Raw genomic sequence first — 56,985 nt, 5'->3', positions numbered from 1 at the left:
CGGGGCCAACATTACCTCCGTTCTCTGGGCGGTGGCGGTTGGCTATTCCCAACCGGCTTAATAGTATAGAATACTTAGGTTTCTTTTATTATGTAAACACTTCCCTTTCATTTGCTTATTCGATGACTCTTTGATACGCTCTACTACTTTTTGTTGGCTTTGTTAAGGTAGTAACGATCATAGATCACTGATCTGGTCGTGAGATTCCCAGTCCGATGAATAGCGCTAAGGCCAGCGATGCAATTGAGAGGCCGCCGAGCGTGGCGGTCTCCGTGAGCAACGTCAAATAAACGAACGCTAGGGACGTGAGGACGTAGTGATCCCACAGACTGCCAGAGAGAGCGCGGCGGAGAGCAGTGAACCCCGCCACGACCAGTCCCAGAGAGTAGCACACGCCACCAATCACCCCTGAATTGACAAAAATCGAGAGATAGCTGTTGTGAGTTGATGTTTTACCAGTGAATCCCTCACCGATTAATGGAGATGACGTGATTGAAGCTGTAGCTGCCGACCACATGTCCAGTCGCCGCTGTAAGCTCACAACCGCGTGCGCAAGGAAGTCAGACACGAGAAAGAAGAAGACAGACATGAGGACACTAACACCGATCAGGGTGGCGATATATCCTGTCGAGAGCGTTGAGGTTCCTAAACCGTCCGGATTGAGTTGAAGGACAGCAAAGACCACGCCAACAGCCAGAAACGTGAGCATTGCCATCCGGGAATTGGAAAAGAGAAGGCCAACAAATAGAAGAGTTCCGACTAGCGCCCAGCGGCGTGCGCCGACTTGGAGGTAGAGATAGAGTGCCGATAGTGTTGCCAGCCCAGCAACGAATCCGAGCGAGTTTGAGTTGTTGTAAATCGAAGAGATTCGAAAGCGGAACTCGCCGAACAGTAGCCGGCCAGTCATCCCCAGACTCTCACCGCCGAGTAGCCAGAGAACGAGAAAAACGAATCCAAGCGCAACCATTACGGCCCCAATCAGGGCAACAATCGCAGTGAACGCCTCGCGGTGAACTTCAATAAGCGGTGGGGCAACTCCGACAAAGGCTACGAAGACGAGGGGTGTGAGAAAGAGATAAGGGAGAGTTGCCCTCTCCAATGTGACGAAAAACTGGAGAACAAGGACAAGATAGTAGGCTCCAAACAACGTGAGGGTGGCCATGGCAGCAGGCGACCAGTCCCGAAAGATCCCAGATCGGTAGACACCCCCAGCGGCTGCGAGGGCGAGGACAAACATGCCGGCGATCAAATAGCCGACACGGGCAGAGAACAGGAAGGACACCGGAGCCGATCCAGCGATTATGAACAATGCTGCGAAAACTGCCCCATGGCTGTTGTTAGTAGACGGCCCCGACTGCCCGTAGAATCCTATCATTCTTATATCAGAAGGGTGCTCTATTGCCAACAGTTTTGCCGCGGAGGGAGCCTTGTGAAAGGCCCTTCCGATCTGGGCCTCCCTGGATCGCTTCTTGGGACCGCCACCAGGTCAATGACCGTGGCTGCGATAAGATTATACCCGAAACTCTGAATTTGTTGATCATTTTCTCTGAGGGACTATCGCTCGCCGACTTGAGCGACTCATAATCAGGGGTTCCTGAAGGATTAGTATGTCCATACATAGATATCGTCTGTTGCCCTCTTAGTATATTCCCTTGCTGTCCTTATCAAGGATACGGTCATTCATCTTGATGGTGAGTAATTGTCGGATGAGTTTATCTAGATCGGCAAGGAGATCATGACTGCCAAGACCATAGCAGGGACTCAGATCGTTGGCGAACAGGCAGCATCGGCCCCTCTCTCCTGCAAATGTCTTCGCCGTGGATCTCAATGCGTTCACAGCAGGCGCTCACTCGACAGACCGAACGGCGACGACATCGAATTCCTCGGACTTGTAAAGGGGAGTGAATTCATCACTAGCCGCGGCCTCTCCGGGCGTGACCACGGCATATGCAGTTTCATTAGTACTCGTGATCTCGTTGGGACTGGCGATTGATTGGGGCCGGTCAAGGTAGAACGAGAATACCCACCATCGATGTCCGTCAGCTGCATCATCAGTGAAGTAGATTCTCTCCGACTCGGGTGCCTCCCTGAAACTTTCTGCTAACGCCTGTTGGTCGTGATCTTCACCGGTCGCCTGGTGTGGGACGGCAACGTGGAGTGCCGCGATCGTAATTACCACGAAGACGAGACAGCCGACAACGTACACTACTGGTGTAATTGAAAGTGGAGTTGTTTCGAGCCAAGTATCGATAGACGCTACAATCTCCGACGCGAATAAACCGAGACCGATCGCCAGCGGGACGACCATCGGGAGGACATACCAGGAATTGTTCCCGCCGACAACGGCGAAAACCACTGAGGGGCTAAACAACCACCAGACCAAGAATAACTCCGTCCCTGAGCCGCTCCACCCTCGGCGAGCGATTCGGACGGCGAGAAAAACTGTTGCGGCAATCATGACTGGGCCATACCGCAGACTCGTAAAAATAAACGAAAAGTAGGGATAGTTCATAAAGGGAAGGAGGCCACCGGAGACAGTCGCCAACTCGCCGGATGACCGGCCAAGAACCTGCGAGACGACATATTGGTTGATGAACTCTGTAGGGCGGGCCAGATAGGCATAGAGGTGCCAGGGAAGCGCAACGGCGACTGCGGCCGTAGCGCCAAAGATGGCCTCTCGCCGGGCGTACGATCGCCAGTAGAGGCCAGCAAGGGGGAGCGCAATTATGACAAAGACGCCAGCAGCAACACCTTTCGTGAGGACCGCAAGGCCAGCTGCGATCCCACCAGGGATCAGCCATTTGGGATCAGACGTGCCCTTCCAGACCCACCACACGAACAGACTGCCGAAGAGAACGAGCGGCGCATCGGTGTCTCCCGTCCGAGCAGAGTGCCCGAGAAGATAGACAGTCGGAAGAACGAGTAGGATGCACGCAGCTGCAAAGCCTGCCCGCCGATCGAATCGATCACGCCCGATCGAATAACAGAGCCAGGCCAAGCCGATCGCGGCCATCGCGGACGGAAGTCGTCCGGAAAACTTAGAGACGCCAAAGACTCTCATCGAGATTGCCTGGAGCCAGTAGGTCAACGGCGGCTTCTCGAGAAACGGTGTCAGTGCTTCGGGGGTCCAATATATGTGAGGGATAAGCCAATTACCGTCTTGAACCATGTGACGGGCAGCATTCATATATATTGATTCATCCCACGTACGAAGCGGCGGGTTTCCGAGGCCAACGATATAGACGACAGCCCCAATGAGCCCGATCAGCACCAGCAGCGTGCTATCGAGCCCGATACGGCTTGAGAGGAGTGATATCTTGTCACGCACCCGTCTGAACACCCCAGGTGAACAAGCTTTCGGCAGTGTAGTTGACAATGAACCCGACGCCGACCCCAAAGATATTAGCTACCAGATACCATACCCCTAACTGCGTGTGAAGGACATACAGCACGCCGATAGCGACGAGGACGCCTCCAGCCCGGACAGCATTTGACTTGATAAAGCGGCGGAGCAGGGGACCGATCCCAGCCCGCCCGAAGGCCGCGAACGTCCAGCGCTCGTTGATCGCGAACATGACGATGATTGATAGCTCGGCAGCGATCACCTTGGCCAAGAGTGGATCCAACGCGATCAGTTCGACAAACGCAGCAAGCGTACCGTTGTCGACGAGCGCCCCGAGGATCCCGACGCTCAGAAACTGTGAGAAGCGAGTCTCCGATACGATCGACCCAATATATTTGATCACCCCCATCAGTCGTCCCTTACGAGAGTCTCTGATCGACTCGCTGGCAACCGGGAGTGGATCAGGTGTCCATCAAGGGCTTGGGCGCGGTGGCGAACCGAAAGAAGTGCGCGAATCATTCCGGCAGTCGTCGATACGGGATCAACAGTCGAGCCAGGTTTGTCTTCCCACGTAATCGGGATTTCAGCGATCGACAACCCGAGTGCCTCCGCAATCGAGACGAGTTCCAGATCCCAGGCGAACCCCTCTTCGTAGAGGTGAGTGCGAACCTGCGCCCATGCATTCGCAGTAATTGCCTTCGCACCGCACTGGTAGTCGTAGAGAGAGACCGGGAGGGTTGCGCGTGCGACTGTCGCAAATGTGTCTCCGAGGCGACGCCGTAGGCGTGTCTGGTGGGAGGTAACCGTCGCCGCCGGATGACGGCGCGACCCTACCCCGACGTCGGCCGAGCCGTCCTGAAGCGGTCGGAGGATGGCAGCAGCCGACGTAACTGGTGTCGACCCGTCGCCATCCAGAAAGAGCATGAGATCAGTATCTAACGCCTCAAACCCCGCTGTGATCGCGGACCCCTTTCCCCGACGGCTCGACGAGATCGACACGGTGGCTCCGGTCTCCGAAATCGGTGTAATACTTTCCGATGAGATAGGAGCATCGAGTTCCACTCGGATCGTTTCGGGTCGGAGACTATCGACGATGGCTCGAACATAGGAGGTGAGTTGGCGAGTATCTGGCCGGAATGTCGGGATAACGATCCCAATTGATGTGTCGGCGGAAGTATCTAGATTGGCCATAGAACGGAAAGTAGCTTTGATAACCGATTTGAGGAATCATTATTCAATCTATCGGAATCGCTCTTGTGATGGAGATTGTTGATGGCAGGAGTTGTGGTTGAAGGTCGAAGAGGGCATGGCACCGCGTTAGGGTCTAGCGTAAGCTATTGACGTCGAGGAACTGGTCGAGCCCGGCAGCAGCGAAGCTGAGTTGCTGTGTCAGATCGAGGAACGTTTCTTCGACGAGAGCGCGGACCACTTCCGCGCTCTCGGTTGAGACTGGCGAGAGATCATGTTTGAGTTTCACCCAAACCGGTTCGATTGGCTGGAGATGCGGTGACGCAACGGGCAGAACACTAAGACGATACCGAGTTCAGCAGCCTTCTCACGTGAATATGCGCAGATGCATCCGTCTTTAGTTAGGAGACGAACCGCGTGACAGCGGCGGCTTATCGAGACTTCTTTGCGAGAGGAATGAGGAGGCGACGGCTGTGCACACCAAAGCTTCCTCATCTCGGCTTATGCGTAGATCCACGATGTCGTGGACGATCTCCACCGCGAGTACATCGACGTGGAGGCCGAAGCGGAATTCAAGCGAGGGCCGTACGAGGGAACGCGGTCGCTGGATACGAAGCGGTTCCGCGTCGTCGGCGTCCGCACCGATGACGCCGACGACTACCATCTCTACATCACGAATCTGCCCAGAGAGGAGTTCTTGCCGGCTGATCTTGCAACGCTGTACCAGTGTCGGTGGGAGGTGGAGTTGCTGTTCCGTGAACTGGCCGCAGTACGAACTCGACGAGTTCGACACGAGCAACCCGGAGGTTGTCGAGATTTTGCTGTATGCGGCGTTGCTGTCACTGCTGGTAAGCCGTGATCTGCTGGCTCTGGTCACCGAGGAGGCTGACGATGAGATCGTGTTTCCGCCGGAACGCTGGGCGTGCGACCTTCCGTTCACACGCCTATCTCATCCTCCACGAACTCGGCGAATACCTCGGCTATTCGCCACCGCCGCTGCTGGAGCGATTGATCGAGGACGCCCAGAAGATTCACCAAGAACGATTGATCCTCCAAGAGACGCTCACTACCGCTACGTAACCGAGGTCTGAGGGCTAACTAAAGACGGATGATTCGCAGATGTGTGACGAGAAATTGTCTAAGACGAGCAGAATCCGACCGGTCGGATTCTGCTCGCGAACCGCTTCGAACATCTCCCCAATCCGTTCTTGTTCGAGCGAGTTAAGCGATCTGAGAACGCTTGTCCCGTTGACTGCGTAAAAGCCAGCAGCTGTGGTTTTGACATCTGGCGTGTTCTTACGAAGGCGTGGAGTGCCGAAGCCCCAGAGTCGGTGTTTGTTGTCGGTCGGAATCGGCCAGGGGTCACCGAAAGAAGCCGAGTACCGTCTCGCCGTGATCAGCGGCTTCCAACTGTTCGGTCCGTGACGATCTCTTCTGCGTCGTCTGATTGGCTTGGTGTCTCTGGTCATAGAATTGCGTAGGACATCCCGTAGGTGTGCCGAAGTAACCGGGAGACGTGGCCCGAGTGACACCTGACGTCGAACTCATCTTCGATGGACTCAACGACCTCGATAGTCGTCCAGGGTTGGCCGTCTTCGAGTAATCGCTGGAGATCTCGGGATTGTTGATGGGACAGCTTCGGGGGCCGGCCGCCCCCGAAGCGTGGAATCAATCCATCGGAGCCATACTTGTTCTATGGTAGTCGTTATAACTTTTTGCCCAGAGAGTGTTGCTGACTGTAGTGGATTATCTCGACGAGATCTCTGTCGAGGAATTGCAACATGCCCTCGATAATGTGGACGGAAAGAAGCCGACGCAACGGCTCTTAGCTGCAATCGCGTACAAAAACGGCGTCACGCAGACTGAACTTTCCGAGTGGTACGACGGTTAACGGCGGTCAATCTATAGCTGGCTCAAGCGACTCGACACCGACGAGTCGCTTTAGCAGACTATCACTGATGCTCATTGGTCTGGACGAAAGCGAAAGCTCTCAAAATCAGAGCGAGCAGAGTTCAACGAAGCAGTCCACGAATCACCCGAAAACGTTGGTAATTGACGCACCGGCGTGGACGCCGGCGCTCGCTCAGCGGTATCTCGAAGAATCCTACGATGTCGAATACTCGATCCCGAGCTGCCGGCGGTTGCTCAAAGAAACGAGATTGAGCTATCAAAAACCACGCCGAACAGCCGCCGAATCTGATGCTGAGGAGTAAGACACGTTTCACGAGGAGCTCAAAAAAAAGAGGCGGGAAATGGACGCCACAGTAGTCTGTATCGACCAAACCAAGAAGTCCGGCCAGGTCGAGCCGCGTGCCGCGTGGTTTCCGCGCGGCACGCGGCCAGCTGTCGAATTATCCGGTCAACGGGACTGGACGTGCCTCTTAGGCGCAATCACCGAGAACGGTGATCGCTTTTTCTCTCGGTTCGAAGAGTACGTAACCGCTGATCACGCGAAACATTTCATCCTCGCGTTATGCAAAGAGTTCGAAGATGATCTGATTGTCGTGCTGGACGAACGCCGTACTTCCAGGCGTCGGCCGTCACGGACCTAGCGGCCCGTGACGACCTCGCGTTCGTCACATTACCGGCGTACTCTCCCGAACTCAATCCGGTCGAGGAGTGCTGGAGACAACTCCAAGCCGCTCTCAGCAACCAGTTCTTTGAGTCCCTCACTGAACTCACGGCAGCGATCGACACCGCTCTCGATCAACTCTCAGTTCCTCAAACGAGCAATTATTTCTAATGTATACTATAGCGTTCGAGCCACTGGCTCCCGATACTCCTGCTTGCACCGATATGACGTGTCGCCTCCTTGAGCGTGGGAGGACAGAAAGACATGGAACAAAGAATGAGTGGGCTTATATGCGATCCACGTGCCTTTCTGCATACCCGAATCTAATTCCCACACATGTCAAATAGTGATACGCAGGACGCTTCGCGGCGCGAGAAGGTCGATGCGTTGATCCACGTCGCTAAGTACAATCCCCGACTCACCGCCGGAGTTATTGGCTTCGGCATTTTCGCCGCCACACTAGAGGGGATCGGACTGAGTTTTATCCTTCCGATCATCGAACTGGTACAGTCGTCAGGTTCCGTCGCAAACACCGGCGGGCTCGCGGGCGCGTTTGCAAGCGCCTACCAGGTGGTCGGCGTACCCTTGACTCTCGGGACCGCCGTGGTGGGGGTGGCGTTCGTGATGACAGCTCGATACGTGTCGAGTTTCCTTGTAGACTGGTTTCGGGCGGCTCTCCAAACTTACTACATTCGTGACCTCCAGACAGAGGCGTTCGGGAGCGCGCTGAGCGCACGGGTCTCGTACTACGACGAGGAAGGGTCCGACGACATCCTGAACGCGATCATCACTCAGACATTCTACGCGGGACGAGTGATCAGTCGTGTTGTCAAGCTACTCGAACAGTCCTTTCTCGCACTCGTGTACGGTCTGATCGCTCTGATAATCTCGCCCGTGCTTATGCTCATCACGGCAGTCGTCCTCGGTGGCGTGACGTATCTATTGCGAAGCGTCATCGAACCTGGATACGAGATCGGGGACGAGGTCGCGGACGCGAACGAGCGCCGTCAGGAGACCGCACAGGCCGGGACCCAGGGAATTCGTGACATTCGGATTTTCGGCGTCGCCGACGAACTCTTCAGCGACTTCCGAGATGCGGTTCAGCAGTACACTACCTCGCAGATCACGCTACGGCGCAACGAGGCTGCCCTCCAGAATGCCTACCAGCTTACGGTCGCGGTGTCGGTGTTCGTGTTGATCTACTTGTCGCTCACCCTGGTGAATCTCGAACTCGGTGCCCTCGGATTGTTCCTGTTCGCCATGTTCCGGCTTGGTCCACGACTGAGCAACGTCAATCGGTTGTTCTACAAGGTCGAGAACGACTTGCCACACCTCGTTCGAACCCAGCAGTTCATCGACGAGTTGAGTCAATACGAAGAGCCGGACGACGGAGCCCGATCGACCCCGGAAAGCGTGGAGTCCGTCGCGTTCGAGGACGTACGGTTTTCCTATGACGGTGACGAGGAGGTCCTTCGGGGAATCGACTTCAAGGCCAACGAGGGCGAGTTCATCGCGTTCGTGGGGCAGTCGGGAGCTGGGAAATCTACGATCGTCTCGCTGCTCTCGCGGTTGTACGAGCCGACCGACGGCGAGATCCGTGCCAACGGGATCTCGATCGACGAGATGGACATCCGGGAGTGGCGCGAGCACATCGCGGTCGTGCGCCAGGACCCCTACATCTTCAACGATACTCTGCGGTACAACCTCACGATCGCCGACCGGGAGGCATCCCAAGGAGAGATCGAGCGGGTCTGCGAGATCGCGCGGGTGGACGAGTTCATCAAGGACCTCCCGAACGGCTACGACACGTTCCTCGGCGACGACGGCGTGCGCCTCTCGGGTGGGCAACAACAGCGCGTCGCGCTCGCGCGGGCGCTGCTAGAGGACGCCGACCTTCTCCTCCTGGACGAGGCGACCAGCGACCTCGACTCGAACCTCGAAAAGGAGGTCCAGCGCGCGATCGAAACGATGGACCGCGAGTATATCATCGTCACTATCGCCCACCGGCTCTCGACGGTGAAGAACGCTGACCGCATCTACACCGTGGACAACGGCGAGATATCCGAGGTCGGCGACCACGACGAACTGGTCAAGAACGACGGGAAGTACGCGGAGTTGTACGCAATCCAGGCGAGTGGGTGATCGCTGACCACTACCGATAGCCGAGCGCTTCGAGTTGGCGCTTTCGCTGGGCGTCGGCGACGCCCTTGACGTCATTCGATTGGGTGCGGACCGCTGGGAAGGTCGCGTCTTCGAGTATCTCGCATCCCAGAGCCGAGAGATTATCGATATTCTCGTCGGTCCCGTCGCGTCGCCTGATCGCCGTACCGTCGGCTTCGGTCAGGCGGATCGACGTGTTGGACTTCGAGATGACGTGGCGCTCCGCAGTCGCCGCGAGCGGGTGGGCGTTCTCCGGAAGTCCCTCCGGGTTCGCTCCGATCGTTTCCGCGATGGTGGGGATGATATCGGCGTGCTGGACGAGGTGTTCGAACGAGGTGCCCGCATATTCGCCGTCAGGATACTTCACAAGCAGCGGCGTTTCGATGAGTTCGTCCGGCGGGTCGATGTCCATCGGATGGAACATACAGCCGTGTTCACCGAACAGCTCACCGTGGTCGGCCACGAGAACGATCAACGTCTCGTCGTACCAGCGTTTCGTCCGTAGTTCCTGGAGTAACCGAGCGAGTTCGCGATCGAAATATCGGATATTGGCGTCGTACAGCGCTTCGAGGAAAGCCATATCGTCGGGATCGATCGGGTCCTTCTCGTGTTCATAGTCGTTGAGCCACGCGATCTCCTCGTCGGTGCGATCAATCTTGGGGCCATCAACCGCCATAGAGGGGATAAACGGCTTGTGGGGGTCCATGTAGTGTCCCCACACGAACGCGTCGTCGGCTACGAGGCGGCGGAGCACGAAATCGGTCACTCGATCCGCCGACCATGTCGGTTTTTCAAGGGCATTCGAATCCTCGTCGGTCCCGTTTCGCCCGGCGGCCAATTTCTTCACTGCGCGGTAGCTCTTGACTACCAATTCCGACTCTCGAAGTCGGGTGATCTGTTTTACGCGGTCGATTCCGGAGGGGGACCAATCCGGGGCGTGCTGGTCGTGGAAAGCATCGAACCCGTGATCGTAGCCCCGCTCGGCCGTCAGGTGCCCGTTGTTCGAGAAGCCGGTGGTCGGCTCGTCGAACAGGTCCGCGATGGTCGGGACCGTATCCGGGAAGCGTCCATCGCCTACGACCGGATGACCCGCAATGATGCCGGGAAATGCAAAGGGCGTCGCGTTGCCGTGCGAATAAGCGTTGGTGAACTGCGCGAAGTCGTCTTTGAGGATCGGCATCGACTCAGGGAAACACGCCTCGGTGAAGCGGTCCGCGCGGAGCGTGTCCACCGAGAGGAGTACGACCGGACTGTAAGTATCCATCATTGACATATTCTTGTGGTCCTTCGTCAAATCGTTTTCGACATAAACGACCGATTACTGGCAGGCCTACTGACACCGAAATCTCGTGCCACCAAGACCTCAAGTTATATCTGTTCTCCTGTACTCGCCACCATAGTGCAGATTCTTATTACCGACTATCACTGCGCTTCAAACCGCGGTGACGCAGCGATTCTCGAAGGTGAGTTAGCGGCACTACGGAAACAGTTCCCCGACGCAAAGTTTACAGTTGTCACGCAGTATCCGGAGGCAGCACAGACGATCAACGGCGTGGATGCGGTCCGACAGCGTGCAGTACCGTTCAACTGGCTTCCCTTGCGTAAAAATGCCGCTATGGCCTATTTGCTTGCGACCGCACCGTTACGTAGATTCGGGCTGATACCACCCAAAACGCGTGCGATCGTTGACCGGCTCGGGTTGCAGCCGTATCTTGAAGCCGATATCGTAGTCAGTACTGGCGGAATGTTTCTCACCGAGATTTATTTTCCTAATAAATACGGTGTGCTCTGGGAGTTGCTATTCGCTACGGCACTCGGAACGCCAACCGTCGTGTACGCCCAGACACTTGGCCCCTTTGAGGACGAATCGCTGCGCTCACGTGTGTCATGGGTACTTAACCGAATCGATCTTATTACCACCCGCGATGCACGTTCGAAGAAGATTCTCGAAGACATCGGCGTCACGGACACGCCAGTCCAGCACACGGCAGACGCCGCCTTTGCGATGCCTGAGACTCCGCCGAAACCGAAGCCCATCCAGCGAGGCAGCAACGCGCAGAGTGGCGGAGACCTCAGTACCTCTGGAAACCTTGATGTCAGCATCTCGACGCGTGAGTGGTCGCACTTCGAATCTGAGGATGGGGCAAAAACCTACAAACAGGCACTCGCGGCGACGGCTGACTGGCTCATTGAGGAGCACGACGCGAGCGTGACGTTTCTATCGACGTGTACTGGCTGGGATAGCTATCACAAGGACGATCGGATCATCACATACGATATCGTCGATCGGATGTCTCACAGCAACTCCGAGCGTATTACTATCGACAAGGGCGAGTACACGCCCTATGAACTCCGTAATCGCTACGGGTGGATGGACCTGCACATTGGCACCCGAATGCACTCGAACATCCTCGCCATGCTAGCTGAAACGCCTGTGGTAGCAATCGGCTATCAGTTCAAGACGGCTGATCTGATGGAGCAGTTCGGACTTACCGAGTGGGTAATCGATATTGAAGATGTGACAACTGAGTCAATGATCGAACTGGTTGATTCGATGGTAAAGGACAAAGAAGCGACACGGCAGCAGATCCGCGAACGACTGCCAGAGGTGAAGAGTCAAGCGGAGCGAAATGCCGAACTAGTCGCGGAATACTATCGGGCCGTCAGCCCTTCTCCTTTTGGAACTGGATGAGGGAAACTCCATAAAAACCCTGATGTATTTGGAGCGTGAAGTACATCATGGAGTCACTCTCTACGACTAGAACAGAAACTGCTTTCCCACGATCCTATCAGGAGTTCTGAGCAGCGATGTCTCGTACCCTTTTTCGAGCACGGTAGGCTATTGGATATAGCGATTCAGGGATGAAATCTCGCTTTGTGCGCGGAGAACGTCCGTCGCTTTTAAATGACCCGATATCCGCATCAGAGAGCCACTCTACAAATTCTTGTGCGCCGTTTATCGGGTACTCTGATTCCGGATCAGCAGCTGCTTTGAGCTCGCGCCACAGACCGACATGCACAGATTTGAATGTCCACACCCCTCTAATGAGTTTTCGTCGGATATCTTCAAGAGTCGTTGCGTCGAGAGGATAGCCGTGTTCACATGGATCAACCCCAGTAAAGAGAAGTCCGAGGGCCGTCCGTGAGCATTTCTCGCACTCCATACAGTTCTGTGCGTCGTGGTGACGAAAGCACGAACGAATGTGGATAGGGCGGTCATCGGAGCGGATATACTCACTGATCTGTTCGAGTTTGTCTTGTCGAGTAATCCCCTCACCGACGAGTTCGGCGTGAGCGTTCGCCCACTCAAGTTGCTCGATAAGTCTCGGATGTATTGCAGGTTCGAGTTCAAAGTCTTGATGACCTGACGAGACATATACCGTATCGATTTCGTCCGTTCCTACGAGGGGAGCACAGAGCCCTATCATGCCGAGACCGTACTGCAAGGTAGCCCACCACCCTCGAGAAACGTTCGAGCGGTAGTAGTGATCAAGAAGCGGGTACTCAAGAATCTCGCGGTGATTGGAGGCGATTGACAGCTGGTCAAGCCCGCGAGGGGTAGCGAACTCCTCGACATGATTCTTGACTTGATTGAACTCCTCGGGACTGTCAAGCGAAATATCTGAGCCGTGTATCGTGACAAGTAGTGGATCCTCTTGGCGGTGCTCTACATAGGAGTAATGTGAGTCGACACCACCGGAAAACAGCAATGCACTCTTGCTACCAGCTTCAGGTTGGTGGTTTTCGACGAGGTTCCCGAAATAAATATCACCTGTGGGCCCAAACTTCGTTGGAACCTCTTTCCACGCTGCCTGAAGCGCATATAGCGTGTAGTAGAACGTCCGGTCAAGCTCAGATACGTATATATCCGCACTCTCTGCCCATGCCACCGGAACAAGGGTTGTCAGAGCAGGGATCACGAGGATATTATCAGGGAGTGAACTTACATCACAGCCATAAGATACCCAGAACGTGTTACCAGTGAATAGGTGGTCAAATGTTGACCGGAAATTAACCTCACATGTATAGTTATCGATTGTTGACACATCTTCGATCACGAGTTTATTGGCCATGTAAAGTGTTCGTCGATCCGTCAGTTGTGCGTTTAGTCTCTTCGGTTCTCTGATCTGCTGTGTTGAATTGCCATAGGACGCGGTGATCAAAGTGATTCACAAAGATGCTCGATGTTCGAGACGGCGAACTTGAGAACGATTTCGCGGAACTCTCGATACCAAAAGTGCGCTCGCACGGCGGAGCCGAGCGAGCGCTTGACTGACGAGTACGATGTCTCAGCCATCCAGCGCTGCGAGTATCCGGCAGCCCGGATCAGAGCGTTGTGACCGACAAAATCTGGCGTCGATCCCTGGCTGAGAACGAGCGGATCGACATCAAGCGTGTAGAATCGAACCTGTTAATCCAGCTGTGGGACGCTTTGTCGGCGGCGACCGACAGTAGGTCGTCCACATTCCGGCGGACGACCTGCGGGCCAGCCTTCACATCGTGCTTCCAGTGGATCGAACACTGAACATCCACGACAGCGAGCGATTCCATATTGGTAAGTGTCGTCACCTTCAGCTTCTGTATGTCCCGATCCAATCGTTGGAGATTATATTGTGAGGCGTGACCACGTTCGAAGAACGTACTATCGAGAGAAACATGGCCGGATTGCGGGTGTTGTTCCGCTGAAACGCGGAGCAACGCCCGTCAGACAACCATATTGAATCGATCGAACGGCTGGTAGATGGTACTGTAGTCGGGGACATTAATAAGGAAAGAGCGTGTCATACAATAGTTCTCAGCAGATATCATCCACAGAGAGTGGTCTGAATAGAACTCCCTACTGCCGAGATCAACGGAGCCAGGCACGATATGGAGACCGTATAATCCCCGGGTAGAGGATGTGAGACGAATTCTATGACACGGTGAAGGAAAAGGTTGAGAATCTCGCGGAACTCGGCGAAACACCGAGGATTCTCGGTTTCGCGGTAGCTATAGCGCTCTTGGCGGCGATAACAGTGGATAACGACGTGCTTCCAGCGGGCAGCCCGCCGAAGGTGGGCTTGCCCGCTCGGTTCCTCAACGCTTGTTTGGTTAGCCGCTTACAGATTCTGATGAAGTCGAGGAAATCGACCTCTACCATATCGGTCTTCCTCGGCCTTATCCTTGCTGATGTGACAGTCTACCCCGACGCCCTGCCTCTATTCAACACTACCACTCATACAACATTCAAAGCCGAGTAGAGTGAGCCGCCTCGTTCGCGTCAATTGCTGCCTGAAATGATTTCACCAATTCATCAACCGCTGTTTCGAGACCGAACTTCGTAATGACCGATTCACGTGCCTGCCGCCCCATCGCCTGCCGATTATCGTCGTCGGCCAGCAAACCCGCAAGCGCCTCAGTAAGTTCTTTGACGTTTCGTGGTTCGACCAACCGCCCATCGGACCCATCCGTAACGATCTCGGGGATCCCCGCGACGGTCGTAGAGACACACGGGGTAGCCATTGCCATTGCTTCTTTGAGCGCCACCGGCGAACTGTCACGATCCCCGTCGCCGGTAATCACCGAGGGAAGCACGAAAATCGTAGCGTCATCGAGTTCCTGGTACAGCCGTTCGTCGCTCACACGCCCGAGAAACGTCACACGATCTTCGACACCGAGTTCTGCCGCCCGTTGACGAAGCATCTCCTCGCGCTCGCCAGTACCGACGATATGATACTCGATCTCCGGATACGTCTCAGCGAGTCGCGCAATCGCCTCGATAGCGTAGATAACACCTTTCTTCTCGACTAGCCGAGCCACCGTCAGGATACGTCCGGGCACTTCTTGATCTGTGGGTTCGAACTTCGATACTTGGGTGGTTGCCGGAACCACATCGATAGGCTTCTCAATGTCGAAGTGCTCGCGGAGATATGAGCGGTTATACCGGGACGGGACGATCACCCGATCGATCCGGTCAAACAATATATGGAGCATTCTGACGTTCGGTTCCTGGAAGATCTCGTAAGCGTGGGCAGTTACGGTGCAGGGGATTCCATAATATGCAGCGACGTAGGTTGCGGGGAGCTTGTTCGGATGGGCGAAATGGCTATGTATGAGATCGAGTTCCCATCCGAGTTCGTCAACATATTCTATACATTGCCGAGCGAGATGGAGATTTTTGGCGTGGTTTTTTAGATGAGCACGATACAGAGACCGGTGTAGGACACGGCGATTGATAATCTCGGGAGCCAATAGATCGGATCCATCAGCTATCGTCGGTCTTTCGGCGTAGCGAACTGAAACATCGAGTTCGTCGTACTCATCATGTTGTATGTCTTCACCGGGGTCCTGTCGAGCGAACACGGCAATATTGTGACCTCGGCGTTTTAGTTCGCTGATCTCGTTTAGCACGAAGCTTTGTGAGAGCTTTGGATAATTCTTTAGATAATAGAGGATGTTCATCTGGTATCCCATGTGGAGTTGCCCCTCCCCTTGAAAGACTCGAATATAGTTTCTCCACTCCCCACCTGCCAAATGTTATTTATTTCATCACACGCCCTTGAACCGATGGCCGCTCATCTCGGTGAATTTCGTCATTGAGGACCTCAACGACCGCTCAAAGCGTTATTCGCAGAGTTGGTGTAACTTGCACGGCGGCGGAGATTCCAAGGAAGCCGCACGGAATGTCACCGTTTCGCTCCACGGAGATGTTTCAACTGCCAATCGACGGCTTTAGGCGAGCGGGTATGACTTCTCTACGAAAATGAGCCAAACGGACGAATCACCTTCGGCAGACCCGGCCCTCTCGGTCGTTATTCCAGTGTACAACGATCCCTACGGGATTCGGACGACGCTCGAATCGCTTACTTCTCAGACGTATCCCATACATTCTTATGAAATCCTTGTTGTAGATAACGACTCTGAAGACGACACTTGTAAGGTAGTTCAAGAATACTGTGAACGCTACCCTGAATTGGTTACCCTCCTAACTGAAGACGAGATCCAAAGTTCATACGCCGCACGCAATAGAGGTATTGAGCACGCGAACGGATCGCTCATTTCCTTTATTGATGCCGATATGACTGTTGAGCCAACCTGGGCCAAATCGGTGGTTGACTCCTACACTGAACACGGGTGGGACTACATGGGTTGTGAGATGATCGTATACACTGAGGATTGCGAATCACTTGCTACGATATATGAACAGTATTTGTCTGGATTTCCAATACGGCGATATATGGAAGAACAATATTTCACTGTAACTGCCTGTCTTACCGTCCATCGAAAGGTGTTTGAAATCGTTGGCCGCTTTGATGCTCGGGTCATTTCTGGAGGGGACATGGAGTTCGGCAAACGTGTTCACAATGCGGGATTCAAGCAGTATTTCGAGTCAGATATTATAGTGTATCATCCGGCTCGGGCGACCCTCTGGGAGCAACTTTCGAAGAATCTCCGGATCGGACGGGGTACGGCACAACTTGCGTACCATTACCCAGACCGGTTCGAAATACGGAGCTTCCTTGATCCGCGACGATACCTACCTCCCAATCCAGGTCACATTGCGGAAAAGATTACCGACAGATCATCGCTGCGTCCGAACAAGATCATTGCTATATTTGCTATCGCCTATCTTTGCAAGTTATTTAGGTCTTTTGGAGCGCTTATTCAATATATTAATAGAGAAGGTACACATCCTATTTCAATTAGTGTATGAAGGATATCGCCTCATTGTCTGACTAACACCTGACTCAATGGAGACCTCCGAGAACCGGCCGTCAAGGAATCCGACCACTGATTGGCCTCATTTCGGCTTTTATCAATTTATTAACTATAATGCATGGAGAGTATCACATAGCGATCAATTCTACAATTGTTCCTAAATACGACATGTATGCCGAATGTGACCAATATATTTCATTAATTGTATACGAACTATCTACGAGAATTGTCGTACTAGCCATCGTTTGATCGTCTGGGACGTCCGATAAGTGCACCTCCCGCCAAGAGCTGAGAACCAGTATACGTAACTTTCAAAATTGGTTGGATTGTATAGGATTGACTTTGTTAGAAACTCTCGTGCAAGCGCGTATTGGTTATTTGAGAGCGCGGCATATCCAAGATGAAATAGAAGACAACCACGCCGACGCCGCCTGAACCATTGACCGTACTCTGCTGCACAATCATCGAATTTTTTATACAGGAGAGGATACGTCTCTGTTATTTTCGTTTCAAGATCGTCGCTAATCTGTTCGTGATCCGCGTTGTAACGGACAACCAATGGTTCTGGAACCGCGGCAAAATGGGCTTCCTTGGACAACCGGATATAATATTCCCAGTCTTGCCAGCTCGGGAATCGTTCGTCAAGAAGACCAGTTGAATTGATAGTCCCAGAGTCTACTAATAACGCCGAAAATGATCCGATGAAATTTTCTAATAATAGTTCTTTCGTTACCTCTCCTTCGATTTTTGGAGTTTTTACTGAATTCGTCCGCCCCTTGCTATCGACATTTTTAATTCCAGAATAGACCACACCAACACTCTCATGCGCCTCATTATATGTCTTGAGTTGAGCCTCAATCTTTCGAGGATGCCACTCGTCATCATCGTCAAGAAATGCAACAAACGCGCCCTTTGCCGCTTTGAGGCCAGTATTCCGAGCGGCACTTCCACCGGAATTCTTCTTATGAGAAATATACCTGATTCGGGGATCCTCATACCCCTTAACTATTGATTTAGTAGCATCGGTAGAAGCATCGTCCACAACCACCAACTCAATATTATTATAAGTCTGTTCCAATACACTATCGAGAGTTCTCGGTAAGACATCTGCTCTGTTATATGTTGGTATTACCACACTTATAGTAGGCGCATCATCACTAGATAGTGAAATCGGCTGTGCGTCATTTACCATACATAGATCGCCTTACGCATATATAATTATATATCGGTTCGATATATTGATTCAATACATTCTTCATCTTAATCTGGACAGGGTCTTTTTAGATCGTAGATAGCGTATACCTATCAATCTAATCATTATCTTATTGGTTTCTCGTCCATGGTGGTACGAATCGACTATCACAAGCGGTAAAACGATGACGATAGAACCCTCTCCCAAGTGAGACCCCGATGGAACAGCCGAACGTAATCGTTCTCGTGATGGACACGGCGAAAGCGGCTGCCCTCGGGGAGGTACGCGACCGAAGGGAGACGGCCATCTCCGGGATCGCGAGCGAGGGAGTCGAGTACACGAACGCCACCGCCGCCGCCCCGTGGTCGCTTCCGTCCCACGCGTCGCTGCTCTCGGGCACGTATCCCAGCAAGCACGGCGCCCATGCTGGCTACAAGAAGTTGGAGTCGGACGTCCCTTATTTACCATCGCTGTTCGAACGCCACGGCTACGAGACGGTCGGCATCTCGAACAACACCTGGATCAGCGAGGAGTTCGGCTTCGCCGAGGGGTTCGAAACCTTCTACAAGACCTGGCAGTACGTCCAGTCCGAAACCGACCTCGGCGAGATCGCACGGACCGAGGAGGGGACCGACAAGCTGCGTGCGGTCGCCCGCCGGATGATCGACGGCAACCCGATCACGAACGTCGCGAACGCCGTCTACGGCCAGTTCCTCCGCAAACAAGAGGACGACGGTGCGAAACGAACCAACGAATGGGTCGACGGCTGGCTGGACGACCGAGACGACACCCGGCCGTTCTTCCTGTTCATCAACTACCTCGAGCCCCATCTCGAGTACAGACCACCCGAGACGTTCGCCGACCCCTTTCTCCCGTCGGACGTCTCCTTCGAGGAAGCGATGGACGTCTCCCAGGACGCCTGGGGCTATATCGCCGGAAAAAACGAGATCTCCGAACGCGAACTCGACGCCCTCCGTGGACTGTATCGAGGTGAACTCGCGTATCTCGATCACCGTATCGGGGAGTTACGGCAGCTCCTGAAAGCGGCAGGCGAGTGGGAGGAGACGGTCCTCGTAATCACCGGCGACCACGGCGAGAACATCGGCGATCACGACCTGATGGACCACCAGTACTGTCTCTACGAGACGCTGCTCCACGTCCCCCTGATCGTCCGTGGCAGTGCCTTCACGGGCGGTATCGAGAACGACCGGCTCGTTCAGCTCACCGATCTCCCGCCGACCCTGCTCGACGCGGCCGGGATCGACGCCGAGGACGCCCGCGAGGCGTTCCAGGGGCGTTCCTTCCACCCCGACGCGGGAACGGATCCCCGCTCGAGAGCCGTAGCGGAGTACCTCGCCCCACAGCCCTCGATGGATGCGTTCGAGAAACGCGTGGGTGAACTGCCGGACCACGTCTCCAAGTACGATCGATCGCTCCGGTCGATCCGATCGAACGGCGACAAGCTCGTTCGAGGGTCCGACGGCTCTCGCGAGCTGTATCATCTCCCCGACGACCCCGAGGAACGGACCAATCTCGCCGAGGAACGGCCCGAAACCGTCGCCGATCTCGAATCCGAACTGGACGACTGGCTCGAGTCGTTCGACCACGCCGAGAGGGCGGGCTCGGTGTCGATGACCGACTCGACGAAGGATCGCCTCGAGGACCTCGGCTACTTGCAGTAGTTATCGAGCTAAGCGATCAACTGGTCGTACTTCGCCGGCCGATCTCCGCCAACTCCGCCGTCGTCTCCTCGACCGTTCGATGCCAGCTGAACTCCTCACCCAGCGAGGGACTGCGCGAATTGGATAGCTCGGCTAACAACTGACTCCCGAACGTCGAGGAGTCGTCCGTGGGGGCGTACGCCACAGTATCGCTGAACGCCGATCGGACCTGGGGCAGATCGGAACTCACGACCCGTACGCCGGCCGAGAGTGCTTCCATGATCGTCCGCGGAACGCCTTCCGCCCGACTCGGCAACACCAGCGCGTCAGCACCGCGAAACACTGCCGGCATCTCGTCGTAGGGAACCTGACCCAGAAAGGTGATCGCATCGGCGATGCCCAGATTGGCGGCTCGAGCCTCGAGTTCCTCCTGCTTCGGTCCCTCACCACAAATATGCAACTGGGCGTCGGGATATTCCTCGCGAACTACTGCGAACGCCTCGAGGGCGACTAGCGGGCGTTTTCCCTCGACCAACCGACCGACGAACAGGACGGACGGGTCGTCGCCCGTGACCGATCCATGTTCGTGCCCCTCGGACGTGAACCGCTCGGTGTCGATCCCGTTCGGGACGACCGAGATCCGACTCGACACGCCGAGGTCCCGCACGCGCCCGCGATCCGTTTCGGTATAACAGAAGACGACGTCGGCCCGATTGAACGTCCACCGGCCGACCGTCCGGAGATAGAAATCGAATACCGGTTTCGACACGTTCTGACTGTAGAGTCCGTGGTTCGTAATGGCCAGCGGCGGCCCGCCGACCCGCCGGCGAAGCGCCGCCAGGTTCGTCGAGAAATAGAGGTGCGAGTGGGCGTGCATCACGTCGAACTCCGCAACCGACACGAGATACCTGGCGACACCGGCGCTGATATCGTTTCCCAGCGCCGAAACGGTCGGATCGTATCGCAACACGGTGTACCCCTCGCGCTCCTCTCTGGCCGGTAACTCCGGATCGTTTCGAACCGTTATCACGGTGACGTCGTGGCCCATCTCCGCCTGGTCGCGGCTCATCGCGTGGGCGTGATACGCGCCCCCGCCGTTGACGTCCGGATACAGTTTCTGTGCGACCCGCAGGATTCGCATCTACCGGTCCTCCGGGAGGGGCGTCTCCGACCGCGATTCGACCACCCGTTCGAGCCCGGTCGCAAGCGAGACGGTCGGCTCGTATCCGAGCCGCGACTCGAGCGCGGAGATGTCGGCACGGCTCCGGTCGATATCCCCGGAACGGGCGTCGGTGTGGACGATCTCCGACTCCGAGTCGGCAGCGTCGCGAACGATCTCCGCCAGCTCGAGGATCGAAACGCTCTCGCCGGTTCCGACGTTGAAGGCGCCGGACGCTTCGGAACCCGCCGCCAGGACGTTCGCTCGAACGATGTCGTCGATATGGACGAAGTCGCGGGTCTGGGCGCCGTCTCCCTCGACCGTGATAGGCGCTCCGTTCATCGCCTGTTCGACGAACGTACTGATGACGGCGCTGTAGTCGCCGCCGAGCTGTCCCGGACCGTAGACGTTGAAATAGCGCAGCGAGACGGTAGACAGGTCGTACAGCTCGCCGTAGAGCCGAACATATTGCTCGGCTGCGAGCTTCGAGAGTCCGTACGGCGAGAGCGGATCGGTGGGCGAGTCCTCGGCGATCGGCACCGACGTCGGGTGACCGTAGACGGCCGCGCTCGAGGCGAACACGACGCGCGCCGATTCCCGACGCGCATGCTCGAGGACTTTAACGGTCCCGTTGAGGTTGATGTCGTGGGTCGTTTCGGGGCGGCGCATGGACTCGTCGACGTCGACCAACGCCGCTTGATGGAAGACGATGTCGACGCCGTCGGTCGCCCGTTCGAGATCGTCGTCGTTTCTGATGTCGCCCTCGAAGAAGGTGGCCTCGTCAGGAACGTTCGATCGGGATCCGCCCGAGAGATCGTCGAGAACGCGAACGTCGTTGTCCGGGACGAGAGCGTCGACGATGTTGCTCCCGATGAACCCGGCACCGCCAGTTACGAGGATTCGGTTCCCGAAAACGGGAACATAATCGTCTTCGATACTCATTCATCGGAACCGTATCGAACGAGGTCGGATAATACTTTCCAGATTTGCCGGAGAACGATCTGCATATCGAACCAGAACGACTGACGGCGGACGTAGTCGAGGTCGTATCGGAGTTTCTTTCCGGGTTCGTGGCCGGTCACGTCGTTGATCTGAGCGAGGCCGGTCAGGCCGGGCTTGACGAACCAGCGCTTGCTCCAGTCGATCCCCTCGCGCTGGATCCGCGTGTCGAGTTCGGGGCGTTCCGGTCGGGGGCCGACGACGCTCATGTCGCCGGCGAGAATCGACCACAGCTGGGGGATTTCGTCCAGATGGGTTTGCCGAAGGAACCGTCCGACCCGCGTGACGCGGGGGTCTACGTCGCCGGCGTCCTCCTCGCTGATCTTCGCGCCGGTTTCGTCCTCGACGTTCTCGATCATGCTCCGGAACTTGTAGACGGGGAACGACTCGCCGAACACGGCGGTCCGTTCCTGGCGGTACAGTACCGACCCACCGTCCTCAAGCTTGATCGCGGCCGATATCACGGCGATCATCGGAACGAGCACGGTGAGAGTCGAGACAGCGAACAGGACGTCGAACGCCCGCTTCCAGACGTGATCCAACGGATCCCACGGCTCGATGTCGACGTTGACGAGGTCGCCGGCACCGCCCTCCGAGATCAGAACGCTGTCGGCGTACGATCGGTGCACCTTCGCGTTGACGCCGTGTTCGTGGAGCACCTCGAGCGCGCCGAAGAACTCCGCACGATCGGCCTCGCTGAAGGCGAGAACGACCGTGTCGATGTTACAATCGACGATGACGTCCTCGAGCCGGGAGAGCCCACCCAGCCGGTTGATCGTCTCGATCCGGTCACGCTGGTCGGCGTCGCTTCCGACCCGCTCGATCCCCTGCCAGTCGCCGACCGTGCCGCCACCGTCGGCGACGGCGACGGCTTCCGCCGGGTCGTCTTTCGGGACGCTACTGACGACGGTCGGGCAGAGATAGCCAATGACGGAGGCGTCGACGTCGGGCGCGATCCGCCGGATCTGTTCTATATCGTCGCCGACGATCAGGGTCCGGCCGTCTTCCCTGCCGGTTCCGTGGCGGATCCAGACGAACCAGAGGGGAAGTACGACGAAGAGGAGGGCAACGGCCATCGTGAGCGTCGCCCGCGGAATCCGGTAGGTCCAGTTGTAGTAACCGAGCGTCGCAAGAGCGAACCCGCCGACGAGGAGGCGCTTGTGGGTGAGAAAGACCGTATCGAGGATACGCTGGGGACGAGGCTTGTACAGGGGCAGGAGGCTGCCGCCGATCACTCCGATCGAAAGTAAGATCGCGAGGGCGAGTGCCCCTCCGCTGACGACCTCGGGTTCCAGTCTGTTGAAGACGGGGACGTAGGTCGTGAATACCGACTGCGAGACCGGGTGATTGGCGACGAGGACCGCGGCCGCGACTAGGGCTACCACCCCGCCTGCCCCGACGACGCGGTATCGCCACCCGGTTAGCATAGCTTAACAGGACACCTCGGCTACCATAAACGCTTTGAAAATACGGATCCCGACGTGGAATAATGGACAGAGCGGTTGACGTATTCACTCCGAAATCCTCCGACGTCGGGAGTGAAACCGGAAGACGGGAACGGGAGCATCGGGGTATCAGGTGTCCCCTACACCAGCGTCGCGAGCCCGCCGCCGACGATCGCCAGCCCGCCGAGGCCATAACAGATCGCCCAGAACGGGACCCGTTCGACGATCCGGAGCAAGGCGTCGATCGCGGCGTAGCCGACGACGACGCTCGCGACCAGCGCACCGGCGGCCGCGGTCGGCCCGACCGCCGGAAGCCCCCCGGCGTCAACCGCGGTGAGGACGCCCGCACCGATCCCGGCGGGAATCGACAGCAGGAAGGACAGCCGGAACGCCGAGGGGCCGTCGTACCCCCGGAAGAGCAGGGCGCTGGTTGTCGTCCCCGACCGGGAGACCCCGGGCAGGATCGAGAACCCCTGGAGCGCCCCGACGAAGACGGCGTCGAGCAGCGTCGGCAGCTCCCGGTTACCGAGCCCGACCGCCGAGGAGGTCTGCTGGAGGATGCCGGTGATCACGAGCAAGACGCCGATGACGGCGACGAACGCCCCGCCGGTCAGCTCGCTGGCGACGTCCATCAGCAGGACGTAGATCGGGATCCCGACGAGCCCGGTCATCGCCGTCGCGACGACGACGAACGTCGTCTCGGCGTTGTTTCCCTCGAAGGCCTCGCGGGGCCGCCAGCCGGGGGCGTCGGCGATCGCCCGCCCGATGTCCTCGCGGTAGTAGACCGCCGCCGACAGCGTCGTTCCCAGCTGCAAGAACAGGGAGAGCTGCACCGCGACCTCGGGGGACTCGCCGGCCAGCGAGAGGAAGATCGAGAGGTTCCCCTGGCTCGAGACGGGCAACCACTCGAGGAGCCCCTGGAGGGCGCCGGCGAGGACCGTGATCAGGAGTTCGCGCCACGACATTCGTTCGGGAAACGACGACGGAACCGCATAAGTGGGACGATACACCGTTCGGAGCGCTCCAACGGGTCGTCCGCATCGGGACAGATATTTAGTGGTCACCCGTAATTGGTAGAGTCGTGAGTACCGTCGAGCGGGAACCGGCGACGCTTTTGGTTCACGACTGGAGTGCCGACAACGTCGTCAACGGCGTCGTCTACGGGCTGTTTGGCATCCACCTGGTGTTGGTCTTTCTCGCACACACGACGGGATCGGTGCTGGCCTGGCAACTGGCCGCCTCCGCGATCCTGCTCGGCGCGGTGCTGGGCTGTCGGCTCGCCGCGGGGACCTACGAGGAGATCGAACAGCTCCAGACCGCCTTTCTCGGAGTTCTCGGCTTCACGTTCGTCGTCCTCGGGGTGCTCTACCAGAGCTCCTCGCCGGGCCTCGGGCTCGGTCCGAACCGCCCGTTCGCGGTCACGATCGTCTTCGTCCTCACCCTTTCGTTCCTGCTGGTCGTCACCGACGCCAGGCGATACACCCTCATCCAGTGGGGCGCGGTCGCCTGTTTCGCCGTTCTCACCGGGGTCTATCTTGCCAACTCCCTCGCGTTTGTTCCCTCGAGCACGCAGTCGCGGTGGCCGCTGTGGGCCGCGATCGTGATGGGAAGCAACCTGTTGGTGATCCCCCGGCTCGTCCCCGAGGAGGTCTTCCTCTGGTTTCTCCCCCGGCTGGCGGCGGTGACGGTCCTGCTCGGGCTGTTCACGTACGTCATCGGCGATTACGCGCTGTGGATCTTCGAGGTCCGCCAGTACTCCTCCGGGCCGACGCCCCAAATCCCGGGCTTCGATCCCGGCGTGACGACGCTACAGTCGGCCTTCCCGAACCCGAACTCCTTCGGGATGGTGACGTTCGCCGGCGTCGTCGCCGCGTTCGTCGAGTTCCATCGCTCGGTCGTCGCGCGCCGGCCGCTCGGCGCGAGCGTCGCCGCCGTCCTGATGGGGCTCTGTGGGCTCGGTCTCTTTCTCTCGAACGCACGTGCGGCGATGCTCGCGGCGGCCGTCGCCGTCGGGATCTACGGCGTCTACGCCGTCGGCGGCCGGCTCACCGTCCCCGTGACGGTCGTCGCCAGCGTCCTCGGGGTCGCCGGCCTGCTCGCGGGGATGTACGTCGGCGTCATCGACATCTCTGCGACCAACCGCTTCGAGCTCTGGTCGGCAAGCCTCGGGGCGATCCGTGACGGTCCCCTGCTCTTTGGCTACGGGAACGGCTCCACGGCCGAGGTGATCGATGCCTACCACACGGGGGATTCCTTCTCCCCGCACAACTCCTATCTCCGAGTGTTCATCCAGGCAGGGTTCGTCGGCGGCCTCGCCTACGCCGGCCTCGTCGTCGGCACCATCGTCGCCGGCATGGTCGACTACCGCGAGGTCGACGTCGCGATGCTCGCGTTCGCGGTCGGCTGGGCCACCCACCAGATGTTCGAGTCCTACACCATGTTTCAGTGGGGGATCGGCTCCGTTCTCGCGGCACTCGTCGTCGGCTATCTCCTCCTCAGGGAGTGATCGGGAAGGGGCCCGGCTTTATGGCCGGTCGTCCCGTCACGCCGGGCGTGATCGAATACTGCCTGAGCAACGTCGGCGAGGAGGCCCGACGGCGGCTCCGTGCCCGCGAGGACGCCGTCGAGGCGCCCTGTCTCGAGCACTGCGGGATCTGTCGCCGGGAGCCGTTCCTGGTTGTCAACGGCGACCTGCTCCGTGGCGACGGCCTCGAGGGACAGGCCGGGACCGCTGGAACGGACGAGAGGTCGAAATGAACGTCCTCCAGATCTCTATCGACAGCCTCCGGCGGGACTTCCTCTCGGCGTACAGCGCGGTTCCGACGGTCGTCGACTACGAGGTCGAGACCGACAACCTGGATCGGTTCGCCGAGCGCGCGGCCGTCTTCGACACCCACTACGCCGGGAGCCTCCCCTGTATGCCCGCGCGTCGGGAGTGGACCGCCGGGGTCCAGGAGTTCCTCTGGCGTCCGTGGGGCCCCATCGAACCGTTCGACGAGACGCTCCCGTGCCTCGCGCGGGACGCGGGCGCGGTCACACAGTTTATCACCGACCACTTCCACTACTTCCAGCACGGCAGCCACGGCTACTACGAGGACTACAACGGCTTCGAGTTCGTCCGCGGCCACGAATACGACGCCTGGAAAACGGTTCCGAGAGAGCCCGACGAGCGCCTGCTCGACCAGACTACCGATCCGGCGACCGATCCCGCCGACGGCGTCGGCTTCCTCAACCGCGCCCAGTACGCCCGGAACGTCGACGCCCTCGACGAGCGGGCGGAAGCGGACTTTTTCGCCCCGCGGGTCTTCGCTTCGACCGCCGACTGGCTCCGGGACGCGGGCGACTGGGACCAGTGGTTCTGTTACGTCGATAGCTTCGACGTCCACGAGCCGTTCCACCTCCCCGAACCGTACGCCTCGATGTACACCGACGAGGACCCGCGGGACCCGGAGCTCCCGAACTGGCCCTACTACGGCCGGATCGACGCCGGCCAGAGCGAGCTTTCGGATCGGGAACTCGAGTTCGTCCGCTCGCAGTTCGCCGGGAAGGTGACGATGGTCGATCGCTGGTTCGGGGAGGTCCTCGAGGCCATCGAGGGGACCGGCAGCTGGGAGGACACCGCCGTGATCGTCACCGCAGACCACGGCTTCCTGCTCGGCGAGCACGGCTGGATCGCGAAAAACGAGATGCCCGTCTACGACGCGCTGGCGAACACGCCCCTGATGATCCACCACCCCGACGCGGAGCGCTCGGGCGACCGGATCGACCAGCTCACGAGCGCGGTCGACCTCTATGCGACCGTCCTGGACTTCCTTGACGTCTCCATCCCCGAGGGGACTCACAGCCGGAGTCTCGAGCCGGTACTGGCGGGCGCGGAGAACGATCACCGCGAGTGGGCACTGTACGGCTACTGGGGGAGTTCGGTCAACGTCACCGACGGCCGCTACACCTACATGCGCCCGTGTGACCCCGAGGAGCCGACTGACTGTTACTCGACGACGATGATGAACCCCAACTCCTGGTTTACCCCTACCGAACCGAAGACCGACGCCGAGAGCGGTACTTTCCTCCCCTACACGGAGTCGCCGGTCTGGAAGTTCCCCGGCCGGTCGTATGCCCAGCACGACGACGACCGGCTCTACGACACCGAGGCCGACCCTCACCAGGAGACGAACCTCGCCGGCGAGAGCGGGGAGGAAGACCGAATGCGCGAGCTGCTCGTCGCCGCCCTGGCGGACCTCGACGCACCCGAGGGCCAGTTCGACCGCCTCGGGCTCGAGCCCTGACCCGACCGGAACCGAATTTGGGGGGTGTAACCCGGCACACACATGCGACGGAGTATAGCCGCCGGGTCACCGAAGGCGTGTATGGGGCAACGCTCGACGACCGCGGGGCGGAATGGTTGAGACGCCGGCCAGCGACGGGCCACGCGTTCTGATGCGGTGGTCAGTGGGGGAGAGAGACGGCGACGGCCATACCGCTCGTCGGATCAGAGCGCTGCCACACGACGGGACGGAGGGTGCCTGGAAGACGGTCCTCGAGACCCGTCTCCACACGGACCTCTGGATCGAGAACGCCACGATCGGCTACGCGGACTCCCTAGAGGAGATCGGGCCGGTCGAACCACCCTGTTGACCGTTCGAGTGGCCGGGTAAGAACGGGGGAGACAGAGCCACCACGAGAGCCACGAGGGACGGACCTGAGCGGAGGCGCCGACCCGAAGCTTACTCCATACGTTCCCGACCCGAAGCGATGGGTTCGGAGTTCTCGGAAGACTTCCCGGTTCTCGACGTAGTTCAGGTGAAACGTCCCGCGTTCGATATAGCGTTCACAGGTTTATTCCGTTCCCCCGGGTGCCGATTACGGGGAACGGTGTCGGGACGATCCGTCACCGGGACCTGCCAGTTGGCTCTGAATACCGGATGAAAAGCCGAACCCGTAACGCTACAGCCATCTGCCCAAGATTACATGTCCGAGAGATTTGTTTTCATAGATCCTACTCGTTTGAAGTCATTAGACGGTGCGTCGAGTGTCCGGTTTCGGATCGGATCGATGCCCAGAGAGCAGCGGCCGAAAATCGTGTCCGCTCGCGGGATCCATCCCCGTCGACATCAGGGTTCGAGGGGCGACTCTTCGGCTGTCGAAGCCACACTTATCGGGCGTGTGACGACCTTATCGGGACTATCGGAGCATCGAGATCGGAACCCCCAATCCCTCTGTCTTCGATTCCGCCCAGGATCGGACTCACCGATCGTGGCCCCCACGAGCGAAGCGATACCGGAGTTCGGGCGCCATACATTACTACCTTCATAACATATATTTTAGTATCTATGATTAAAATATTATTCTGCGCAACCCTGACCGCGTTGCCGTCGATCCGAGCCGATTTCGGTCGTTCGACCGAGGGAAGGATGAAGGCGATCCGACTCGAACACCGAGCCATGTACGATCGGGTCCTGATCGCCGTCGACGGAAGCGAGGAAGCCAAATGCGCGGCGACACACGGTCTCGAGGTCGCTGGCGGCTTCGACGCGACGGTCGACGTCATCCACGTCGTCGATCAGCGGTCGCGTCGGTTCGTGAGAACGAACGCGGAGGGGGAAGATCTCGAGGAACGGAGCGACGCGATCCTCGCCGAGATCGAGACACTGGCGACGGAGCGCGGCCAGTCGACGACCGCGACGACGGCCACCGGGGTCCCCCAACGGGCGATCGCCGACCACGCCGCGGAAACGAACGCGGACCTGATCGTCGTCGGCAGACAGGGGGCGACGGGCCTCGGAAAGCGACTCCTCGGCGGCGTAACCGAGGGAATCCTCCACCGGAGCGAGATTCCGGTGCTCGTCGTCCCACGGGAGGACTCGGGAGCAGAGATCGGGTACTCGAGCGTGGTCGTGCCGACCGACGGAAGCGAGAACGCGGCCGCCGCCACGCCCCACGGGGTCGAGATCGCACGGCGGTTCGGGTCGGCGATCCACGTCCTGAACGTCGTCGCGCTCCAGTCGGCGGGCGGCCCGTTCAACGCCGGTGGCTTAGACGAGGCGTTCATCGAACGTCTCGAGGCCGAAGGCGAGGCGGCCGTCGAGGAGATCGCAACCGGGATCGCCGAGCGGGCGCCGGCGACGGAGGTGACGACCGCGGTCACCCGGTCGTCGTCCTTCCAGGGTGCGTCGGCCGGGATCGGCGAGTACGTCGCCGACAACGCGATCGAACTGATCGTCATGGGATCGCGGGGGCGGTCGAACCTCGAACGCCAGTTGCTTGGCAGCGTGACCTCGTCCGTCCTGCGAACGGTCGACGTTCCCGTACTGATCGTCGATCGCCCCTCGTGAGTGAAAGCGCCGGACCCGGCGGTCGTCGAGAGTCGGGAAACCCCGCCGAAACCCCCCCGAGTGGGCTTCGGGCCCGATCTTACCCTTGAGTCGACGGCGGCCGCAATACCAGGCTCCCGAGCAGTGCCTGGCGGCCATCGACCGAGACGTCCGCGATCGGGGAGCGGGCGTCCAAGCGCCGGAGGACGCGACCGCCGGGCCGAACGGCCGACCGACTACGTCTCGTCCTTCGAATCCGGTTCGCGGATGATCGTCACGGAGCCCGGGGAGCGCCGGGCGACCCGTTCCGCGACGCTCCCGAGGAGGAACCGCGCCAGCCCGCGCCGTCCGTGGCTCCCGACGACGACGTGGTCGACGTCGTGGTCCTCCGCGTAGCGGACGATGGCCGAGGACGTCCGCCCGTCCGTCGAGGCCGTCGTCACCGCCACGTCGTACTCCGCGGCGATCGACTCGGCCCGCTCGAGGAGCCGCTCGGCCGACTCCTGGATCTGGTCGTACAGCTCCTCGGAGTAGTAGCCGCCGTCGACTCCGCCGCCGGTCCACTCCCGGGGGTCGGTCACGTGGAGGACGTGGATCTCAGCGTCGGGATACGTCGATAACGCGTGTCGCAACGCGGCCTCGGCCTGTGGCGATTCGTCGAAGGCGACCAGTATGCGAGACGCCATGCGCGTTCGTCGACGACCAGTCGTATAGTATCGCCGGGTCGAACCCCCCACAGCGAGACCGATCGGAACGAAACGGATATCGACGAGACCCCGGCGTCGCCCGACGGCCCGTCCTACGGCTCACCACGGGTCGGAGACCCCGACTCCGGCCATCGTTTCGGTGCGCCAATCGTTCGTTTCTCCTCGGACCCACCGATTCAGTAGCGGCAGTCCGCCGTTCCGTAACGGTATTCGTGACTGCCCTATGGGCGTAATGAGCAACTAATAGCTCGATGCCCGCGCCCCCGAGACGGTCGAGAACCGAAACCGACGGCCGGATGCGGGGGAGGTGGTCGTCCGCCGGGCCATGGAAGTCTCGAGGACGGATAGTACACGGCCGGTGGGAAAAACCATTAAGGTCCCGTTCGGTGTCGGACGCCTGCATGCGAGAGACAGACAGCGGACTCGACCGGCGGAGCGTGCTCCGGGGACTCGGCGCGGCCGGGGTAGCAGGAATCGGGGTAACGGGGACCGCGAGCGCCCAAGAGGCGCTGACGGTCACCGGCGTCTGGACCGGCGGCGAGGAGGAGGACTTCCTCGCGGTCGTCGACTACGTCAGCGAGGAGACCGGCCTCGACATCGTCTACCAGCCACGGACGACGGAGGCGATCCTGACCGGGACGCTCATCGACTACGAGGGCGGCGTCGCGCCCGCGGACATCGTCGTGATGCCCTCGCCCGCGCGGGTCCAGTCCGACGCGGCGGCGGGCCACCTCGCCGAACTCGGGGACACGTGGAACCCCGAGAACTTCGCGCCCGACGGAGAGCAGGTGACCGCCGACGGGGCTGTGTACGCCGCCCCGTTCAAGATGGACCTGAAACCGGGCTTCTGGTACCGACCCTCCTTTTTCGAGGAACACGGGCTCGAGGAACCCGACGACTACGACGCGTTCCTGGACCTCCTCGAGGAGATCAACGGGATCGAGGGCGTCGAGGCACCGCTGGCCTCCGGCAACGGCGACGGCTGGCCGTTGAGCGACGTGACCGAGGGGTTCATCCTCCGCCAGGAGGACGGCGCCACGCTCCAGCAGGAGCTCATCGCGGGCGAGGCGTCGATGACCGACGACCGCGTCGTGACCGCCTTCGAGGAGATCCAGTCGCTGCTCCAGGAAGGCTACTTCAGTGCGGTTCGAGACTTCGGGGTCCAGTACGAGTACTTCTGGGCGAACGAGACGCCGCTGTACTTCATGGGGTCGTGGACACCGGGGTTCGAGGCGATCCAGGACCCCGAGGACCTGGACGTGTTCATGGTCCCCGGGGCCGAGTCGATGGTCGCCGCCGAGAACTGGTTTACCGTCCCGTCGTACTCCTCGAACGTCGAGGCGGCGACGACGGCCGTCGAGACCTTCGTCTCGGCGGAGGGCCAGCAGGTCTGGGCCGAACGCGGCGGCTTCATCGCCTCGAACACCGAGGTGCCGGAGGACGCCTACGAACTCGAGATCATGCGCGAGCTCGCGACGCTGTCCGGCGAGATCGAGCTCGTACCCGATCTCGACGACACGCTGGGTGATCCGTTCCAGTCGTCGTTCTGGGCCCAGCTCACAGGCCTCTGGGCCGATCCCGACCAGGAGATCGGCGGGATCCTCGAGACGCTCGACCAGTCGTTGACCGAGACCGTCGACGGCGACGGCGGCGGGTAGCGTGGCCCGGCCCCCGGACGACTCGAACGTGGTCGATTCGCTCGTTGTCGTCGGCCAGGAACTCCGGCGGCGCAACGCGAGCACCGTCGCCGTCGATCTCCTCTATCTCTTTACGATCGCCTTTCTCGCGACGCTCGCGCTCCGGGGGTTCTGGCCGGCGGCGATCGCGACCCTCCCGCTTGTCTCGTTTCTCTACTTCGCGTGGCACGCCTCGCGGCCCTTCTTCGTCGCGAACGTCGGGGCGATCGTTTTCGCGGTCGTCGCGACCGAGTGGAACCTGCTGCCGCTGTGATCGGCTTCCAGCGAGGCTGTGATCGGCTTCCAGTGAGGGTGTGACCGGCATGTTCTCTACAGCGGGTGAACCGTCGGTATGGACAGTCGGTCCGTCGGGCGTGTCTCAGTGGTGGCTGGAAACACCAACGCATCCGCCTCCCGGAGCGTGAACTCGAGGTCAGTCCGTGACAGCGGCGACCATCCCGCGTTTGTAGTAGCGCTCGAGGAGCATGAACAGAATTACGGGCACCGCGAGCGTCATCACGGAGCCGGCCGCGACGAGTCCCCACTGGACCTGGAGACGCCCTCTCATCAACGGCAGGACCTGTGGAGCGAGGTAGAGGTCGGGCGAGCGCATGAAGACGAGCGGGAAGAAAAAGGCGTTCCAAACCCACGTAAACTGGATGACGGCGACGGAGACGAGCGCGGGCGCCGACAGCGGGAGGATGATCGTCCGGAAGATCTGGTAGCGCGAGGCGCCGTCGATCCGAGCGGCCTCCTCTAGTTCCTCGGGGATTCCCAACAGGTAGTTTCGCAAGAAGAGGACGACCCAGCCCAACCCCCAACCGACGTGGACCAGGACGAGGCCCATGTAGCTGTCGAAGAGGCCGATATTGCGGAGCGTGTTGTAGTTGCCCATCGCGACCAGCTCCGGAGGAGCGGCCATCACCAGCAAGATCAGGAAGAACAGCGCCGTCTTCAACGGGAACTCGAAGCGCGCGAACGGGTAGGCAGCCATCGCGCCGAGCAACAGGACGACCAGCACCGAGGGAACCGTGACGACGAACGTGTTGAGCAGCGCCCGCCCCATCGGCGCCGTGCTGTACGACCACGCCTGCCGGTAGTTCTCGAGAGTAAAGGTCATCCCCTCTACGTTCCACCAGCCCTGGAGGATCTCGCTCAGGGGCCGAACGGAGGCCATGAACAGCCCGAGAAAGGGGACGATCCAGAGGAGCGCGACCCCGATCGCCAGGACGTACTTGAGCAGCCTGGGCAGCGTCGGCACGGCTTCAGTGAGCCGGGTCCGCCACTCCGTCTCCCGGCTCGGGGCGGTTTCGGGGATCGCGTCGGCCGGGAGGTAGCGGCCGGCGTCGGTCCGTCGTTCGGGATCAGTCTCGGTCGAAGTACGAGTGTCTCTCGTCATGGCTCAGTTCATTCGCGCGATGTAGAGCGCGAGCGGGGCGACGATCAGGAGTTGGACCAGCGCGACCACCATCGCTTTCCCGTAGTCGATCGGCGCCTCGAAGGCGGCCCGGTAGACCTCGATTCCCAGTACGGAGTAGACGTGGCCCGGCCCGCCCGCTGATCCCCCGGCGGCGTACACGATGTCGAAGACCCGCATCACCCAGATGATCCCCATGATGACGACGACAGCAGTGACGGGCCTGACGAGCGGCCAAATGATGTCCCGAAACCGGCGGTAGGGGCCAGCGCCGTCGACCTTCGCGGACTCGATGAGGGAGGGGTCGATCGCCGACAGCGCCGAGCTGTACAGCAGCATGCTGAACCCGGTCTGGACCCAGATCCCGCCGGCGATGAGCGCGAAGATGGCGAGCTGGGGGGCCTGAGTCCAGTTGCGGACGAGTCCCTCGGCGCCAACCGCCCGGAGCACAGCGTTGAACACGCCCGCCTGCGGGTCGTAGACGAACAGGAGGACGAGCCCGATGACGATCGTCGGGACCGTAAAACCCAGAAACACCATCGACCGGAGGATCCGCCGGCCCGTCAGATCGGCGAAAAGAAGCGCCAACCCGAGGCCCAACAACGTGCTCACCGGCACGTGGATCACCACCCACAGCAGGTTCTGGGCGAGCGCGCCCATCGGAAACTGCATCTCGGTGATGTTTCTCCAGTTGATAAACAGCGGGTCTCGAAAGGTCCGTATCCAGTTGTCGAGCCCGGTGAACTGCCCGATCGTGAACCCCTCCCAGGAGAAGACGCTCCCGACGGCGGAGTAGGCGATCGGCCCGACCGAGAAGATCCCGAACAGCGTCAGTCCCGGCACCAGAAACATCGCCAACACGACGGCCTTCTCGCGGTCGATACTCCGTGTTTCCTCGGGGGCGGGCCGGTAGTCGCCGATGTGGTCTCGGAGGCTCATGTGGGGGCGATCAGCTCGTCGTTCTCGTCGTAGAGGTAGGCGTCGTCGTCCTCGAAGGTGAGGAAGACCCGATCCTCGCGTTCGAGGTCAGTGTCGGCCACCTTCGCGCTCACGACCCGACCTCCTACCGTGACATTGACGAGGACGTACTCGCCCATCGGTTCGACGGTGTCAACGACGCCCTCGATCGCGTTTCCGGCCGGCGGCGGCTCGGCCGACACCGAGAGATCCTCCGGGCGGACGCCGAGCGAGACGGTTCCGTCCCCGTTTCCGGGCGCTCCCGGGAATCGGACGGTGCCGGCCTCGGCCAGATCGACCGAGCCGTTCCGCCGGGTGCCGTCCATCAGGTTCATCGGCGGCGAGCCGATGAAGCGGGCGACCCAGCCCGTCCGCGGACGGTCGTAGAGCTCCTCGGGCGGCGCGACCTGGCGGATCGTCCCCCGATTCATGACGACGACGGTGTCGGCCATCGCCATCGCCTCCTCCTGGTTGTGGGTCACGTAGACCGTCGTGATCGCGAGCTCGTTCTGGAGGCGCTTGAGTTCGCTTCGCATCTCCTGGCGGAGTTTGGCGTCGAGATTCGACAGCGGTTCGTCGAGCAAGAATACGGAGGGCTCGCGAACGATCGCGCGTGCGAGAGCCACCCGCTGGCGCTGTCCGCCCGAAAGCTCCGCCGGGGACTTCCCGACCTGGTCCTCGATGTGGAGCAGGCGGGTGACGTCGGCTATGCGCTCGTCGCGATCGTCGGGCGGAATACCCCGCACTTTGAGCGGGTACTCGATGTTGCCCGCGACGGTCATGTGCGGGTACAGCGCGTAGTTCTGAAACACCATCGCGACGTTCCGGTCGCTGGGCGAGCGGTCGTCGACCCGCTCGCCGTCGAAGTAGATCGCCCCCTCCGAGGGCCGTTCCAGGCCCGCGATCAGCCGGAGCGCGGTCGTCTTCCCACAGCCCGAGGGACCGAGCAACACCACGAACTCCCCGTCTGCGACCTCGAGCTCGAGCCGGTAGTTCGCGACGGTGTTCCCGGCGTCGAAGTACTTGCTCACGCCCTCCATCGAGATCGCGGTCATCCCCGGTACCGTATGACGGACTGGCCCATTAATCCCGGTTGCACAGCCACCGTCGCTGATAGATTTCGCGTTCAGTCTGCGAGATCGCGCCGCTCGAAGTACTCCCCGGCAAGCATGACGAGGACGACGGTGGCGGCAACGAGCACCGAGAGGTCGCCCCACGCGATCTCGCCGTCGGCGAGGATCGCGCCGGGATCGAAATACCGCGAGGGGGCGGCGTCACCGAGCCAGTCGTACTCCGTGTCGAAGGTAAAGGTGTCGAGCAGGAAAGCACCGAAGACCGTTCCCGCGCCGATCGTCTGTGCCCGGCGGACCGACCCGGTCGTGACCGACGCACACAGCCCCACGGCTGCACACGCGAGGAGGTAGACCACCGCGAAGGCGTGGACGGCGAACAGGTCGATCGCGTCGACCGACTCCCCGACAAGCGAGACGCCGACGTACACCCCGAGGAACGTGACCGCGTTGACGACGACAACGACCGGGACCAGCGAGAGGAACTTCCCGACGACGAAGCGGGCCCGCGTGACCGGAAGCGAGAGCGTCATCTCGGCGGTTCCGCGTTCGACCTCCCCCGCGACGACCGATGCGGCGGCGTAGGCGGCGTAGATCGCGAGCAACAGCACCCACCCGAACTGGTAGAGCTGTGAGACGAGGTAGCCCTCGATCGTCGTGATTGTCGTCACGTTCCCGACGAACGCCCGTGTCGCCTCCGGGGGGAGCGACTCGAGGTAGGCGTCGAAGTCGACCCCGGCCTCCTGGATCGACGGGAACAGCCCGACCGTGAGCGCGATCAGGGCGAGCAACGCCGCCGAGAGGAGCGCGGTTCCGCGGACCCGCCGGCCGGTCTCGAAGGAGGTGATCTCGAGCATTCGATCCCCGTGGTCCCGACGCGGACCCGTCGCTTATAGGGCGTGGGTGTCGGAGGCCCCGGTGCCCGGTAACCCGGGTCTACAGGGCGAAACGGTCGGCCTCGTTTATCGTCCGTCCCCTCCTCCTCGGCGAGGATGTGGCCCAGCGGAGCGTCCCGGGGGGACCGACCGCCCCCCTCGAGGAGGGGAGTGATCGCCGTCCTGGTACTCGTCCTCGCCGTCGGGACGATCGCCGGCGCCGCCGGTTCCGAACTCGCCCCCGCGGGACCCGCTGACGCCCGCCAGGACGACCCCGAGGAGCCGCCCGACCCGGCCGATAACGAAAGCGAGGGCACCTCCGAATCGGACAACGGGACGACCGCGGACGGCACCGAGGACGATGATCAGGTGGATCCGGGCGAGCAAACGGATCCGTCGGGTCCGACCGAACCGGTCGTTCCGCTCGAGCCCGAAGAAAGGGCCCCTATTCCGGGGGAGAGGAGAGAGGACGGATCACCGATTCCGGCGTTCGGCCCCGATGAGAACCTGACCGTCTCGCTGGCCGACAACCACACCATCCCCGCCGACGGGGTCGCAACGGCAACCCTCGAGGTGCGAAACACCGATGACGACGACGAGGTGACCGATATCGTCGTCGAACTCCGGTCGATGGATCCGTCGGTGTTCTTCGGCTCGCCCGCCGAGCCCCTGGCAACGCGAACGCGCTACGTAGGGAACCTTTCGGCCGGCGAGACGACCGCCGTGGGGGTCGACATCGGCGCCGCGGACGTCGAGCCGGGGTCGTATCCCGTCCTCGCGACCCTCCAGTACGAAATGGGCGACGGTGACGCGACTGCCGTCGCGGGCGGCCCCCGTCCCTTGAGCGTCGAAATCGGAGAGGGACTCGAGTTCGAACTCACGGCGACGAACGACAGCGTCCCCGCCGACGGCAGTGCGACCTACGAGGTCGCCGTCCGGAACGACGGCGAGGAGACGGCGACGGACGTCGTCGCGACGATCGAGACCGCGCCGCCGGTGTCGAGCAGGCCCGCGGCAGCCGCCGTCGGCACCCTCGAGCCGGGCGAGTCCGGGTCGGCGCGCTTCCCGATCGAGACTGACGAGGATGCGGTCGAGACGACCGGGAGCGCCTCGGTCTCGCTTACGTACACCACGGAATCTGGCGACCGGATCACCGCCGAGCCGACCCCCGTCGCAGTGCGGATCGTCGAGGAAGAGGACGGCGGGGCCGAGTCCCTCGCACCGTTCGTCGCCGTCGGAGCCGTCCTCGCGCTCGCGGCGATCTGGTGGTGGCGCAGGCGGTGACCGGTCGTTCGCTCGTCAGGCGGGTTCCCCGCCCTCGTAGAAGTGCATGAACACGTCCTCGAGGGAGGCCTCGCGGACCTCCAGGTCGAGGACGGTATACTCGTCGAGCCGATCGATCAGGGCGTCGAACTCCCGGGAGAGCACGAGGTGGTAGCCCTCCGGCGTGCGCTCGACGCTCGTCGTCCCGGGCGTCTCGAGGGCCGACGGCGGCGGGGATTCGGCCAGCGAGACAGTGACGACCATCCCGCTCTCGGCGAGGACGTCCGAGATGGCGTCGAGCGCGATCAACTCGCCGTTCCTGATGATCCCGACGCGATCGCAGACCCGGCGGACCTCGCTCAAGACGTGCGAGGAGAAGAAGCTCGTCTTCCCGCGCCCCCGGCGGGCCTCGAGGAACTCGTAGAACTCGTTCTGGACGAGCGGGTCCAGGCCCGCGGTCGGCTCGTCCATGATCGCGAGGTCGGGGTCGTGCATGAACGCCGCTACGATGGCGAGTTTCTGTCTGTTCCCGCTGGAGTAGGCGTCGACGGGGCGATCGATCGGGACCGGGAACCGCTCGAGGAGTTCCTCGCGGCGGTCGTCGCCGCGCAGGCGACCGAAGTACGCGAGGACCTCTCGACCCGTGGCCCGCTCGTAGAACGTGACGTCGCTGGGCAGGTAACCGACCCGTCGCTTTGCCTCCCGGAGCTCCCCCCTGTCGGTCACGTCCCAGCCGAGTAGATATGCGTCCCCGCCGGTCGGCCGGAGGAACCCGAGGAGGATTCGGATCAGCGTCGACTTTCCGGCGCCGTTCGGGCCGAGAAAGCCGAATATCTCGCCGCGCTCGATCGCGAGCGTGAGGTCCTCGACACCGCGGACGTCCCCGTAGTACTTCGTCAGCGCCGCGGTCTCGATCGGGGGCGGGCCGGCCATATGCGGGCCGTCCACGGGAGCTATCTTAACGATGGTCGGGGTCGCCCGGCGCGGATCCGTTCGGTCGTGGGGACTGCCACCGCGCCCTGAACAAGGGTTATGGGCGGGAGGGTGGTACGAGCCCTGCCATGCCAGCAGTCAAAGTCATCCGCGTGATGGGAACGTCAGAAGAGTCGTGGGAAGAAGCGGCCCAGGAGGCGTTCGCCGAGGCGAGCCAGACGATCGACGACATCTCCGGGCTCAACGTCGAGCGATGGACCGCCGACGTCGAGGACGGCGAGATCGTCGAGTACAAGGCGACGACCGAGATCGCGTTCCCGGTCGACCACTGAGGGAGCGCCCTGCAGTGGGGGCCGTAGCGGGACCGCCGAATGGACTCGCACCGGGACCACACCGGTCCCGAAATCCACGCCGAGAGGACAGTCGGACTCGTCGTAACGGGGTTCTTTCCCCACGGCGATCGTCTCGGCCCGTATGTCCAACTGGAACCGGATGAACAAGGAGGAGATCGACGAGTTCCTCGGCCGGGGCGGAACGGGAGTCATCTCGTTTGCCACCGAGGCCGACGAGCCGCCAGTCTCGATCCCCGTTTCTTATGGCTACAACGCGGACATCGAGGCGTTGTACTTCCAGCTCTCATCTCCACAGGAGAGCCGGAAAGCAGAGTTGGTTCCTCGCCACGTCTCGTTCGTTGTCCACGACGAAACCGACAGTGGCTGGCAAAGCGTCGTCGCAACCGGCCAGCTAGAGGAAATCTCGGACTCGCCGTACGAATCCACCGCGATCCAGGGGATGTGGGCGATCGATATCCCGATCGTCGAAATCTTCGACCGCCCCCGGACCGAGGTCACGTTCCGGTACTTCCTCCTCGAGCCCGAGACGCTGACGGGACGAACGGAGGTTCCCTCGCAGTAGCGGCTGTCGGAAGCGGGTCAGGAACCGCCTTAGACCTGCGAGTCACCGGGTTCGGTCCAGCCGCCGCCGTCGACCATCTCGAACAGTTTTCCCCAGTTCTCGTCCTCGCGGCCCTCGGGAAGCTGGTCGCGCAACTGCTGGAAGTCCGAGGGCGGGACCAGCCCCTCGATCAGATCGATGATCACTCGCGCGTGGAAGGCGGCCTCGGCCCCATCAACGCCCTCGCCCTCGATCTCGCCGACCCGTGAGACGAACTCCCGCCAGTCGAAGCGCTGGCCGTGCTCGGCGACCGCGCCGGTCATGTACCACTTGATCTCGATGGGGAGGTTGGCGGCGAAGTCCTCGGCGTTTCCCTCCGGGATCCGTTCGCCGAGAGTCATGAGCGTTGCCCGTATTGCCCGGACTGCACGGCCCGTGTCCTGGAGCTCGAGTCGGTGTTGCACCTGGCCCGTGAACTCGTCGAAGTTCATCGCCTGGGGAGTTCGACCCCGGCGATCCTAAAGGCCATTCGACGCCGGCGAGACAGTCCGTTTTCGCCGATACTGCCAGCCGTACGTCGTTCACGATCCCGGAACGGATGCCGAGGGAGGTGCGCCCGCTCTCGAGTACGGAAACGACCTCCGTGCTTTCCACCGCGGAGAACGGTCGAGGTCGCGAGGCGGGGATCGATCCCGTTTACTGACGATCCTCGTTCGCGGGACGGAGGTATTTAAGGGAGATTGTGATGGGAGGACGCATGTAACCGAAGGCCCAACGTCGGTGCCACTTGTTGATGGGGAGTTCGATGGTCCTGTTGACCGTCGGGATCGGCTACTGCGTCGTCGGAACCTGCTTCGCGGATTTTCTAGTCGTGGTTGCGGGACCTTCCTGGGATGAATCGCGCTGTTTGATTGCCTAGGAAAGGGCGCCTATTGGGGATGATCGGCGTCCAGGCTTCGGAGAGAGCAGTTAAGCAGGGAAAGCGCCGACGCTGCGATCGAGGCCGATACCGAACGGGATCGCCGGCACGCCGGTCTCCGTGTATGGTTTATGGGAATCGGTCCCGTACATCGGGGGTGGGATGACCGTCGATGAACTCGGCACGTACGGGATCGAGCGGATGGACGACGAGGCCATCGAACGGTTCCTCTCGGTACGAAGCGTGGGGATTCTCGGGCTCCCCGCATCGGGGCCACCGTATCTCCTCCCGATGTCGTTCGGGTACGACGGGGGGAGACGGCTGTACTTCTCGTTTCTCGTCGGCGAGGAGAGCCGGAAATCCGAACTCGCGGACCGTGCCGACGTCTGTACCGTTCTCGTCTACAGCGCCGAGACGATGTTTCACTGGCGAAGCGTTCTCCTCCGCGGCCCGATTCGACGGCTGTCGGCCGAGGAGCGGTCGGAACTTCCGGCGTCGCAGACCCCGACGTGGCAGCCGGAGCTGATCCGGACGGCGAGCGATCGGGGTGAAACCCGGATGTACGAGTTCGAGGCCGAGTCGTGGACCGGCGTCAGTCACGCCATCCGACCGCCCGCCTACGACGAGCGCTCGAGCAGGGACTGAGACGCGACTCTCCCCCACCGGATATCTCCCGACCGGAATACGGATCACGGACGAACGATGCACACTCCACCGCTCCCCGATCGATCGGTCGAGACGTATGCCGCTATAACGGACCCCGAGTGGCCGGAGCGACTGCGAACGCTCGCAAAACCCCTGTCGGAGGTCGGAATCCTCCACGTCAGTTCGACGGCGACCGGCGGCGGCGTCGCGGAACTGCTCCGATCGATCGTGCCGGTCTGTCGGGACCTCGGCGTTCGGTCCGACTGGCTCGTCATGGACGCAACCGACGAATTCTTCGAGGCGACCAAGGCGATCCACAACGGGCTCCAGGGGAGCGGGGACCCGCTCACGGAGGCGATGAAATCGACGTACAGGGCCGTGACGGAACGAAACGCGGCCGAGATCGACGGGAGGTACGACCTCGTCGTGCTCCACGATCCCCAGCCCCTCGGGATGCTCGATCGACTCGAGGATCGGCTGCCGGCGGCGGCGTTCGTCTGGCGGTGTCACGTCGACCTCACCGATCCCCTCCCGGAGTACCTCGCGTTCGTCTCCGACTACGTCCGCCGGTTCGATCACGCGATCGTCAGCCGGTCTGCGTACGAAGCGAACGTCGAGGCGCCGTCGACGAGCGTCGTCCACCCCTCGATCGACCCGCTGGCGGAGAAGAACCGGGCGGTAGACGAGGGGACGGCCACCGCCGAGCGCGATCGGATGGCCCCCATCTCGTTCGACGACCCAATCGTGGCACAGGTCTCGCGGTTCGACCCCTGGAAGGACCAGTTCGGCACCCTGGAGGCGTTTCGCCTGGCTCGAGAGCAGGTATCGGGACTCCAGCTCGTGTTGGCAGGCGGGATGGCCGGCGACGATCCCGAAGGAGTGGAGATCTACGAACGGGTCGCCCGGACGGCGGCCGACGATCCGGACGTCCACGTCCTGACCGACCTCCCCGATATGAGGGTAAACGTCCTCCAGCGGGAGGCCGACGTCGTCGTCCAGAAGTCGTTGCGCGAGGGGTTCGGCCTCGTCGTCTCGGAGGCGCTCTGGAAGCGCACGCCCGTCGTCGGCTCGACCGTCGGCGGCATCCCGCTCCAGATCGAGCACGGGCGAAACGGCTACCTCGTCGGTCCCGAGGACGTCCCGGGCGTTGCTACCTCCCTCGTGGCGCTTCTCGAGAACGAGGACCAACGAGCGGCGTTCGGCGCCAACGGACGGAAACGCGTCCGCGAGCGGTTCGTGCTCCCCCGACAGCTCGCGGATCTCCTCGAGGCGCTCGTGACCGTTCTCCGTCGCGATCGCTGACGCGGCGCCAAACCGGAATCGGCGAGGGAACCGGATGAGCGTCGCCCCGAACGGGAGCCGACCGGCCACTCACCGCAAGAACCCGAGCAGCTCGTAGTCGTGATCGGGCACGTACCGGCGGAACAGCAGGCTGTTCGAAAGCACGGAGACACTCGAGAACGCCATCGCCGCGGCGGCGAGGACGGGCTGGAGCAGGCCGAGGGAGGCAAGCGGGATGAGCGTCGTGTTGTAGCCGAGCGCCCAGACGAGGTTCTGCTTGATCTTCTGAAGGGTCGCCTCGGAGATCCGGATCGCCCGCAGGACGTCGACCGGGTCGTCGCGCATCAGCGTCACGTCGGCCGCCTCGATGGCGACGTCGGTCCCGGAGCCGATCGCGGTCCCGACGTGGGCCACGGCGAGAGCGGGCGCGTCGTTGACGCCGTCGCCGACCATCATCGCCTGGCGGCCCTCAGCCTGGATCGCCTCGACCGCGTCGGACTTGTCTTCGGGAAGGACCTCCGCGCGAACGTTCGCGGGGTCGATGCCGACCCGGTCGGCGACCGCGTGGGCGGTCCGTTCGTTGTCGCCGGTGATCATCATCACGTCGAGGCCCCGCTCGGCGAGGGCGGCGACCGCCTCGCCCGCGCTCTCCTTGAGGGTGTCGGCGTCGGCGACGACCCCGACGAGCTCGCCCTCGCCGTCGCCCTCGGGAACCCGCCCGACGAGCATCGCGGTCTTCCCCTCGGACTCGAGGCGTTCCATCGTCTCCGCGGCGGGTGCGGGGTCGATGCCACCGTCCCGGAGGAGTTTCCGATTGCCGACGAGCACCTCGACGGCTCTCGGCTCGCTGCGCTCACCGCTCGCCCCTCCGGAGCCGCTACGCGGCTCCCAGCCGCCGACAGTGGCCCGAACGCCCTTTCCGGGGACGTTCTCGAAGTCCTCGGGCTCGCCGATCTCGAGCCCGCGGTCGCGGGCTCCCTCGACGATCGCCCGTGCGAGGGGATGTTCGCTGTTGCACTCGGCCGTCGCCGCGAGGCGAAGCACGTCGTCCTCGGAGAGCCGATTCCGGGAGGCGTCGGAGGCCACCACCCCGCCGTCGGCAGCCGTCTCGCCGCCGTCGGCGTGTGGAGCCCCCGATCCGCCGAGGACGACCACGTCGGTCAATTCCATCTCGCCCTCGGTGAGCGTCCCGGTCTTGTCGAAGACGACCGTGTCGACGTCCTTGGCGCGCTCCAAGACGTCGCCACCTTTGAACAGGACGCCGTTTTGCGCGCCGATCGCGGTCCCGACCATCGTCGCCGCGGGCGTCGCGAGCCCGAGCGCGCAGGGGCAGGCGATCAGCACCGCCGAGGCGAAGACGACGATCGCGAACTCGAACACCGAGATCGAACCGCCCGCAACGCCCGGCCCGCCGGCGACCTGGCCCCACAGCGGGAGCCAGTCGACGAAGCCGGCCAGCGCCTCCGGGAACAGAAACCAGACCGCCCCCCAGAAGACGGCGTTGGCGATCACCGCGGGGACGAAGTACGCCGAAATCCGGTCGGCGAGGTTCTGGATCTCGGGCTGGCGCGACTGGGCCTCCTTGACCGTCCGGACGATCCCCTGAAGGGCCGTGTCCGCGCCGACGTTCGTCGCCTCGACGACAAGGACGCCGTTCTCGTTGATCGTCGAGCCGATCACCTCGTCGCCCTCCCCTTTCTCGACGGGGACGGACTCGCCGGTCACCATCGACTCGTCGACCGCCGACCGGCCGTCGACGACGACGCCGTCGGTCGGGACCTTCTCACCGGGTCGGACCTTCATCCGGTCACCGACCGCGACCTCCTCGACGGGCACCTCCCGCTCGGTGCCGTCCTCGGAGACGACGGTGGCCGTTTCGGCTTCCATCTCGAGGAGTTTTCGGAGCGCGTCGCCGGCCCGGCCCTTCGAGCGGGCCTCGAGGTAGTTCCCGAGGGTGATGAACACGAGGATCAGCGCCGCGGTGTCGAAGTACGTCTCGCCGGCGACCAGCCCGAGCAGGACGGCGACGCTGTAGAGGTACGCCGTCGAGGAGCCGAGCGCGATGAGCACGTCCATGTTCGCCCGGCGGTTCCTGACGAGAGCCTTGTAGGAGTTGACGTAGAACGGTCGGCCCAGGACGAGCTGGACGGGCGTCGCGAGCAGGAAGCCGATCCACTCGAACTCGATCCCGAAAACGGTCTCGGGGAAGACGGTCCCGCCGAGCAGGAACCGATCGGTCAGAAAGAGGAGGAACGGCGCCGACAGTGCCGCCCCGAATAACGTCAGCCGGCGCTGTTTGTCGATCTCCGCCTGGCGGGCCGCGTCCCGGCGCTCCCGGTCGGACTCCTTGCCGCCCTCGGCGCCGTCACCGTCGTCGCGGACGGGCGTGTAGCCCGCGTCCTCGATCGCCTCGTAGAGTGCCGACCGCGAGACGTCGGCGGGGTTGTACGCGACCTGGGCCTCGTCGGTCGCGTAGTTCACCTCGGCGTCGATGACCCCGGGAACCGACTCGAGGGCCTCCTCGTTGGTGTCGGCGCAGTTCGCACACGTCATGTCGGTGATCCCGATCGACGCGGTGGCGCTCGCGGCGCCGTAGCCGGCGTCGTCGATCGCGTCGTAGATCTCCCCGAGCGACGCCGCCTCGGGGTCGTACTCGACGCTACCCTCATCGGTGGCGTAATTGACGTCCGCCGCCGAAACCCCATCGAGAGCTTCGACGGCCTCGGTCACCGTCTGCGAGCAGTTCGCACAGCTCATCCCCCGGATTTCGAGGCGGGTCGTTCGGTGACTCATTGGGAGTCCCTACGGGACGGACGTTTACCTGGCTTTCCGGTCGCGATCGAAAGCAACCCGGAGCCCGTTCTTTAGAAATCCAAGCGATCCGCCACCGCTTCGATCCCAACCGGTCACGCCCCTTCCTCAAGGCGGTTGTATCGCTCCTCGAACCGGCCCCGACAGGACGGACAGCAGAAGTGGTAGGCCTGACCGTCGATGGTGGTCGACTCGCCCTCGCTGTCGACGGTGTTGCCACATTCGGCGCAGGTCAGCGCGAACTCGGCGCCCTCCAGCGAGGGGCGCCACTCGGCGTCGTCGATCAGCGTCACGGTGTAGTCGATCCCGGCGGCGCCGCCGGTACCGTCGCCGATCAGTCCGTCGAGCCACTGGCGGACGTTCCCGACCTGGGCGCGGGCGTAGAACCAGAGCCCGCCGTCGGCGGTGACGAACACGTGTTCGACTGCGTCGGCGTCGCCGACGCGCGCTCGAAGGTCCTCGAGGGCCTCACTCGCCCCCGAAACTCGGACGAACACCGGAACGCCGGCCCGGAGCTGTGAGTGGTCGACGTCGACGGTGAACCCGTTGATGACGCCCGCCTGCTTGAGCCGGTCGACGCGATCCGAGACGGCCGGCCCCGAGAGGCCGACCCGCTCGGCGATCTCGCTGAACGGCCGCCTGGCGTCCTCGGCGAGCAGTCCCAGGATCTCCATGTCGGTTCCGTCGAGCTCTCGCATGGGACGCGATACGTCTCCGACCGGGATATATCCCCGGAATCGCTTTGGAATCCGAACTCCGATGCCCGATTGGCTACGGATACGAAGGTCGTCGAACGGCCGCGGCGACGGTCCAACGTGGCTCGCCAGGAGCCCGATCGCGGTGGTCAACCGTTCCCGGGGACGGGGCCGGGAAAGCGATTTATCCCTCCGGTCGCTACGGCAAGTACGATGATGGCGACGACACACGCCCTCTGGGGCATGGCGCTTGCCCTCCCGGTCCTCGCGACCGCCCCGGAGTTCGCACCGGTGGCGTTCGTCGCCGGGTTCCTCGGCGGCCTGGCGCCCGATCTCGACCTCTATACGGGCCACCGGAAGACGCTTCACTACCCGATCTACGGACCGATCGTCGTGGTTCCGGCAGTCGCCGTCGCGCTCCTCGCGCCGTCGGCGGCGACGGTCGGCCTCGCCGTCGGGCTTGCCGCCGCCGCACTCCACGCCGCGACCGACGCCGCCGGCGGCGGCCTCGAGTTGCGGCCGTGGGAAGCGGGCTCGGAGCGGGCCGTCTACAGCCACTATCACGGCCGTTGGCTCCGGCCGCGGCGCTGGGTCCGGTACGACGGTGCGCTCGAGGACCTCGGGCTCGCGGGGCTCGCCGGCGGGGTCCTCGTCGCCGCGGGCGCCGATCCGGCCGCCGCGCTCGCGGTCGCGCTCGTGGCCGTCTCCGCCGTCTACACCCTGTTTCGGAAGCCGCTGGCGGCGCTCGCCGAACACCTCGCCGGGCTGGCGCCCCCGCCCGTCGTCCCCTACCTCCCCGAACGCTACCGGGAGGCCTAAAACCGGGGGTGTGACCGCGGAGGACGGCCCGCGGGCCTTGCGTAAGCCGTCACGGCTCGTTGTGTGGCCACGAGTGGATCTCATCGTAATCGCCCGGAATGACAGGGCCGTCGAGAAGCGGATCATCGGTCCCATTCATCCACTCATGGAGTTGCGCGGAGAGCTCGCGCCTGATGTCCCGATAGCGAGGTTCGTGGGCAACGTTATCGTCCTCACGGGGCGCGTCCCGGAGGTCATACAACTCCTCATACGGTCTGGAGGGAAGTCCATACGCTTCGCGAACCTCACGGCCGGACTCACTCGCGAACACGTCCGCCGGCAGATAGACCGTCGGGAGATGCCAGAAGTTCCTGATGTACTTGTAGCGGTCGGTCCTGATCGCACGGACCGGGTTGTACGTGTCGTGCCAGGTCATCTCCGCGAAGATCCGGTCGCGCTCGTCGTACCCCCCGACGCCGTCAGCGATCAGGCCCGCGATACTCCGACCGTCGAGCCCCGCCGGGCGGTTTGCGCCGACGAGTTCGAGGATTGTGGGCAGGACATCGACGTTGCTCACCAGGTCGTCGTAGCGCCGGCCGGCATCGACGACGCCCGGGTAGCGAATCGCAAGTGCGGCCTCGATCCCGGCATCGTAGCAGGTGCCTTTCGCACGCGGGAAGGCGATGCCGTGTTCGGTGGTGAAGACCACGAGGGTCTCCTCAACGAGACCGGCGCGGGCGAGCGCGTCGAGGACGCTCCCGACCGCCTCGTCCAGCGCGTACACCATCCCGTGCATCTCCCCGAGATCGTGTCTGATCCCCCGGCGATCGGGGAGATAGGGGAGCGGTCGGACCGACTCCGGGTCGTCGGCCCGGTAGTAGCCAGCGTCGAACCCGTATCGGCCGTTTCGCTCCTCGACCCGGTGGCACTCGAAGAAGCCGACCGACGCGAAAAAGGGGGCCTCGTACGCCGATTTCGCGAGGAACGACTCGACGACCGACGCGACGTTGCGCCCTCGGTTGGCCTGGTGGACCGTGGGCGAAACCCCGGGGTAGAGGTTCCCCTCGGAGTGGACGTGGTCGTATCCGAGCCGGTCGGTGTCCTGGGAGATGTGCTGGAGGCCAAACAGATGCGTCTCGTAGCCGGCGTCGCTTAGGTACTGCGGGAGGATCCGCTCGTCGTCGTGGAGCTCCCAGTCCCCGTGGGCGAGCCCCATCAACCCGTTTACGTGTGGGGCTCGCCCGGTCATGAGGCTTCCCCGACTCGGCGAACACTGGGGCGCGCTCGCGAACTGTCGCTCGAACAGTGCGCCCTCGCTCGCGAGCGCGTCGATCCGGGGAGTCTCGATATCGACGCCGTAACACCCGAGATGCCGGCCGAGGTCATGGGCGTGCATCAACAACACGTTCGGTCTCGAGTCGGGCATGTCGGCGTGTACCACGGCCGAGCGGATAACTACCGGCCGTCAGTCGGGGATCGGTCCCCGGCAGGGTCGCCGACCTCGGATCGAACCGCCTCGACCACGTCGAACCGGGGCGTGACGCTCCCGAGGACGAAAAGCGAGTAGTACCGGAGGTAGGTCTGGATCGGGACCTGGACGCACGTGACGCCCGACACGAGGACAGCGAGAGCGTAGAGGGCAGCGAGGACGACGAGCGAGGCGACGGCGAGCCACGTGACACCGGCCAGTACGCCGAACACCAGGTAGACGACCGCCCCGACGAGCCCGAACGGGACGAGGAGCGCGAGTCCGACCGCGACGAACCCGAGGCCGGCGAGAACGCCCGCACCGATCCCGAGGAGAAGGCGCGCGACGGCGTACACCCCGTACTGCTTCCAGTCGTCGACGAGCGCCGGCCAGAACGCACGCCAGCCCGCAAGGACCCCGAGGTCCTCGACGACCATCACCGGCACGATGAAGTCTGCCGTAAACCGCAACACGAGCCACAGACCGATGCCGGCCAGGAGAAAACCCGGGACGAGGAGAACCACGAGAACCACGAACACCGGAGACAGCACGAACGCGGCGAGAACGGGGGCCACGAACAGCGCCAGGAGGACGAAGACGATCCCGAGCCGGAAGAGAAACAGCGAGGTACCACGGGAGACGTTCTCCCCGACGTAGCCGCGGATGCGGACGTCGCGCTCGGTAGCCACCCGAACGAAGACGAACTCCATGATCGCACCGACCAGCAGCAGGGCGAGCCCGATCGCGACGGCGAGGCCGACGATGAGGAGAGCCAGGACGATCTCGGCGTCGGAGAGGGTCGCCACCCCGTCGATCGGCGCCGAGTCGACGGCCGGGGACTCCTCGGACGTCCCCCCGCCAGTCATGGAGAGGTTGGGATTCGCGCCGCTGGCGCCCGACACGAAGAAGGCGATCACCCCGAGTGCGAGCCACCGACGGAGCGAAAACGGGAACAACAGCCCCTTGGTCGCCTCGAGCGACGGCCGGAGTTCGGCGAGAGCACGCCACGTCATCGGGACGAGTACGACGGTCACCGAGGTAAAACCACAGGTCGAATCGTCGGCTCGAACTCCCGGAGACGACCGCCAGGGCTCCGTTCGACCACGCGTGGGATCGAGAGCGGACGCCGGAGGGCTGCTACCGTTCGTGGCCGGGCAGGTCCGTCCCGAGGGATTCCCCGCAGTGGGGACACCGTCGCGGGTCGGCGTCGTCCTCGATGAACCCCGACGCGAGGATGCTGGCCGGCAGGGCGAACAGGCCGACGCCGAGGACGGCGACGAGCCCGCCCAGCACCTTCCCGGCGGGTGTAACGGGGTAGGTGTTGCCGTACGCGACGGTGGTGAGCGTCACGACGCCCCACCAGAGCGTCGCTGGGATGCTCGAGAACGTCTCCGGCTGGGCGTCCCGTTCGACGAAGTACATCAGGCTCGAGGCGACGACCAGCAGGACCGACGAGCCGGTGATCGCAAGCAGCAGGTCGTCGCGTTTCCTGTGGGCGACCCGGCCGAAGCGTTGCATCGCCTCCGAGTACCGGACGAGTTTCAACAGCCGGAGAAACCGGAACAGCCGGAGCGCCCGGAGCACCCGGAGATCGAACGCGAAGACGACGGTCCCGACGTAGAAGGGAACGATCGCGAACAGGTCGATCAGGAGGTGCGGACGGGTCCCAAACCGGAGCCGTCCGGTGATCGGCGACGAGTACTCCGGAACCGCCGTCGCCGACCAGATCCGAAGGCCGTACTCGAGGGTGAAGACCCCGATCGAGACGATCTCGAACGCGTAGAACACCGACCGATAGCGCTCGAAGACGCTATCGACCGTCGCGAGGACGACGGCGACCACGTTGAGGACGATCAACCCGACGATCAGCCAGTCGATCGCCCGCGCGAGACGGCCGCCCTTGCCGACGGTGAGGAGGACGTGAACGCGTCGTTTGGTTCGGCGAGACGTCACGGTCGGACACCGGCCTCGATGGGAAGACTGGGTTGATTCGTCGGCTCGGTGGCCCTACCGGCGCCCGGACGACTGGCGATCAATCGTCCCCGTCCGCGTCACCGTCTTCGTCCGCATCGTCCTCGTCGCCGTCATCGTCGGCGTCGTCATCGTTGGCGTCGTCATCGCCTCCGTTCGCGCCCGGAGCGATCAGGTCGGCGACCCGTTCGATGACGCTCGAAATCGGGTCCAAGAGAGCATCGGCTCGTTCGTTCGATTCGTGCTGTCGGTCGATGGGAGCGGGTCGTGCGTTCGTTGACATAGGTATCGGCGGTGGTGTCGGATCTTCAGGACACAGGGGTTTTCGGGGGACGGTTCCGGGCAGAGTGTCGTCGACGGACGAACCGTGCGTCAGCCGGGTCGCCGCCGCCAGCCGGTCACGGGATAGCCGAGCGCGCGAACGGTTCCGGCGATCGATCCGTCCGCGCCGGCGGCAGCATGGACCCGGATCCGCCCGGCGTCCGCGTCGGCGCTCGCGGCGGAGACGACGGCGAGGCCGCCGAGTTCGCGCTCTATAAGGGCCTCGCAGCGCGGGCAGCCGAGCCCGTCGGCGGCGAGTTCGTACTCGGCCGTCATGGGACCAGCGGGCCGCCGACCGCGAGGGTCAGGACCCCGGCGGCGAGGAGGACGACTCCGGTCGCGCCGGCGATCTCCTCGCCGTTCGGCGAGAGCCGTTCGATCGAGACGACCAGAGTGATCGCGAGCATGACGACGGCGTTCATCGAGCCCAGGCCGACCATCAGCGCGAACAGCGCCCAGGTGCAGCCGACGCAGCCAGCGGCGTGGGCGACGCCGTGTTTGACGCCCTGGACGGGCGACGAACAGAGGGTGCCGTCGGGCGCCCGACAGCGCGACAGGAACCGTCGTTTCCGCGCGGACAGCTGGAAGGCACCGGCCAGGAGGAAGAGGCCCGCGACGAATGGCCGGCCGGCAGTGGTCGCGACCCCGTGGATCGAGACGAGGGCGTCGGTCGCCAGGGGAACGACCCCGACGAGGGTCCAGACGAGTGCGTAGGCCCCGAGAAAGCCCGCGACGGCAATCGCAGTCCGCCGGGGGGAGCCACAGGCGGCCCGCCGGTAACGCCGGACGACCGGCACCGCCGAGGGGAGCATCATCGCCATCATCATCGCTCCCCACATGAGAAGGTAGGTGCCGACGCCGTAGAGCCCGTTTTCGGTCGCCATCAGTTCGGGGACTCCGGGGGCGGTCATCGGGGCGTCGACGACGGCCATCGCCATCGGGAGCCAGCCGTCGAGCACGGCAAGCCAGAGGACGGCCGTGAGCGCGTAGACGCCGGTGGCGGCGATCGGGAGGTCGTCGAGTGCGATGCGATCGGTGAACGTCGATGTCTCTATCATGGGTGTCGAAGCACGCTGCGTCGCAGGCGATTTCCGCGCGATCCGGTCTCAGTCCGAGCGTTCGAGGATCGTGCCGCCGGCGCCGACGGCGATGTCGGGGCCATCGGGGGCGAGCGCGACGTCGGCGAGGCTCTCCTCGGTGCCGGTCTCGATCGCTCTCCACTCGATGCCGCTCGTTCGCTCGTAGCAGCGGCCGCCGGTGGCGGCGGCGACGACCCGGCCGTCGGAGGCGTCGATCGCCCGGAGGTCCCCCTCGCCGGCGTACTGGGGCGTCCAGTTGCGACAGACGGGATCGTACTCGTAAGCGATTCCGTCGGCGCCGGCGACGAGGAGCCGACCGTCGTCGCCCGCGTGAACGTCGAAGAAGTTCACCTCGGCGTTGTCGATCCCGATCCGGTCCCACTCGCCGTCACTCCGGTAGACCCCGCCACTGGTGTCGGCGGCGTAGAACGCGCCCTCGTCGGCGTCGAGCGCCGGCAGGGTCGAGCCGCCGCCGGGCTCGACGACCTCGCCCCAGGTCGGACAGCCGTTCTCGCAGGCCGCCTCAAGGACCTCGCCGGAGCCGTTGGCGATCCGGAGGCGTTCCTCGCCCGCCTCCCCGGTGACGGCGATCGATTCCCAGGTGCTCGTCTTCTCCTCGGGGGCGGAGTAGTCGCCCAGCGAGGGCTCGGCGACGTCGTAGACGCCCAGCGCGCCGCTGTCGCCCGCGAACCAGATCCGGTCGCCGTCGTCGGTCGCGGCGACGGTTCGGAGGGTGTTCGCCGCGACGCCCGGACCCCGCTCGATGACCGTCTCCCAGCCCTCGCCCCGCCGGAGAACGATGCCACCCTCGCCACAGGCGTAGGGGGCGTCGGCGGCGTGGGCGACGGCGTGAAGGGCCCGGTCGGTGGGCGAGTCGGCGACCTCCCAGCCGCCGTCGGCGATCGGTTCGGCGTCCGAGCGCATCGAGTTCGAGTCGTCGTCACCGCCGCCGCAGTCCTCGCAGTCGCCACAGTCCGTACAGCCCTCGCGGTCGCCACGGTCGGAAGACGAACAGTCGGAACACCCTCCGCCGGAGCACCCACAGTCCGAACAGCCACAACCGAACGCGACGGGGAGCCGATCGAGCGTCCGGCCCACTCCCTCGGGGAGGGTCCGCCGGACCGATCGAAGGAGCTTCCGTGCGCGGTCGGCGGCGGTCATCGAGCCACCTCGTGGGCGGCGACGGTCCGGGAGACCGCGAGCGCGTAGGCGGCCTCCCGTCGTCCACAGCCGTCTGCCTCCCGGCGCCGGCGGACCTCGTCGAACGCCCCGACGACCGCGTGGCCGACCTCGCGATCGACGCGGGCGGGGTCGGGATCGCGGCCGTTTCGGCCCCACTCGAGGCGGGCCGCGATCAGCCCGCCGACGGTCGCGAGGACGTCCGGGACGACCTCGATCCCGCGTTCCTCGAGGGTCTGCTCGGCGGCGGGGGTGAGTCCGCGGTAGGTTCCCTCGATCACGACGTCGGCGGCGACGCGCTCGGCGGCCCGCGCTGAGAGCGTCTCCCCGCCGGCGACGACGAGCAGGTCGGCCTCGGAGCCGAGGACGCCCTCGGGCGAGGCGTCAGTGCCGTCGTACGCCGCGGGCGTCGGTCCCCGAAGGCCCGCACTCGGGGGGTCGGGCTCGAGCCCGGAGGGAGCGACGGCCGCCCCGTGGCGGTCGCGGACGGCCACGACGGTCGTTCCGTAGGCGTCGAAGCGGGCCGGGATCGTCGGGCCGTCACAGCCGTACACCGCGACGTCGGCGCCCGGAAGCGAGCGGCCCATCCCGTCGAGGGCTTCCTGTGCGGCGAGAGTCAGCCCCCGCCCGGCGATCGGTTCCCGGAGCCCGCCGACGACGGCCGGCTTCCCGACGACGGTCCGCCGGGGGGTGCCGGCGTGTTCGCGCAGGGCGTCGGCGAGGCCGGCCATCGCCCGGGCGTCGGCGCCGACTCCGGGCGCGAGAACGTCGGTGTCGGGGCCGACGGAGTCGGCGACTCGCTCGGCATAGGCGGCTCCGAGTCGGTTGCGTTCGCCCCGCGAAAGCGCCGTGGGATCGACGGCGACGCCGCCGGCCGCGCCGCCGAATGGGACGCCCGCGACGGCGGCCGTCCAGGTGCCGGCGGCCGCGAGCCCGGCACAGGTCCCGGCATCGAGCTCCGGCCGGTAACAGTGGGGGCCGAGGAACGGGCCGCGGGCGTCGTCGTGGCGAACGCGGTAGCCCGGGAACAGGTCGACGTCTCCGTCGTCGCGCTCTACGGGTACGGTGAACCGCTGGACGTGTGTCGGCCCGAGCAGCCTCGCTCGGAGGCTCTCGGGGACCGGGAGCGTCCGTAGTGCCCGGGCCGCGAAATCGTTCCGTGGGTCGGTCGGATTGCCTATTCGCGTCTCGTCGATCGGTTCGTGGGTCGGAGTCATGTATCGGAGTCGGAAGGGGATGTTCGGGGAGCCGTCGGGACGAGCGGCGTGGCGGACGATCGCCACGGAGATCGAATAGCTACTCGCCGCCGGCCACCAGACAGCGACGCTCCCACTGGTGGTGGGCTTCCAGACGGTCGGCGCCGGCCGGGCTCACCAGGTAAGCGTTGGTGCGCCCGTCGATCGGGTGTTTCTCGACGTAGCCGTCCTCGACGAGATCGCCCAGGTTCTGGTAGAACCGTCCCTGATTGATCTCGTCATCGTAGTGCTCGTCGAGCGCCCCCTTGATGACGATTCCGTGGGGGTTCTGGTCGGCGAGCATCCGGATGACGAACAGCTGATCCCGCTTGAACCCCGTCAGGGGCGCGAGCGGTCGTGGTGACGATACGCTCTCGAGGGCCGGATCGGTGGAACCGCCGGCCGAATACTGTCTGCTCATGGTAGGTCGGCGGTCGAACCGCCGAGACCGCATGCGGGGGTCGAACCCGCTCCCGGCCGGTTCCGGATGCGGTGGGGGTCGGGCTACGGGCCGAACTCGGCGCGGTGTTCGCGATAGAGGACGGCCATGAACGCGGTGAACGGACAGAGCCCGGCGAACACGAGCCCGAGCGCGACGTACATCGTCAGCGGCAACGAAAGCGCCAGCGCAAAGTACGCGAGCAGTGCGATCGCGCCGCCGAGCAACAACACGATGCTCGAGAGCACGAGCGCGAAGCTCACCTTCCGGAGGCGCCAGGGCAGGTTCTCGGACCGTCTCAGCATCTGGATTAACACGACGACCGACGGTATCGTCAGCGCGACGAGCTGTAACAACATCATGGCGACGTCAGTGGTGGCTGTCATGGGTGATGGACGTGGGCGGTCGAGGTCGCACGCGATTCCAGCGGCGACGCCGTGCGGAGAGGGGTGCCAGCGGGGGTCGAAGCCGACGGCGACGGAGTCGAGCCGCCCGGTTCGGGCGTCGCGTGCGGGGGTCGAACCCGCGTCCCGGCCGGCTCCGGACGCGACACGTCAGGGGGACTCGGTCGTGGTTCGGCGGGGTCCGCCGTCGGCGGCCCACGGATCGACCGGCGCGGGCGGACCCGAGCGCGCCGAGCGGAGGAGGTTCCAGACGAAGAGGAGCTGGCCGACGGCGACGAGGGCGGCGCCGACGGTCGCGAGCTGGTGTAAGGGCGCGTAGGCGGCGGGGTAGGTCGCGGCCCTGCGAGGGAGTCCAGCCAGACCGAGCGCGAGCAACGCGGCGAACGCGACCGCGATCCCGACGGCGGTGAGCCGGAGGTGAAGCGCCGCGAGCCGCGGGTCGTACCACCGACCAGTCAGGAGGGGAAACCAGTAGTAGGCGCCGGCGAGGACGGCGAGCCCGACGAAGCCCGCGAGCATGAAGTGGAAGTGGGCGACGACGTAGTGGGTCCCATTGTAGATCGCGCCGAGGGGGACGGCGGCGAGGGCGACGCCGGTGACCCCGCCGACGGTGAAGAAGCCGATCGCGGCGATCGAGGCCTCCATCGGCGCGGTCAGTCGAACCGTTCCCCGCCACAGGGTCGCGAGCCAGCCGAAGGCCTTGATCGAACTCGGGAGCGCGACCGCGAGCGTGACGTACATGAACGCGATCCGGGCGCGGGGATCCATCCCGGTCGCGAACATGTGGTGGCCCCAGACCGTAAAGGAGAGGACGCCGATCGCGAGGGTCGCGTAGATCGCCGTCCGTCGTCCGACGAGTTGCCGACCCGAAAACCGGGCGACGACGTGGCTCACGATCCCCATCGGCGGGAGCACGAGCACGTAGACGAGCGGATGGGCGAAAAACCAGAAGAGGTGCTGCCAGAGCAGCGGCGATCCGGTCGAACCCGCAAAGAAGCCGGTCGCGAGGAGGCGATCGGAGAGCAAGAAGACGGCGGCGGCCGCGAGGACGGGAAACGAGAGGACGGCCATCGCGGCGGCCGTGAGGACCGACCAGGTAAAGAGATCGAGATCGAGCCACCGGACCGTGCGCCGGCGTCGGACGGTCGCGAGGAGACAGCCGGCGGTGAGGACGGTGCTCGCGACGACTGCGAGGAGGCCGACGAGGGCGAGATCGACCGCCGGGTTCGACATCCGCGTCGAGAGCGGCGGGTAGAACGTCCAGCCGGTCGCCACGGGCGCGACCTCGAGCCCGAGGAGGCGCCCGATCGCGCCGGCGCGGATCCCGAGGGCCGCCGCCGGAAGGAGCCGGACGGCGAGTCGGCCGGCGCGGGCGAAAGCGAGCCGGTCGGCGCCGACCGCTGCCGGCACGACCGCGTAGGCGAAGCCCCAGATCGCCGGCAGCGCGAACAGGAACAGCATCGTCAACCCGTGGGTCGTAAAGAGGGCGTCGTAGGTCCGGGCCGGGAGGAGTTCCGGCGCGATCAGCGCCGTCCGCAAGAGGAGGGCGTCGAGCCCGCCCCACGCGCCCATCGCGAGCGCGAACTGGAGGTGCCGCCGGCCGATCCGGCGGTAGTCGGGCTCCGTGCCCCCCTCGCGGCGGGCGATCGTCCCCACCGGATCGGTCCCCTCCATCTCGATCACCCGACCGACCTCGAGAGTTCCCTGACGCCGAGCAATCCGAGCGACGTCGCCAGGCCGAACGCGACGACCGGGCTGAGAGCGTAGAGGGCGCCGCCGGCCAGAGGTGCGGGGACCAGCGCCGCCCGGATCGCCCCGCGCACCGTCGGCGGCGTTCGGGGGACGGTCCGGCGATCGTCGTCGGCCCCGGGGGGAGCCGTCGCTCGCCCGCCGAGGGTCGGCCGGAACGGCCGGAGGGCCGTTCGGGCGCCGAACAGCGCGAAGAGGACTCCGAGGACGGCGACGTCCGGGCCGGCGGCGACGACGGAGAGCGGCACCACGGCGAGGACGGCCAGACCGCCGGTAAGCATCCGTCGGGGGTCGGCCCGCTCGACGATGGCGGGCGTGGCGGCCACGCCAGCGAGGGCGCCGAGGGACTCGACCCCGACGAGCAGAGCGAAGGCCGAAAGCGGCGGGAGGGAGCGCCCGGGGGCGATCGAGACGCCCGCATCGACCACGAGGACAAGCGAGAGCGCCACCAGCGAGGTCGCTGCCCTGACC

At 63.1% G+C, this 56,985-nt stretch carries 52 protein-coding genes and 4 pseudogenes (2 of these 56 cut by a window edge); 21 read left to right on the top strand and 35 right to left on the bottom strand.

The annotated features are described in order from the left end of the window. Positions 1-61 carry the 3' end of an O-antigen ligase gene (locus DVH23_RS04830; protein ID WP_114576285.1) on the top strand. Its footprint begins 1,172 nt before the window's first position, so 61 of the gene's 1,233 nt are visible here — the last part of the coding sequence; the start codon falls outside the window, past its left edge; its stop codon occupies positions 59-61. Positions 62-184: 123 nt separating this feature from the next. Here DVH23_RS04830 and DVH23_RS04825 read toward each other — a convergent pair whose 3' ends face one another. The 4 genes from DVH23_RS04825 to DVH23_RS25230 form a co-directional block, all read right to left on the bottom strand. After that, positions 185-1,405: an O-antigen ligase gene (locus tag DVH23_RS04825; RefSeq protein ID WP_157972331.1), complete on the bottom strand. Its 1,221-nt coding sequence runs from the start codon at positions 1,403-1,405 to the stop codon at positions 185-187. A gap of 441 nt (positions 1,406-1,846) precedes the next feature. Then, the gene (locus DVH23_RS04820) at positions 1,847-3,328 is read right to left on the bottom strand and encodes a glycosyltransferase family 39 protein (RefSeq protein WP_157972330.1); all 1,482 of its coding nucleotides are present in this window, start codon (positions 3,326-3,328) and stop codon (positions 1,847-1,849) included. Then, positions 3,321-3,752: a GtrA family protein gene (locus DVH23_RS04815; protein WP_114576282.1), complete on the bottom strand. Its 432-nt coding sequence runs from the start codon at positions 3,750-3,752 to the stop codon at positions 3,321-3,323. Before DVH23_RS04815 ends, DVH23_RS04820 begins: the two co-directional genes overlap by 8 nt. Beyond that, entirely contained in the window at positions 3,752-4,534 is a 783-nt protein-coding gene (locus tag DVH23_RS25230) for a glycosyltransferase (RefSeq protein ID WP_114576281.1), read from the bottom strand. Before DVH23_RS25230 ends, DVH23_RS04815 begins: the two co-directional genes overlap by 1 nt. A 508-nt stretch (positions 4,535-5,042) precedes the next feature. Between DVH23_RS25230 and DVH23_RS04805 the strand changes: the two are divergent. Continuing rightward, positions 5,043-5,611 (top strand): annotated as a pseudogene (locus DVH23_RS04805) (transposase); the annotation flags it as partial. Between the two features lie 385 nt (positions 5,612-5,996). Here the strand turns inward: DVH23_RS04805 and DVH23_RS25225 are convergent. After that, positions 5,997-6,212, bottom strand: a pseudogene (locus DVH23_RS25225) (winged helix-turn-helix domain-containing protein); the annotation flags it as partial. A 60-nt stretch (positions 6,213-6,272) separates the two neighbouring features. Between DVH23_RS25225 and DVH23_RS04795 the strand changes: the two are divergent. After that, positions 6,273-7,274 (top strand): annotated as a pseudogene (locus DVH23_RS04795) (IS630 family transposase). A 165-nt stretch (positions 7,275-7,439) separates the two neighbouring features. Beyond that, a complete protein-coding gene (locus DVH23_RS04790) occupies positions 7,440-9,245 on the top strand; it encodes an ABC transporter ATP-binding protein (protein WP_114576279.1) in 1,806 nt (601 codons plus the stop codon). A gap of 10 nt (positions 9,246-9,255) precedes the next feature. Here DVH23_RS04790 and DVH23_RS04785 read toward each other — a convergent pair whose 3' ends face one another. Further along, positions 9,256-10,530, bottom strand: coding sequence for a sulfatase (locus tag DVH23_RS04785; RefSeq protein WP_157972329.1), 1,275 nt, complete (start codon positions 10,528-10,530; stop codon positions 9,256-9,258). A 132-nt stretch (positions 10,531-10,662) separates the two neighbouring features. Between DVH23_RS04785 and DVH23_RS04780 the strand changes: the two genes are divergently transcribed. Further along, positions 10,663-11,955: a polysaccharide pyruvyl transferase family protein gene (locus DVH23_RS04780; RefSeq protein ID WP_157972328.1), complete on the top strand. Its 1,293-nt coding sequence runs from the start codon at positions 10,663-10,665 to the stop codon at positions 11,953-11,955. 97 nt (positions 11,956-12,052) lie between these two features. Here the strand turns inward: DVH23_RS04780 and DVH23_RS23490 are convergent, their stop codons facing one another. Beyond that, entirely contained in the window at positions 12,053-13,336 is a 1,284-nt protein-coding gene (locus DVH23_RS23490; protein WP_157972327.1) for a hypothetical protein, read from the bottom strand. Between the two features lie 86 nt (positions 13,337-13,422). Continuing rightward, positions 13,423-14,027 (bottom strand): annotated as a pseudogene (locus tag DVH23_RS24515) (transposase); the annotation flags it as partial. A gap of 158 nt (positions 14,028-14,185) precedes the next feature. Between DVH23_RS24515 and DVH23_RS04765 the strand changes: the two are divergent. Beyond that, positions 14,186-14,503, top strand: coding sequence for a hypothetical protein (locus tag DVH23_RS04765; RefSeq protein WP_114576275.1), 318 nt, complete (start codon positions 14,186-14,188; stop codon positions 14,501-14,503). Here the strand turns inward: DVH23_RS04765 and DVH23_RS04760 are convergent. Further along, the gene (locus DVH23_RS04760; protein WP_114576274.1) at positions 14,490-15,716 is read right to left on the bottom strand and encodes a glycosyltransferase; all 1,227 of its coding nucleotides are present in this window, start codon (positions 15,714-15,716) and stop codon (positions 14,490-14,492) included. The genes DVH23_RS04765 and DVH23_RS04760 overlap by 14 nt on opposite strands. A gap of 289 nt (positions 15,717-16,005) precedes the next feature. Between DVH23_RS04760 and DVH23_RS04755 the strand changes: the two genes are divergently transcribed. Next, positions 16,006-16,956: a glycosyltransferase family 2 protein gene (locus tag DVH23_RS04755; protein ID WP_114576273.1), complete on the top strand. Its 951-nt coding sequence runs from the start codon at positions 16,006-16,008 to the stop codon at positions 16,954-16,956. A 222-nt stretch (positions 16,957-17,178) separates the two neighbouring features. Here the strand turns inward: DVH23_RS04755 and DVH23_RS04750 are convergent, their stop codons facing one another. After that, complete coding sequence (locus DVH23_RS04750; protein WP_114576272.1) at positions 17,179-18,153, bottom strand: glycosyltransferase family 2 protein; 975 nt, start codon at positions 18,151-18,153, stop codon at positions 17,179-17,181. Positions 18,154-18,371: 218 nt separating this feature from the next. Between DVH23_RS04750 and DVH23_RS04745 the strand changes: the two genes are divergently transcribed. Further along, the gene (locus DVH23_RS04745) at positions 18,372-19,835 is read left to right on the top strand and encodes a sulfatase (protein WP_114576271.1); all 1,464 of its coding nucleotides are present in this window, start codon (positions 18,372-18,374) and stop codon (positions 19,833-19,835) included. Between the two features lie 16 nt (positions 19,836-19,851). Here DVH23_RS04745 and DVH23_RS04740 read toward each other — a convergent pair whose 3' ends face one another. The 4 genes from DVH23_RS04740 to DVH23_RS04725 all read right to left on the bottom strand — a co-directional run bounded on the left by DVH23_RS04740 (position 19,852) and on the right by DVH23_RS04725 (position 24,382). Then, entirely contained in the window at positions 19,852-20,955 is a 1,104-nt protein-coding gene (locus DVH23_RS04740) for a glycosyltransferase family 4 protein (RefSeq protein ID WP_114576270.1), read from the bottom strand. Then, entirely contained in the window at positions 20,956-21,915 is a 960-nt protein-coding gene (locus tag DVH23_RS04735; protein ID WP_114576269.1) for an NAD-dependent epimerase/dehydratase family protein, read from the bottom strand. Beyond that, positions 21,912-23,399, bottom strand: coding sequence for a sugar transferase (locus tag DVH23_RS04730; RefSeq protein WP_114576268.1), 1,488 nt, complete (start codon positions 23,397-23,399; stop codon positions 21,912-21,914). Before DVH23_RS04730 ends, DVH23_RS04735 begins: the two co-directional genes overlap by 4 nt. A 158-nt stretch (positions 23,400-23,557) precedes the next feature. Next, on the bottom strand, positions 23,558-24,382 hold the full coding sequence (locus tag DVH23_RS04725; protein WP_114576267.1) for an undecaprenyl-diphosphate phosphatase: 825 nt from the start codon (positions 24,380-24,382) through the stop codon (positions 23,558-23,560). A gap of 116 nt (positions 24,383-24,498) precedes the next feature. Here DVH23_RS04725 and DVH23_RS04720 point away from each other — a divergent pair, with 116 nt between their 5' ends. The 5 genes from DVH23_RS04720 to DVH23_RS04700 all read left to right on the top strand — a co-directional run bounded on the left by DVH23_RS04720 (position 24,499) and on the right by DVH23_RS04700 (position 29,749). Continuing rightward, on the top strand, positions 24,499-25,923 hold the full coding sequence (locus DVH23_RS04720; protein ID WP_114576266.1) for an O-antigen ligase: 1,425 nt from the start codon (positions 24,499-24,501) through the stop codon (positions 25,921-25,923). A gap of 47 nt (positions 25,924-25,970) precedes the next feature. Further along, positions 25,971-26,174, top strand: a complete 204-nt coding sequence (locus DVH23_RS04715; protein ID WP_157972326.1) for a DUF1450 domain-containing protein — start codon at positions 25,971-25,973, stop codon at positions 26,172-26,174. Then, on the top strand, positions 26,171-27,703 hold the full coding sequence (locus DVH23_RS04710; protein ID WP_114576264.1) for a sulfatase-like hydrolase/transferase: 1,533 nt from the start codon (positions 26,171-26,173) through the stop codon (positions 27,701-27,703). Before DVH23_RS04715 ends, DVH23_RS04710 begins: the two co-directional genes overlap by 4 nt. Before the next feature lie 112 nt (positions 27,704-27,815). Further along, positions 27,816-28,052 (top strand): hypothetical protein, encoded by a 237-nt coding sequence (locus DVH23_RS04705; RefSeq protein ID WP_157972325.1) that lies wholly within the window; start codon positions 27,816-27,818, stop codon positions 28,050-28,052. Between the two features lie 806 nt (positions 28,053-28,858). After that, the gene (locus tag DVH23_RS04700) at positions 28,859-29,749 is read left to right on the top strand and encodes a universal stress protein (protein ID WP_114576337.1); all 891 of its coding nucleotides are present in this window, start codon (positions 28,859-28,861) and stop codon (positions 29,747-29,749) included. A gap of 215 nt (positions 29,750-29,964) precedes the next feature. On the opposite strand, the gene DVH23_RS04695 is transcribed toward DVH23_RS04700, so the two are convergent. After that, positions 29,965-30,414 carry a universal stress protein gene (locus DVH23_RS04695; protein WP_114576262.1) on the bottom strand — a complete coding sequence of 150 codons (450 nt, stop codon included), beginning with the start codon at positions 30,412-30,414 and terminating at the stop codon, positions 29,965-29,967. A gap of 422 nt (positions 30,415-30,836) precedes the next feature. On the opposite strand from DVH23_RS04695, the gene DVH23_RS04690 reads away from it, so the two are divergent. Both DVH23_RS04690 and DVH23_RS04685 read left to right on the top strand, forming a co-directional pair. Then, positions 30,837-32,093, top strand: coding sequence for an ABC transporter substrate-binding protein (locus DVH23_RS04690; RefSeq protein ID WP_114576261.1), 1,257 nt, complete (start codon positions 30,837-30,839; stop codon positions 32,091-32,093). 28 nt (positions 32,094-32,121) lie between these two features. Further along, complete coding sequence (locus DVH23_RS04685) at positions 32,122-32,385, top strand: hypothetical protein (RefSeq protein ID WP_232833700.1); 264 nt, start codon at positions 32,122-32,124, stop codon at positions 32,383-32,385. A 159-nt stretch (positions 32,386-32,544) separates the two neighbouring features. Here the strand turns inward: DVH23_RS04685 and DVH23_RS04680 are convergent, their stop codons facing one another. The 4 genes from DVH23_RS04680 to DVH23_RS04665 form a co-directional block, all read right to left on the bottom strand. After that, entirely contained in the window at positions 32,545-33,510 is a 966-nt protein-coding gene (locus DVH23_RS04680; protein WP_114576259.1) for a carbohydrate ABC transporter permease, read from the bottom strand. Between the two features lie 3 nt (positions 33,511-33,513). Beyond that, the gene (locus DVH23_RS04675; protein ID WP_114576258.1) at positions 33,514-34,467 is read right to left on the bottom strand and encodes a carbohydrate ABC transporter permease; all 954 of its coding nucleotides are present in this window, start codon (positions 34,465-34,467) and stop codon (positions 33,514-33,516) included. Next, positions 34,464-35,525: an ABC transporter ATP-binding protein gene (locus tag DVH23_RS04670; RefSeq protein WP_114576336.1), complete on the bottom strand. Its 1,062-nt coding sequence runs from the start codon at positions 35,523-35,525 to the stop codon at positions 34,464-34,466. Before DVH23_RS04670 ends, DVH23_RS04675 begins: the two co-directional genes overlap by 4 nt. A gap of 86 nt (positions 35,526-35,611) precedes the next feature. Next, positions 35,612-36,412, bottom strand: a complete 801-nt coding sequence (locus DVH23_RS04665) for an ABC transporter permease (RefSeq protein ID WP_114576257.1) — start codon at positions 36,410-36,412, stop codon at positions 35,612-35,614. Positions 36,413-36,601: 189 nt separating this feature from the next. Between DVH23_RS04665 and DVH23_RS04660 the strand changes: the two genes are divergently transcribed. After that, positions 36,602-37,714: a hypothetical protein gene (locus DVH23_RS04660; protein WP_114576256.1), complete on the top strand. Its 1,113-nt coding sequence runs from the start codon at positions 36,602-36,604 to the stop codon at positions 37,712-37,714. A 15-nt stretch (positions 37,715-37,729) separates the two neighbouring features. Here DVH23_RS04660 and DVH23_RS04655 read toward each other — a convergent pair whose 3' ends face one another. Further along, the gene (locus DVH23_RS04655; protein WP_114576255.1) at positions 37,730-38,626 is read right to left on the bottom strand and encodes an ABC transporter ATP-binding protein; all 897 of its coding nucleotides are present in this window, start codon (positions 38,624-38,626) and stop codon (positions 37,730-37,732) included. Between the two features lie 128 nt (positions 38,627-38,754). On the opposite strand from DVH23_RS04655, the gene DVH23_RS04650 reads away from it, so the two are divergent. Together DVH23_RS04650 and DVH23_RS04645 are read left to right on the top strand one after the other, a co-directional pair. Beyond that, positions 38,755-38,958: a dodecin family protein gene (locus DVH23_RS04650; RefSeq protein WP_114576254.1), complete on the top strand. Its 204-nt coding sequence runs from the start codon at positions 38,755-38,757 to the stop codon at positions 38,956-38,958. Positions 38,959-39,100: 142 nt separating this feature from the next. Further along, on the top strand, positions 39,101-39,541 hold the full coding sequence (locus DVH23_RS04645; RefSeq protein ID WP_114576253.1) for a pyridoxamine 5'-phosphate oxidase family protein: 441 nt from the start codon (positions 39,101-39,103) through the stop codon (positions 39,539-39,541). A 29-nt stretch (positions 39,542-39,570) separates the two neighbouring features. Here DVH23_RS04645 and DVH23_RS04640 read toward each other — a convergent pair whose 3' ends face one another. Further along, positions 39,571-40,011: a DUF2267 domain-containing protein gene (locus DVH23_RS04640; protein ID WP_114576252.1), complete on the bottom strand. Its 441-nt coding sequence runs from the start codon at positions 40,009-40,011 to the stop codon at positions 39,571-39,573. A gap of 590 nt (positions 40,012-40,601) precedes the next feature. On the opposite strand from DVH23_RS04640, the gene DVH23_RS04635 reads away from it, so the two are divergent. Together DVH23_RS04635 and DVH23_RS04630 are read left to right on the top strand one after the other, a co-directional pair. Continuing rightward, positions 40,602-41,084 (top strand): pyridoxamine 5'-phosphate oxidase family protein, encoded by a 483-nt coding sequence (locus DVH23_RS04635; RefSeq protein WP_114576251.1) that lies wholly within the window; start codon positions 40,602-40,604, stop codon positions 41,082-41,084. A gap of 57 nt (positions 41,085-41,141) precedes the next feature. After that, positions 41,142-42,386, top strand: coding sequence for a glycosyltransferase (locus tag DVH23_RS04630; RefSeq protein WP_114576250.1), 1,245 nt, complete (start codon positions 41,142-41,144; stop codon positions 42,384-42,386). A 69-nt stretch (positions 42,387-42,455) separates the two neighbouring features. Here DVH23_RS04630 and DVH23_RS04625 read toward each other — a convergent pair whose 3' ends face one another. Together DVH23_RS04625 and DVH23_RS04620 are read right to left on the bottom strand one after the other, a co-directional pair. Beyond that, entirely contained in the window at positions 42,456-45,158 is a 2,703-nt protein-coding gene (locus DVH23_RS04625) for a heavy metal translocating P-type ATPase (protein WP_114576249.1), read from the bottom strand. Between the two features lie 113 nt (positions 45,159-45,271). Further along, entirely contained in the window at positions 45,272-45,874 is a 603-nt protein-coding gene (locus DVH23_RS04620) for an AsnC family transcriptional regulator (protein WP_114576248.1), read from the bottom strand. Positions 45,875-46,084: 210 nt separating this feature from the next. On the opposite strand from DVH23_RS04620, the gene DVH23_RS04615 reads away from it, so the two are divergent. Beyond that, positions 46,085-46,690, top strand: coding sequence for a metal-dependent hydrolase (locus tag DVH23_RS04615; protein WP_198667837.1), 606 nt, complete (start codon positions 46,085-46,087; stop codon positions 46,688-46,690). Between the two features lie 49 nt (positions 46,691-46,739). Here DVH23_RS04615 and DVH23_RS04610 read toward each other — a convergent pair whose 3' ends face one another. The 12 genes from DVH23_RS04610 to DVH23_RS04555 all read right to left on the bottom strand — a co-directional run. Then, positions 46,740-48,095 (bottom strand): sulfatase, encoded by a 1,356-nt coding sequence (locus tag DVH23_RS04610; RefSeq protein WP_114576247.1) that lies wholly within the window; start codon positions 48,093-48,095, stop codon positions 46,740-46,742. A 29-nt stretch (positions 48,096-48,124) separates the two neighbouring features. After that, complete coding sequence (locus DVH23_RS04605; RefSeq protein ID WP_114576334.1) at positions 48,125-49,150, bottom strand: hypothetical protein; 1,026 nt, start codon at positions 49,148-49,150, stop codon at positions 48,125-48,127. 124 nt (positions 49,151-49,274) lie between these two features. Beyond that, positions 49,275-50,090, bottom strand: coding sequence for a potassium channel family protein (locus DVH23_RS04600; protein ID WP_198667836.1), 816 nt, complete (start codon positions 50,088-50,090; stop codon positions 49,275-49,277). A gap of 79 nt (positions 50,091-50,169) precedes the next feature. Beyond that, positions 50,170-50,322, bottom strand: a complete 153-nt coding sequence (locus tag DVH23_RS04595) for a hypothetical protein (RefSeq protein ID WP_232833699.1) — start codon at positions 50,320-50,322, stop codon at positions 50,170-50,172. 158 nt (positions 50,323-50,480) lie between these two features. Further along, complete coding sequence (locus DVH23_RS04590) at positions 50,481-50,705, bottom strand: cation transporter (RefSeq protein WP_114576245.1); 225 nt, start codon at positions 50,703-50,705, stop codon at positions 50,481-50,483. Further along, positions 50,702-51,487: a DUF2182 domain-containing protein gene (locus DVH23_RS04585; protein WP_114576244.1), complete on the bottom strand. Its 786-nt coding sequence runs from the start codon at positions 51,485-51,487 to the stop codon at positions 50,702-50,704. Before DVH23_RS04585 ends, DVH23_RS04590 begins: the two co-directional genes overlap by 4 nt. Before the next feature lie 48 nt (positions 51,488-51,535). After that, positions 51,536-52,669, bottom strand: coding sequence for a hypothetical protein (locus DVH23_RS04580; RefSeq protein WP_198667835.1), 1,134 nt, complete (start codon positions 52,667-52,669; stop codon positions 51,536-51,538). Continuing rightward, positions 52,666-53,970 (bottom strand): Glu/Leu/Phe/Val dehydrogenase, encoded by a 1,305-nt coding sequence (locus DVH23_RS04575; RefSeq protein WP_114576243.1) that lies wholly within the window; start codon positions 53,968-53,970, stop codon positions 52,666-52,668. The genes DVH23_RS04580 and DVH23_RS04575 overlap by 4 nt, the downstream gene beginning before the upstream one ends. 13 nt (positions 53,971-53,983) lie before the next feature. Next, positions 53,984-54,343, bottom strand: coding sequence for a PadR family transcriptional regulator (locus DVH23_RS04570; RefSeq protein WP_114576242.1), 360 nt, complete (start codon positions 54,341-54,343; stop codon positions 53,984-53,986). Positions 54,344-54,426: 83 nt separating this feature from the next. Continuing rightward, positions 54,427-54,747: a hypothetical protein gene (locus tag DVH23_RS04565; protein WP_114576241.1), complete on the bottom strand. Its 321-nt coding sequence runs from the start codon at positions 54,745-54,747 to the stop codon at positions 54,427-54,429. A gap of 168 nt (positions 54,748-54,915) precedes the next feature. After that, on the bottom strand, positions 54,916-56,439 hold the full coding sequence (locus DVH23_RS04560) for a cbb3-type cytochrome c oxidase subunit I (RefSeq protein ID WP_114576331.1): 1,524 nt from the start codon (positions 56,437-56,439) through the stop codon (positions 54,916-54,918). 5 nt (positions 56,440-56,444) lie between these two features. Beyond that, positions 56,445-56,985, bottom strand: the 3' end of a protein-coding gene (locus DVH23_RS04555; RefSeq protein WP_114576240.1) for a transporter. 779 nt of this gene lie beyond the right edge of the window; 541 of the gene's 1,320 nt are visible here — the last part of the coding sequence; the start codon falls outside the window, past its right edge; it ends in the stop codon at positions 56,445-56,447.

Source organism: Saliphagus sp. LR7 (assembly GCF_003344565.1).
In the GTDB taxonomy this organism is placed as follows: domain Archaea; phylum Halobacteriota; class Halobacteria; order Halobacteriales; family Natrialbaceae; genus Saliphagus; species Saliphagus infecundisoli.
The sequence above is the reverse complement of the archived record's forward strand: the minus strand, read 5'-3'. Positions and strand labels throughout refer to the sequence as shown.

Excerpts from the sequence above, each read along its gene's own strand:
- DVH23_RS04815 (WP_114576282.1), bottom strand. The coding sequence starts at position 3,752 with ATGGGGGTGATCAAATATATTGGGTCGATCGTATCGGAGACTCGCTTC.
- DVH23_RS04605 (WP_114576334.1), bottom strand. The coding sequence starts at position 49,150 with ATGACGTGGCGTGCTCTCGCCGAACTCCGGCCGTCGCTCGAGGCGACC.
- DVH23_RS04615 (WP_198667837.1), top strand. The coding sequence starts at position 46,085 with ATGATGGCGACGACACACGCCCTCTGGGGCATGGCGCTTGCCCTCCCG.
- DVH23_RS04640 (WP_114576252.1), bottom strand. The coding sequence starts at position 40,011 with ATGAACTTCGACGAGTTCACGGGCCAGGTGCAACACCGACTCGAGCTC.
- DVH23_RS04710 (WP_114576264.1), top strand. The coding sequence starts at position 26,171 with ATGAACGTCCTCCAGATCTCTATCGACAGCCTCCGGCGGGACTTCCTC.
- DVH23_RS04645 (WP_114576253.1), top strand. The coding sequence starts at position 39,101 with ATGTCCAACTGGAACCGGATGAACAAGGAGGAGATCGACGAGTTCCTC.
- DVH23_RS04620 (WP_114576248.1), bottom strand. The coding sequence starts at position 45,874 with ATGCGAGAGCTCGACGGAACCGACATGGAGATCCTGGGACTGCTCGCC.
- DVH23_RS04680 (WP_114576259.1), bottom strand. The coding sequence starts at position 33,510 with ATGACGAGAGACACTCGTACTTCGACCGAGACTGATCCCGAACGACGG.
- DVH23_RS04760 (WP_114576274.1), bottom strand. The coding sequence starts at position 15,716 with ATGGGATACCAGATGAACATCCTCTATTATCTAAAGAATTATCCAAAG.
- DVH23_RS04755 (WP_114576273.1), top strand. The coding sequence starts at position 16,006 with ATGAGCCAAACGGACGAATCACCTTCGGCAGACCCGGCCCTCTCGGTC.
- DVH23_RS25230 (WP_114576281.1), bottom strand. The coding sequence starts at position 4,534 with ATGGCCAATCTAGATACTTCCGCCGACACATCAATTGGGATCGTTATC.
- DVH23_RS04730 (WP_114576268.1), bottom strand. The coding sequence starts at position 23,399 with ATGCTAACCGGGTGGCGATACCGCGTCGTCGGGGCAGGCGGGGTGGTA.
- DVH23_RS23490 (WP_157972327.1), bottom strand. The coding sequence starts at position 13,336 with ATGGCCAATAAACTCGTGATCGAAGATGTGTCAACAATCGATAACTAT.
- DVH23_RS04590 (WP_114576245.1), bottom strand. The coding sequence starts at position 50,705 with ATGACGGCCGAGTACGAACTCGCCGCCGACGGGCTCGGCTGCCCGCGC.
- DVH23_RS04745 (WP_114576271.1), top strand. The coding sequence starts at position 18,372 with ATGGAACAGCCGAACGTAATCGTTCTCGTGATGGACACGGCGAAAGCG.
- DVH23_RS04705 (WP_157972325.1), top strand. The coding sequence starts at position 27,816 with ATGGTTGAGACGCCGGCCAGCGACGGGCCACGCGTTCTGATGCGGTGG.
- DVH23_RS04635 (WP_114576251.1), top strand. The coding sequence starts at position 40,602 with ATGACCGTCGATGAACTCGGCACGTACGGGATCGAGCGGATGGACGAC.
- DVH23_RS04570 (WP_114576242.1), bottom strand. The coding sequence starts at position 54,343 with ATGAGCAGACAGTATTCGGCCGGCGGTTCCACCGATCCGGCCCTCGAG.
- DVH23_RS04655 (WP_114576255.1), bottom strand. The coding sequence starts at position 38,626 with ATGGCCGGCCCGCCCCCGATCGAGACCGCGGCGCTGACGAAGTACTAC.
- DVH23_RS04740 (WP_114576270.1), bottom strand. The coding sequence starts at position 20,955 with ATGCGAATCCTGCGGGTCGCACAGAAACTGTATCCGGACGTCAACGGC.
- DVH23_RS04650 (WP_114576254.1), top strand. The coding sequence starts at position 38,755 with ATGCCAGCAGTCAAAGTCATCCGCGTGATGGGAACGTCAGAAGAGTCG.
- DVH23_RS04665 (WP_114576257.1), bottom strand. The coding sequence starts at position 36,412 with ATGCTCGAGATCACCTCCTTCGAGACCGGCCGGCGGGTCCGCGGAACC.
- DVH23_RS04675 (WP_114576258.1), bottom strand. The coding sequence starts at position 34,467 with ATGAGCCTCCGAGACCACATCGGCGACTACCGGCCCGCCCCCGAGGAA.
- DVH23_RS04610 (WP_114576247.1), bottom strand. The coding sequence starts at position 48,095 with ATGCCCGACTCGAGACCGAACGTGTTGTTGATGCACGCCCATGACCTC.
- DVH23_RS04585 (WP_114576244.1), bottom strand. The coding sequence starts at position 51,487 with ATGATAGAGACATCGACGTTCACCGATCGCATCGCACTCGACGACCTC.
- DVH23_RS04690 (WP_114576261.1), top strand. The coding sequence starts at position 30,837 with ATGCGAGAGACAGACAGCGGACTCGACCGGCGGAGCGTGCTCCGGGGA.
- DVH23_RS04625 (WP_114576249.1), bottom strand. The coding sequence starts at position 45,158 with ATGAGTCACCGAACGACCCGCCTCGAAATCCGGGGGATGAGCTGTGCG.
- DVH23_RS04725 (WP_114576267.1), bottom strand. The coding sequence starts at position 24,382 with ATGTCGTGGCGCGAACTCCTGATCACGGTCCTCGCCGGCGCCCTCCAG.
- DVH23_RS04695 (WP_114576262.1), bottom strand. The coding sequence starts at position 30,414 with ATGGCGTCTCGCATACTGGTCGCCTTCGACGAATCGCCACAGGCCGAG.
- DVH23_RS04785 (WP_157972329.1), bottom strand. The coding sequence starts at position 10,530 with ATGATGGATACTTACAGTCCGGTCGTACTCCTCTCGGTGGACACGCTC.
- DVH23_RS04700 (WP_114576337.1), top strand. The coding sequence starts at position 28,859 with ATGTACGATCGGGTCCTGATCGCCGTCGACGGAAGCGAGGAAGCCAAA.
- DVH23_RS04560 (WP_114576331.1), bottom strand. The coding sequence starts at position 56,439 with ATGGAGGGGACCGATCCGGTGGGGACGATCGCCCGCCGCGAGGGGGGC.
- DVH23_RS04735 (WP_114576269.1), bottom strand. The coding sequence starts at position 21,915 with ATGAGTATCGAAGACGATTATGTTCCCGTTTTCGGGAACCGAATCCTC.
- DVH23_RS04790 (WP_114576279.1), top strand. The coding sequence starts at position 7,440 with ATGTCAAATAGTGATACGCAGGACGCTTCGCGGCGCGAGAAGGTCGAT.
- DVH23_RS04670 (WP_114576336.1), bottom strand. The coding sequence starts at position 35,525 with ATGGAGGGCGTGAGCAAGTACTTCGACGCCGGGAACACCGTCGCGAAC.
- DVH23_RS04630 (WP_114576250.1), top strand. The coding sequence starts at position 41,142 with ATGCACACTCCACCGCTCCCCGATCGATCGGTCGAGACGTATGCCGCT.
- DVH23_RS04565 (WP_114576241.1), bottom strand. The coding sequence starts at position 54,747 with ATGACAGCCACCACTGACGTCGCCATGATGTTGTTACAGCTCGTCGCG.
- DVH23_RS04580 (WP_198667835.1), bottom strand. The coding sequence starts at position 52,669 with ATGACCGCCGCCGACCGCGCACGGAAGCTCCTTCGATCGGTCCGGCGG.
- DVH23_RS04750 (WP_114576272.1), bottom strand. The coding sequence starts at position 18,153 with ATGGTAAATGACGCACAGCCGATTTCACTATCTAGTGATGATGCGCCT.